This window comes from Pseudomonas sp. MDT1-16 (assembly GCF_054898115.1).
Window position 1 is genome coordinate 5,342,142 of record NZ_CM142717.1, and the last position, 57,671, is coordinate 5,399,812.

At 58.0% G+C, this 57,671-nt stretch carries 49 protein-coding genes, 4 tRNA genes, 3 rRNA genes and 1 pseudogene (1 of these 57 only partly in view); 29 read left to right on the forward strand and 28 right to left on the reverse strand.

What is annotated here, in order from left to right:
* The 6 genes in view from ACYZT3_RS24645 to ACYZT3_RS24670 are tightly spaced (at most 53 nt apart) and all read left to right on the forward strand, a layout consistent with a single transcriptional unit that may run on beyond the window.
* Window positions 1–625: the 3' portion of an SDR family NAD(P)-dependent oxidoreductase gene (locus ACYZT3_RS24645; RefSeq protein WP_282378845.1), read on the forward strand. It extends 158 nt beyond the left edge of the window; only the last 625 of its 783 coding nucleotides appear in the window; the start codon falls outside the window, past its left edge; its stop codon occupies window positions 623–625.
* The gene (locus ACYZT3_RS24650) at window positions 622–1,869 is read left to right on the forward strand and encodes an NAD(P)/FAD-dependent oxidoreductase (protein ID WP_462030939.1); all 1,248 of its coding nucleotides are present in this window, start codon (window positions 622–624) and stop codon (window positions 1,867–1,869) included. The genes ACYZT3_RS24645 and ACYZT3_RS24650 overlap by 4 nt, the downstream gene beginning before the upstream one ends.
* Complete coding sequence (locus tag ACYZT3_RS24655) at window positions 1,866–2,681, forward strand: DUF1365 domain-containing protein (RefSeq protein ID WP_462030940.1); 816 nt, start codon at window positions 1,866–1,868, stop codon at window positions 2,679–2,681. Before ACYZT3_RS24650 ends, ACYZT3_RS24655 begins: the two co-directional genes overlap by 4 nt.
* Window positions 2,668–3,939: an SAM-dependent methyltransferase gene (locus ACYZT3_RS24660; protein WP_282378839.1), complete on the forward strand. Its 1,272-nt coding sequence runs from the start codon at window positions 2,668–2,670 to the stop codon at window positions 3,937–3,939. The genes ACYZT3_RS24655 and ACYZT3_RS24660 overlap by 14 nt, the downstream gene beginning before the upstream one ends.
* Window positions 3,932–4,435 (forward strand): DUF2878 domain-containing protein, encoded by a 504-nt coding sequence (locus tag ACYZT3_RS24665; RefSeq protein ID WP_282378838.1) that lies wholly within the window; start codon window positions 3,932–3,934, stop codon window positions 4,433–4,435. Before ACYZT3_RS24660 ends, ACYZT3_RS24665 begins: the two co-directional genes overlap by 8 nt.
* A gap of 53 nt (window positions 4,436–4,488) precedes the next feature.
* Window positions 4,489–4,794: a YkgJ family cysteine cluster protein gene (locus ACYZT3_RS24670; protein ID WP_282378837.1), complete on the forward strand. Its 306-nt coding sequence runs from the start codon at window positions 4,489–4,491 to the stop codon at window positions 4,792–4,794.
* Window positions 4,795–4,828: 34 nt separating this feature from the next.
* Here the strand turns inward: ACYZT3_RS24670 and ACYZT3_RS24675 are convergent, their stop codons facing one another.
* The 6 genes from ACYZT3_RS24675 to hemA all read right to left on the reverse strand — a co-directional run bounded on the left by ACYZT3_RS24675 (window position 4,829) and on the right by hemA (window position 10,192).
* Window positions 4,829–5,347: an acyloxyacyl hydrolase gene (locus tag ACYZT3_RS24675; RefSeq protein ID WP_462030941.1), complete on the reverse strand. Its 519-nt coding sequence runs from the start codon at window positions 5,345–5,347 to the stop codon at window positions 4,829–4,831.
* 112 nt (window positions 5,348–5,459) lie between these two features.
* The gene (gene murI / locus ACYZT3_RS24680) at window positions 5,460–6,251 is read right to left on the reverse strand and encodes a glutamate racemase (protein WP_462030942.1); all 792 of its coding nucleotides are present in this window, start codon (window positions 6,249–6,251) and stop codon (window positions 5,460–5,462) included.
* Window positions 6,244–6,999, reverse strand: coding sequence for a molybdopterin-synthase adenylyltransferase MoeB (locus ACYZT3_RS24685; RefSeq protein WP_462030943.1), 756 nt, complete (start codon window positions 6,997–6,999; stop codon window positions 6,244–6,246). The genes murI and ACYZT3_RS24685 overlap by 8 nt, the downstream gene beginning before the upstream one ends.
* Window positions 6,993–7,823 carry a peptide chain release factor N(5)-glutamine methyltransferase gene (gene prmC / locus ACYZT3_RS24690; RefSeq protein ID WP_282378828.1) on the reverse strand — a complete coding sequence of 277 codons (831 nt, stop codon included), beginning with the start codon at window positions 7,821–7,823 and terminating at the stop codon, window positions 6,993–6,995. Before prmC ends, ACYZT3_RS24685 begins: the two co-directional genes overlap by 7 nt.
* Window positions 7,824–8,906, reverse strand: a complete 1,083-nt coding sequence (gene prfA / locus ACYZT3_RS24695; RefSeq protein ID WP_282378826.1) for a peptide chain release factor 1 — start codon at window positions 8,904–8,906, stop codon at window positions 7,824–7,826.
* Entirely contained in the window at window positions 8,903–10,192 is a 1,290-nt protein-coding gene (hemA, locus tag ACYZT3_RS24700; protein WP_282378822.1) for a glutamyl-tRNA reductase, read from the reverse strand. The genes prfA and hemA overlap by 4 nt, the downstream gene beginning before the upstream one ends.
* Before the next feature lie 181 nt (window positions 10,193–10,373).
* Here hemA and ACYZT3_RS24705 point away from each other — a divergent pair, with 181 nt between their 5' ends.
* From ACYZT3_RS24705 to ychF, 8 genes are all read left to right on the forward strand, one after another.
* Window positions 10,374–12,098, forward strand: a complete 1,725-nt coding sequence (locus tag ACYZT3_RS24705) for a tetratricopeptide repeat protein (RefSeq protein ID WP_462030944.1) — start codon at window positions 10,374–10,376, stop codon at window positions 12,096–12,098.
* Between the two features lie 4 nt (window positions 12,099–12,102).
* Window positions 12,103–12,720, forward strand: a complete 618-nt coding sequence (gene lolB, locus ACYZT3_RS24710) for a lipoprotein insertase outer membrane protein LolB (RefSeq protein WP_282378817.1) — start codon at window positions 12,103–12,105, stop codon at window positions 12,718–12,720.
* Window positions 12,721–12,722: 2 nt separating this feature from the next.
* Complete coding sequence (ispE, locus tag ACYZT3_RS24715; protein WP_282379062.1) at window positions 12,723–13,574, forward strand: 4-(cytidine 5'-diphospho)-2-C-methyl-D-erythritol kinase; 852 nt, start codon at window positions 12,723–12,725, stop codon at window positions 13,572–13,574.
* Between the two features lie 36 nt (window positions 13,575–13,610).
* Window positions 13,611–13,685 (forward strand) — tRNA-Gln (locus ACYZT3_RS24720).
* Between the two features lie 46 nt (window positions 13,686–13,731).
* Window positions 13,732–14,673: a ribose-phosphate pyrophosphokinase gene (locus ACYZT3_RS24725; protein ID WP_003208392.1), complete on the forward strand. Its 942-nt coding sequence runs from the start codon at window positions 13,732–13,734 to the stop codon at window positions 14,671–14,673.
* A 141-nt stretch (window positions 14,674–14,814) separates the two neighbouring features.
* On the forward strand, window positions 14,815–15,417 hold the full coding sequence (locus ACYZT3_RS24730; protein ID WP_282379058.1) for a 50S ribosomal protein L25/general stress protein Ctc: 603 nt from the start codon (window positions 14,815–14,817) through the stop codon (window positions 15,415–15,417).
* 169 nt (window positions 15,418–15,586) lie between these two features.
* Complete coding sequence (pth, locus tag ACYZT3_RS24735; protein ID WP_462030945.1) at window positions 15,587–16,171, forward strand: aminoacyl-tRNA hydrolase; 585 nt, start codon at window positions 15,587–15,589, stop codon at window positions 16,169–16,171.
* A 22-nt stretch (window positions 16,172–16,193) separates the two neighbouring features.
* Entirely contained in the window at window positions 16,194–17,294 is a 1,101-nt protein-coding gene (gene ychF, locus ACYZT3_RS24740) for a redox-regulated ATPase YchF (RefSeq protein WP_282378813.1), read from the forward strand.
* Between the two features lie 190 nt (window positions 17,295–17,484).
* Here the strand turns inward: ychF and ACYZT3_RS24745 are convergent, their stop codons facing one another.
* From ACYZT3_RS24745 to ACYZT3_RS24760, 4 genes are all read right to left on the reverse strand, one after another.
* The gene (locus ACYZT3_RS24745) at window positions 17,485–18,390 is read right to left on the reverse strand and encodes a DMT family transporter (RefSeq protein ID WP_282378810.1); all 906 of its coding nucleotides are present in this window, start codon (window positions 18,388–18,390) and stop codon (window positions 17,485–17,487) included.
* Window positions 18,380–19,702 carry a diaminobutyrate--2-oxoglutarate transaminase gene (gene ectB / locus ACYZT3_RS24750; RefSeq protein ID WP_282378808.1) on the reverse strand — a complete coding sequence of 441 codons (1,323 nt, stop codon included), beginning with the start codon at window positions 19,700–19,702 and terminating at the stop codon, window positions 18,380–18,382. Before ectB ends, ACYZT3_RS24745 begins: the two co-directional genes overlap by 11 nt.
* Before the next feature lie 69 nt (window positions 19,703–19,771).
* Window positions 19,772–21,115 (reverse strand): SidA/IucD/PvdA family monooxygenase, encoded by a 1,344-nt coding sequence (locus ACYZT3_RS24755; RefSeq protein WP_282378806.1) that lies wholly within the window; start codon window positions 21,113–21,115, stop codon window positions 19,772–19,774.
* A gap of 129 nt (window positions 21,116–21,244) precedes the next feature.
* Window positions 21,245–21,868: a glutathione S-transferase family protein gene (locus ACYZT3_RS24760; protein ID WP_282378803.1), complete on the reverse strand. Its 624-nt coding sequence runs from the start codon at window positions 21,866–21,868 to the stop codon at window positions 21,245–21,247.
* Between the two features lie 83 nt (window positions 21,869–21,951).
* Here ACYZT3_RS24760 and ACYZT3_RS24765 point away from each other — a divergent pair, with 83 nt between their 5' ends.
* Complete coding sequence (locus ACYZT3_RS24765; RefSeq protein WP_462030946.1) at window positions 21,952–22,797, forward strand: helix-turn-helix domain-containing protein; 846 nt, start codon at window positions 21,952–21,954, stop codon at window positions 22,795–22,797.
* An 87-nt stretch (window positions 22,798–22,884) separates the two neighbouring features.
* Here ACYZT3_RS24765 and ACYZT3_RS24770 read toward each other — a convergent pair whose 3' ends face one another.
* Window positions 22,885–24,102: an MFS transporter gene (locus ACYZT3_RS24770; RefSeq protein ID WP_462030947.1), complete on the reverse strand. Its 1,218-nt coding sequence runs from the start codon at window positions 24,100–24,102 to the stop codon at window positions 22,885–22,887.
* Between the two features lie 332 nt (window positions 24,103–24,434).
* On the opposite strand from ACYZT3_RS24770, the gene ACYZT3_RS24775 reads away from it, so the two are divergent.
* Window positions 24,435–26,492 (forward strand): methyl-accepting chemotaxis protein, encoded by a 2,058-nt coding sequence (locus ACYZT3_RS24775; RefSeq protein WP_462030948.1) that lies wholly within the window; start codon window positions 24,435–24,437, stop codon window positions 26,490–26,492.
* A 116-nt stretch (window positions 26,493–26,608) separates the two neighbouring features.
* Window positions 26,609–26,685, forward strand: a tRNA-Met gene (locus tag ACYZT3_RS24780).
* Between the two features lie 97 nt (window positions 26,686–26,782).
* Here the strand turns inward: ACYZT3_RS24780 and ACYZT3_RS24785 are convergent.
* On the reverse strand, window positions 26,783–27,892 hold the full coding sequence (locus tag ACYZT3_RS24785) for a DUF2817 domain-containing protein (RefSeq protein WP_282378794.1): 1,110 nt from the start codon (window positions 27,890–27,892) through the stop codon (window positions 26,783–26,785).
* A 164-nt stretch (window positions 27,893–28,056) separates the two neighbouring features.
* On the opposite strand from ACYZT3_RS24785, the gene ggt reads away from it, so the two are divergent.
* The 3 genes from ggt (at window position 28,057) to ACYZT3_RS24800 (ending at window position 30,843) form a co-directional block, all read left to right on the forward strand.
* A complete protein-coding gene (ggt, locus tag ACYZT3_RS24790; RefSeq protein WP_282378792.1) occupies window positions 28,057–29,889 on the forward strand; it encodes a gamma-glutamyltransferase in 1,833 nt (610 codons plus the stop codon).
* Between the two features lie 276 nt (window positions 29,890–30,165).
* Window positions 30,166–30,468: a type II toxin-antitoxin system HigB family toxin gene (locus tag ACYZT3_RS24795; RefSeq protein ID WP_282378790.1), complete on the forward strand. Its 303-nt coding sequence runs from the start codon at window positions 30,166–30,168 to the stop codon at window positions 30,466–30,468.
* 3 nt (window positions 30,469–30,471) lie between these two features.
* Window positions 30,472–30,843, forward strand: coding sequence for a helix-turn-helix domain-containing protein (locus tag ACYZT3_RS24800; protein ID WP_282378788.1), 372 nt, complete (start codon window positions 30,472–30,474; stop codon window positions 30,841–30,843).
* Between the two features lie 143 nt (window positions 30,844–30,986).
* On the opposite strand, the gene ddlA is transcribed toward ACYZT3_RS24800, so the two are convergent.
* Window positions 30,987–32,081, reverse strand: a complete 1,095-nt coding sequence (ddlA, locus tag ACYZT3_RS24805) for a D-alanine--D-alanine ligase (RefSeq protein WP_282378787.1) — start codon at window positions 32,079–32,081, stop codon at window positions 30,987–30,989.
* Between the two features lie 10 nt (window positions 32,082–32,091).
* The gene (locus ACYZT3_RS24810) at window positions 32,092–32,733 is read right to left on the reverse strand and encodes a LysE family translocator (protein ID WP_462030949.1); all 642 of its coding nucleotides are present in this window, start codon (window positions 32,731–32,733) and stop codon (window positions 32,092–32,094) included.
* 150 nt (window positions 32,734–32,883) lie between these two features.
* Between ACYZT3_RS24810 and ACYZT3_RS24815 the strand changes: the two genes are divergently transcribed.
* Window positions 32,884–33,693, forward strand: a complete 810-nt coding sequence (locus ACYZT3_RS24815; protein ID WP_462030950.1) for an AraC family transcriptional regulator — start codon at window positions 32,884–32,886, stop codon at window positions 33,691–33,693.
* Between the two features lie 77 nt (window positions 33,694–33,770).
* Complete coding sequence (locus tag ACYZT3_RS24820) at window positions 33,771–34,139, forward strand: cupin domain-containing protein (RefSeq protein ID WP_462030951.1); 369 nt, start codon at window positions 33,771–33,773, stop codon at window positions 34,137–34,139.
* A gap of 123 nt (window positions 34,140–34,262) precedes the next feature.
* Here ACYZT3_RS24820 and ACYZT3_RS24825 read toward each other — a convergent pair whose 3' ends face one another.
* The 3 genes and pseudogenes from ACYZT3_RS24825 to ACYZT3_RS24835 form a co-directional block, all read right to left on the reverse strand.
* Window positions 34,263–34,871, reverse strand: a complete 609-nt coding sequence (locus tag ACYZT3_RS24825; protein WP_462032422.1) for a methyl-accepting chemotaxis protein — start codon at window positions 34,869–34,871, stop codon at window positions 34,263–34,265.
* A pseudogene (locus ACYZT3_RS24830) lies at window positions 34,851–35,579 on the reverse strand (PAS domain-containing protein); the annotation flags it as partial. The gene ACYZT3_RS24825 and the pseudogene ACYZT3_RS24830, both read right to left, overlap by 21 nt.
* 129 nt (window positions 35,580–35,708) lie before the next feature.
* Window positions 35,709–37,022, reverse strand: coding sequence for an MFS transporter (locus tag ACYZT3_RS24835; protein WP_282378782.1), 1,314 nt, complete (start codon window positions 37,020–37,022; stop codon window positions 35,709–35,711).
* A 200-nt stretch (window positions 37,023–37,222) separates the two neighbouring features.
* Between ACYZT3_RS24835 and ACYZT3_RS24840 the strand changes: the two genes are divergently transcribed.
* From ACYZT3_RS24840 to ACYZT3_RS24850, 3 genes are all read left to right on the forward strand, one after another.
* Window positions 37,223–38,641 carry a short-chain fatty acid transporter gene (locus tag ACYZT3_RS24840; RefSeq protein WP_462030952.1) on the forward strand — a complete coding sequence of 473 codons (1,419 nt, stop codon included), beginning with the start codon at window positions 37,223–37,225 and terminating at the stop codon, window positions 38,639–38,641.
* A 112-nt stretch (window positions 38,642–38,753) separates the two neighbouring features.
* The gene (locus tag ACYZT3_RS24845; RefSeq protein ID WP_282378778.1) at window positions 38,754–39,926 is read left to right on the forward strand and encodes a hypothetical protein; all 1,173 of its coding nucleotides are present in this window, start codon (window positions 38,754–38,756) and stop codon (window positions 39,924–39,926) included.
* 145 nt (window positions 39,927–40,071) lie between these two features.
* Window positions 40,072–40,596, forward strand: coding sequence for an SET domain-containing protein-lysine N-methyltransferase (locus ACYZT3_RS24850; RefSeq protein ID WP_462030953.1), 525 nt, complete (start codon window positions 40,072–40,074; stop codon window positions 40,594–40,596).
* Window positions 40,597–40,602: 6 nt separating this feature from the next.
* Here the strand turns inward: ACYZT3_RS24850 and can are convergent, their stop codons facing one another.
* Window positions 40,603–41,247, reverse strand: coding sequence for a carbonate dehydratase (gene can / locus ACYZT3_RS24855; protein ID WP_282378773.1), 645 nt, complete (start codon window positions 41,245–41,247; stop codon window positions 40,603–40,605).
* 153 nt (window positions 41,248–41,400) lie between these two features.
* On the opposite strand from can, the gene ACYZT3_RS24860 reads away from it, so the two are divergent.
* Window positions 41,401–41,805, forward strand: a complete 405-nt coding sequence (locus ACYZT3_RS24860; protein WP_282378771.1) for a serine kinase/phosphatase — start codon at window positions 41,401–41,403, stop codon at window positions 41,803–41,805.
* A 44-nt stretch (window positions 41,806–41,849) separates the two neighbouring features.
* Here the strand turns inward: ACYZT3_RS24860 and rimI are convergent, their stop codons facing one another.
* Both rimI and ACYZT3_RS24870 read right to left on the reverse strand, forming a co-directional pair.
* On the reverse strand, window positions 41,850–42,302 hold the full coding sequence (gene rimI, locus ACYZT3_RS24865) for a ribosomal protein S18-alanine N-acetyltransferase (protein WP_449643107.1): 453 nt from the start codon (window positions 42,300–42,302) through the stop codon (window positions 41,850–41,852).
* Window positions 42,295–43,035, reverse strand: coding sequence for an energy transducer TonB (locus ACYZT3_RS24870; protein WP_462032423.1), 741 nt, complete (start codon window positions 43,033–43,035; stop codon window positions 42,295–42,297). The genes rimI and ACYZT3_RS24870 overlap by 8 nt, the downstream gene beginning before the upstream one ends.
* Window positions 43,036–43,241: 206 nt before the next feature.
* On the opposite strand from ACYZT3_RS24870, the gene mksB reads away from it, so the two are divergent.
* The 3 genes from mksB to mksF are packed head-to-tail and all read left to right on the forward strand — an operon-like array spanning window position 43,242 to window position 48,059.
* Window positions 43,242–44,531 carry an Mks condensin complex protein MksB gene (mksB, locus tag ACYZT3_RS24875; RefSeq protein ID WP_282378765.1) on the forward strand — a complete coding sequence of 430 codons (1,290 nt, stop codon included), beginning with the start codon at window positions 43,242–43,244 and terminating at the stop codon, window positions 44,529–44,531.
* The gene (gene mksE / locus ACYZT3_RS24880; protein ID WP_309677891.1) at window positions 44,521–45,222 is read left to right on the forward strand and encodes an Mks condensin complex protein MksE; all 702 of its coding nucleotides are present in this window, start codon (window positions 44,521–44,523) and stop codon (window positions 45,220–45,222) included. Before mksB ends, mksE begins: the two co-directional genes overlap by 11 nt.
* Window positions 45,219–48,059 (forward strand): Mks condensin complex protein MksF, encoded by a 2,841-nt coding sequence (gene mksF / locus ACYZT3_RS24885; protein WP_462030954.1) that lies wholly within the window; start codon window positions 45,219–45,221, stop codon window positions 48,057–48,059. The genes mksE and mksF overlap by 4 nt, the downstream gene beginning before the upstream one ends.
* Window positions 48,060–48,134: 75 nt before the next feature.
* Here the strand turns inward: mksF and ACYZT3_RS24890 are convergent, their stop codons facing one another.
* The 8 genes from ACYZT3_RS24890 to ACYZT3_RS24925 form a co-directional block, all read right to left on the reverse strand.
* Window positions 48,135–50,438 (reverse strand): PqiB family protein, encoded by a 2,304-nt coding sequence (locus ACYZT3_RS24890; protein WP_282378759.1) that lies wholly within the window; start codon window positions 50,436–50,438, stop codon window positions 48,135–48,137.
* Window positions 50,431–51,054, reverse strand: coding sequence for a paraquat-inducible protein A (locus tag ACYZT3_RS24895; RefSeq protein WP_008145542.1), 624 nt, complete (start codon window positions 51,052–51,054; stop codon window positions 50,431–50,433). The genes ACYZT3_RS24890 and ACYZT3_RS24895 overlap by 8 nt, the downstream gene beginning before the upstream one ends.
* Window positions 51,041–51,700: a paraquat-inducible protein A gene (locus ACYZT3_RS24900; RefSeq protein ID WP_282378755.1), complete on the reverse strand. Its 660-nt coding sequence runs from the start codon at window positions 51,698–51,700 to the stop codon at window positions 51,041–51,043. The genes ACYZT3_RS24895 and ACYZT3_RS24900 overlap by 14 nt, the downstream gene beginning before the upstream one ends.
* Window positions 51,701–51,848: 148 nt before the next feature.
* Window positions 51,849–51,964, reverse strand: a 5S ribosomal RNA gene (rrf, locus tag ACYZT3_RS24905).
* Between the two features lie 173 nt (window positions 51,965–52,137).
* Window positions 52,138–55,029: ribosomal RNA gene (locus ACYZT3_RS24910) — 23S ribosomal RNA — on the reverse strand.
* Between the two features lie 249 nt (window positions 55,030–55,278).
* Window positions 55,279–55,354: transfer RNA gene (locus tag ACYZT3_RS24915), tRNA-Ala, on the reverse strand.
* A 30-nt stretch (window positions 55,355–55,384) separates the two neighbouring features.
* Window positions 55,385–55,461 (reverse strand) — tRNA-Ile (locus tag ACYZT3_RS24920).
* A 163-nt stretch (window positions 55,462–55,624) separates the two neighbouring features.
* Window positions 55,625–57,163 (reverse strand): 16S ribosomal RNA (locus ACYZT3_RS24925).
* Together the 16S, 23S and 5S rRNA genes with 2 tRNA genes alongside form the textbook arrangement of a ribosomal RNA operon.
* Window positions 57,164–57,671: the final 508 nt, after the last annotated feature.

Consider the following 57,671-nt stretch of genomic DNA (forward strand, 5'->3'; position numbering starts at 1 on the left):
AGTGCTGGTGGTGCCCGGTGACTTGACCAACAGCCAGACAGTCCGCGAAATCGGCGCGAAAATTGCCGAAGACTGGGGATCCCTGGACACGGTGATTCTCAATGCAGGCACCTGCGAATACGTCGACGTTCAGCAATTCGATTCGTCGATTGTCGAGCATGTGGTGCGCACCAATTTGCTCGCCAGCGCGTACTGCATCGAGGCGGCCTTACCGCTGCTGCGCAAGGGTACCGCGCCGCACTTGGTGGGCGTCGCCAGTTCGGTGACGTACTTGCCGCTACCCCGCGCCGAAGCGTATGGCGCGTCAAAGGCCGGGCTGCGCTACTTGTTCGAATCGTTGCGCATTGATCTGGCGCCGGAAGGCATTGAAGTCACCGTGGTCAGCCCGGGGTTTGTCGAGACACCGTTGACGGCGAAGAACGATTTCCCGATGCCGCTCAGCTGGCCTGTGGATAAAGCTGCACAGCACATCTTCGCCAAACTCAAAAACCGCCCACTGGAGATCGCGTTCCCCGGACTGTTCATGGCTGCGCTCTGGCCGCTGTCAAAAATGCCCAACGGCGTGAAACTGGCCATCGGCAAGCGCATGGTGCGCAGCAGTCCGCCGATCAAGGATGTCCCTTGAACATCGCCATCATCGGCAGCGGGATCTCGGGGCTGACCAGCGCCTACCTGCTCAATCGCAGGCACGAGATCACTCTGTTCGAGGCCAGCGACTGGGTCGGCGGTCACACCCACACGGTGGACGTGACTGTCGATGGCCAGCGCTATGCAGTGGACACCGGTTTTATTGTGTTCAACGACTGGACCTACCCGAATTTCATTCGCCTACTGGGCCAGCTCGGCGTGGGCTTCAAACCCACCGAGATGAGTTTCTCGGTCACCGACCCGGACTCGGGCCTTGAGTACAACGGCAACAACCTCAACAGCCTGTTCGCCCAACGTCGCAACCTGATGTCGCCAGGGTTCTGGGGCATGTTGCGCGACATCCTGCGGTTCAACAAAGAAGCCCAGCGCGACCTCGAAGAACAACGGATCGCCGCCGACACCACCCTCGATCAATACCTGAAGGCGGGCGGCTACGGCGAGCGCTTTATCCTGCATTACATCGTGCCGATGGGCGCGGCGATCTGGTCGATGTCCATGGCCGACATGCTCGGTTTCCCGTTGCAGTTCTTCATCCGGTTTTTCAAGAATCACGGCTTGCTGTCCGTCAGCAATCGTCCGCAATGGAGTGTGATCGAGGGTGGTTCAAGCGCTTATGTCGCACCTCTGACCGCGTCTTTTAAAGACAAGATTCGCCTCAATTGCCCGGTGACCCGCGTTGAACGCGATGAAGACGGCGTCGTTATCCACAGCGCCGCCGGCAGCGAGCGTTTCGACAAAGTGGTGTTCGCCTGCCACAGCGATCAGGCCCTCAAACTGCTGGCCAAACCGAGCAGCGCCGAACAGTCGATCCTTGGCGCCCTGCCCTACGCCGACAACGAAGTGGTGTTGCACACCGACACGCGCTTGCTGCCGGTTCGACAGCTTGCCTGGGCCAGTTGGAATTATCGCCTCGGTGGTCCCGGTCACACGCTGGCCGCCGTCACTTACGACATGAACATTCTGCAAGGCATCCAGAGCGACACCACGTTTTGCGTCAGCCTCAATCAGAGTGCAGGCATCAGCCCGAACAAAGTGCTCGCCAAATTCACCTACGCCCATCCGCAATACAGCTTGGCTGCCGTCGCCGCGCAGGCACGCTGGGATGAGTTGGACGGCGCGCAGCACACTTGGTTTTGCGGCGCTTATTGGGCCAGTGGTTTCCATGAAGACGGTGTGGTCAGTGCGCTGCGGGTTGCTCGCTCGCTGGGAGAAGTGTTGTGAACAGCGCCCTTTACAGCGGCTGGATCGCCCATCGGCGGTTTGCCCCGCGGCGCCATGAATTCCGTTACCGGATCGGTCTGCTGTACCTGGACCTCGACGAACAGGACGCGGTGCTTGGCTTGTCGCCGCTGTCGGGCACCAGCCGTTTCGCGCCGTTCTCGTTTCGCGAAACCGATTACTTGAAAGCCTTCACTGGCAGTGGCATGCGCTTGATCGACGCGGTACGCCAGCAAGTCGCCGAGGTAATCGGCCATGTGCCACACGGCTCGATCTGCCTCCTGACCCAAGCCCGCAGTTGGGGCCTGTCGTTCAACCCGGTGAGTTTTTTCTACTGCCATGAGGCCGACGGCCAACTGGCGGCGATTCTCTGCGAAGTCACCAATACGCCGTGGCGCGAGCGTTACCACTACGTGTTACCGGCCAAGGCACCGACGAACGTGCAGGACTTCCACCAGCATTTCGCCGTGGCCAAGGCATTTCATGTGTCGCCGTTTCTGCCGCGCGATATTGAATACCGCATGAGCTTCAGCCCCGCCGCGCAAAAACTCGGCGTGCACATGGCGGATTGGCAAGGCGAACTGAAACTGTTCGACGCCACACTCAACCTGCACCGCGAAGCCCTCACCCGCGGCAGCCTGCACCGTTACTTGCGGCGCTTTCCGTGGATGACCGCGAAAACCTGTCTGGCGATTTATTGGCAGGCCGTGCGCTTGCTACTGAAACGCGCACCGATATTTGCTCATCCGGCTGCCGATGGCAGATTTCAGACCACCACTGTTCCCCCCAAGGATCGCCGCCATGAAATCCTCTAGTGTCTCGGCCAAAACCAACCTGTTAAGTACCAACGGCCTGACCGGATCGTTGCTGCGCCGTGGTGTGTTGCGGCAGATGGCGCAGCTCAAACACGGGCAACTGGTGGTCTTCGAAGACGGCGAACGGCACGTCTTCGGTACCGCCGGCAACCATCTCGTAGGCGAAATCCATATCCTCGACGCCGCGGCCTGGGGACTGGTGGCGAGTAACGGCTCGATTGGCGCGGGCGAAGCGTTTATCCACGGCTACTGGAGTTCGCCGGATTTGACGGCAGTGGTGCGTGTCTTCGTCAGCAACCTTGTCGTACTGGATGCGCTGGAAGGTGGACTGGCAAAACTGAGCCGCCCGTTCGTGCAGAGCCTGCACTGGCTCAATCGCAACACACGCAAGGGCTCGCAGAAAAACATCGCGGCACATTACGACCTCGGCAATGACTTGTTTGAGCAGTTTCTCGACCCGACCATGATGTATTCCGCCGCGCAGTTCCTCACCCCTGAAGACACCCTGGAACAGGCGCAACTGAACAAGCTCGAACGTATCTGCCAGAAACTCGCGCTGCAACCCAGCGATCACCTGCTGGAAATCGGCACCGGCTGGGGCAGCATGGCGCTTTACGCCGCCCAGAAATACGGCTGCAAAGTCACCACCACCACGCTGTCGAAAGAGCAGTACGCCTTTACCGCGCAACGGATCGAAGCCCTGGGTTTGCAAGATCAGGTCACACTGCTCCTGTCCGATTATCGCGACCTGACCGGGCAGTACGACAAACTGGTGTCGATCGAGATGATCGAAGCGGTTGGTCATCGCTTCCTGCCGATCTACTTCAAGCAATGCGCGCAGCTGCTCAAGAGCAACGGCTTGATGCTGTTGCAAGCGATCACCATCCGCGAGCAGCGCTACGAACAAGCCAAGAGCAATGTCGATTTCATTCAGCGTTACATTTTCCCCGGCGGCGCCCTGCCCTGCGTGCAGAAAATGCTGGAGATTGTCAGCCGTGACACCGACATGAACCTACTGCACATGGAGGATTTCGGCCTGCACTACGCCCGAACCTTGCGCCTGTGGCATGAGAATTTTCGCCGCGCCCACGGTCGCTTGAGCGAAATGGGCTACGACGACTATTTCCTGCGGCTGTGGGAATTTTATCTGTGCTACTGCGAAGGTGGTTTCCTGGAACGCACCATCGGCACGGCGCAGTTGCTGCTGGCCAAACCCGCCGCGATGCCGGCGCCGCTGCTCGGCCGATTCGATGCTTGAACGATGGGCAAATGCCGCGCTGTTTCAGGTCGGCTGGTTTGCCTGCGTGATCGGAGGCAGTGGTCTGTGGTTGCTGGTGGCGTTGGCGGTGCTGGTGATTCATCTGTTGTGGATAAGTCGCTGGGCTGATGAAGGCCGACTGATCCTCAGCGTGGTGCTGCTGGGAACGACGGTCGACAGTTCGTTGCGCTGGCTGGGGGTGTTCGACTTCAACGATGTCGCGCCGCTGATTCCGATGTGGCTGATGCTGTTGTGGGCGTTGCTGGCAACCACTTTGCGACATTGCCTGCAATGGACCGCCAATCCCTGGTGGCTCGGCAGCCTACTGGGCGCCGTCGGTGGGCCGTTGTCGTATTACGCGGGAGGACAATTGGCCGGGGTGCAATTTCCCTACGGACAATGGCCGACACTGATCGGCATCGGATTACTGTGGGCGCTGCTGTTTCCCACACTGCATTTCATGGCTCAGCGGCTGGCGTCCGATACTCACAGCTGAGCGTCCGTCAGGCCTTTCACACAGCCCCGGCCCACTGCCTTACACTGCGTGCCATGAAAACCATTCCCCACACGCAAATCGCTGAACCGGTGGTCACTTGCTCGACCTGCGCAGCTTGCTGCTGCCAGCTTGAAGTCATGCTGATCACCGACACAGGCGTGCCCGAACGTTTTATCGATACTGATGACTGGGGTGGGGAAGTCATGTTGCGTCTGGATGACGGTTGGTGTGCTGCGCTGGATCGCAACACCATGATGTGCACCATCTACGAGAAACGCCCGCTGATCTGCAGGGAGTTCGAGATGGGCGCACCGGAATGCATCGACGAACGCCAGGGGATTACCACGGCGTATCGCTGAACTCAAACCCACCCCCATTGATTGTGCAGTGTGCTTAGAGCGGCATCGTGTAATGCAGTGCGTAGCTTTCTACACCATTGTTCGGGCTGCTGAGCCCGGCATTGGAATAGTGCGTCGCACGAATCCCGACTTCATGCCCGCCCGCAAAGCGCAGCCCAAAGCCGAACCGGTCTTCAAACTGAAAGGCATTGCCGAGATTGTTGTTTTCGACTTCGGTATTGGCGAACACTGCCACGCCAACCCCCAACTCCAGGTAGGGTTTGACGGTCTGCCCGGCAAACTCGTAAACCAGCACTGGCGAGAACGACAGGCTGTGGTTGCTGGAGGTCTTGTTGCCTTCCCAATAGGTGTAGGCACCGCTCCAGTAACCGGTCAAACGACCGACATCACTCTGCAACCAGCTCTTGTCCCAATCGAATTGCAGGCCCAGTCGGTAGGTCATGGTCGACTCGCTGGTCTGGCCAACCGCGAACTCAACGCCTGCCGCCTGTGCGGTAAAACTGTGCCCCATCAGTGCGGCCGCAATCGCAGCCAAGCAGAATAGTCGCTTCATTAGAAACATCCTTTTCCGAACGATTTCGTATGGTTTTTTTGTTGCTTAACGCTATAGAAGTCGACGCTTAATCAGAAGTTCACCCCAATGACTCATTTGCCCAGGCTTTAACTTACCCTTCAAAGCTTTGCACAACGCCAGCGGTATTCCACAGTATCGGCAAGATATTTCTGAAATGTTCCGGATCGGAACTCGTCCAGAACTGTGCGGCACGTGCAGGCCCCTCGGCGAGCAATTCACGCTCGGCCAACAGACGCTGAAGTTGCCGCGCTACAGCGGCGCCGGTGTCGATCAGGCTGATGTCTTCAGGGATCATCTGCTTAAGCAACGGCTTTAGGAAGGGGTAATGCGTGCAGCCGAGAATTATTGTGTCGCACCCGGCGCCGAGCAGCGGCTCGACATACCTGGCAAGCAACTGGCGCAGTGCAGGACTGTGCAGATCGCCGTTTTCAATCAGCTCCACCAGGCCGGGGCACGGCTGAGTGAGGACGCGCACATCGGCGGCGAAACGGTCGAGCAAAGCGGCGAACTTGGCACTTTGCAAGGTGCCGGTGGTGGCGAGTACGCCGACCACTCCGCTGCGGGTGGCGGCAGCGGCCGGTTTGACCGCCGGCTCCATGCCGACGATGGGCCACTCGGGATAATCGCGCCGCAAGTCTGCAACGCCAGCGACAGTCGCCGTGTTACAGGCCAGCACCAAAGCCTTGGCGCCTTGCTGCTGAAAAAAACCGGCCATCACACTGCAACGATGACGGATGAATTCCGGGGTTTTCTCGCCATAGGGAATATTCCCGCAATCGGCGACGTACAACAGTGACTCGTCGGGCAGCAAACGCTGGATCTCGGCCAGCACCGAAAGCCCACCAACGCCGGAGTCGAACACGCCAATCGGCGCTTCACGCATGCTTCGAACCACAGACGCTGCAGCCTGGATCACGCTTGACCCGTAATTCGCGAAAGCGCGAGCCCAAGGCATCGATCAACAACAGACGCCCCACCAGCGGCTCGCCGAAACCGACCAGCAATTTCATGGCTTCCAGCGCCTGGAGGCTGCCGACCAGCCCAACCAAAGGCCCCACGACGCCGGCTTCGCTGCACGTCAATTCGGCTTCGCTGCCGTGACCATACAAACAGTGATAGCACGGACTCTCCGGACGACGCAGGTCGAACACCGACAACTGCCCTTCCAGCCGAATCGCAGCGCCACTGACCAGAGGTTTGCGGGCGGCGACACACGCAGCGTTGACCGCTTCGCGGGTGGAGAAATTATCGGAACAGTCCAGCACCAGATCCACCGCGGCCACGGCGGCGGCCAGGGAATCTTCGTCCAGCGCGGTGCGATGAGCGATCAACTGAATCTCGGGATTGATCGCGTTCAGTCGGCGAATGGCCGAATCGACCTTGCTCAGGCCGACGCTGTCGGTGTCGTGAACAATCTGGCGTTGCAAATTGGTCAGGTCGACGGTGTCGAAGTCCGCCAAATGCAACTCGCCGACGCCAGCAGCTGCCAGGTACAGCGCAACCGGTGAGCCGAGACCGCCGAGACCGACGATTAACACGCGGCTTTCTTTCAGTCGCAACTGGCCGTCGATGTCGACGTGCTGCAATAGAATCTGCCGACTGTAGCGCAACAATTCCTGATCATTCAGCACGGCAGGCGCCCCAGGCTGATACGTTCGTGCCCGCCCAGATCGGTGCGGCTGTGGACGTCTTCAAAGCCGCGGATCAGTAGCAAATCGCGTACTGCATGGGCTTGATCGTAACCGTGTTCGAGCATCAGCCAACCGCCCGTTTCAAGGTAATCCGGCGCCTGGGCGACGATCAGACGCAGATCGTCGAGCCCGTCGACGCCGGCCACCAAGGCACTGGCCGGTTCGAAGCGCACATCGCCTTCCACCAGATGCGGGTCGGCGGATGCGATGTAAGGCGGGTTGCTGATGATCAGTTGAAAACGCTGACCTTCCAGGGCACTGAACCAATGACTGCTCAGCACGGTGGCGTTGTTCAGGTGCAAGCGCTGGCGATTGCGCTCGGCCAGGGCCACGGCTTCGAGCACGCGATCCACGGCAGTAACCTTCCAGGCCGGACGCTCGCTCGCCAGGGCCAGGGCAATGGCGCCGCTACCGGTGCCGAGATCGAGGACCTTGGCAGGTGTGGCTGGCAGGCGTTCAAGCGCCGCTTCCACCAACAGCTCGGTGTCCGGGCGCGGGATTAGCGTGTGTGGCGCAACTTCCAGATCGAGCTTCCAGAAACCTTGCTGGCCGAGGATGTAGGCCACCGGCTCACCGCCACGACGGCGTTGCAGGTACTCGGCAAACTTCAGCGCCGCTTCGCTCGGAACGATGCGCTCGGGCCAGGTGTGCAGAAAACTGCGGGACTTGCCCAACGCTGCGGCGAGCAACAATTCGGCATCCAGGCGCGCGGAGGGCGAATCCGGCAGGTCGGCGGCGCGTAACAAACTGGCAATGATCGTCATTTACTCACCTATCGCTGCCAATTGGTCAGCCTGGTATTCGGCCAGCAACGGCTCGATCACCGCGTCGACACCACCCGCGAGGATTTCGTCGAGGGAATACAGCGTCAGGTTGACCCGGTGATCGGTGACCCGGCCCTGGGCAAAGTTGTAGGTGCGGATCCGCTCGGAGCGATCGCCCGACCCCACCAGCAATTTACGCTCGCTGGCGATGGCATTGGCGGCGGCGCTGGTCTGCTGGTCATTGAGCTTGGCCGACAGCCAGGACATCGCCCGGGCGCGGTTCTTGTGCTGGGAACGTTCTTCCTGGCACTCGACGACAATACCGGACGGCAGGTGAGTAATGCGGATCGCCGAGTCCGTTTTGTTAACGTGCTGACCACCGGCACCGGAGGATTTGTAGGTATCGATGCGCAAATCCGAGGGGTTGATCTCGATCGCTTCCTGTTCGTCCGGCTCGGGCAACACCGCCACAGTGCAGGCCGAGGTGTGGATGCGACCCTGGGACTCAGTGGCCGGAACCCGTTGCACGCGATGCGCACCGGATTCGAATTTCAACTTGCCGTAGACGCTGTCGCCTTCGACTCGGGCGATGACTTCTTTATAGCCGCCGTGCTCGCCGATGTTCTCCGAGAGGATCTCCACCCGCCAACCGCGACGCTCGGCGTAACGCGAATACATGCGGAACAGGTCGCCGGAGAAAATCGCCGCCTCGTCACCGCCGGTGCCGGCGCGAATTTCGAGGAACACGTTACGCCCGTCATTCGGATCCTTGGGCAGCAGCATGCGTTGCAGGCTGGCTTCGATGTCGATCAGTTGCTCTTTGGCTTCGCGGACTTCTTCCACGGCCATTTCGCGCATGTCCGGGTCGCTGTCCTTGAGCAGCGCCTGGGCGCCGTCAAGGTCGCTTTGCACTTTGAGCAACTGTTTATAGGCATCGACAATCGGCTCGACTTCCGCGTATTCCTTGGAATAGGTGCGGAATTTGTTCTGATCGGAAATGACTTCGCCGTCGCCAAGCAAGGCGGTCAATTCCTCGAAACGGTCCTGGAGGATGTCCAGCTTATTGAGCAGTGACGCTTTCATTGCGGTTTCTTATCCGAAAAGCTATCCGATGAGCCCTCATTCAGGGCAAAGAGTTCCTGGGCCATGGCCAGCGCATCGAGGCGGCCTTCGGCAGAGAGCTTTTTCAACTGCACGCTCGGTGCGTGCAAGAGTTTGTTAGTCAGGCCCCGCGCCAGTTGCACCAGCACGTCTTCGGCGCTGCTGCCGTTGGCCAGCATGCGCTGGGCCTTCTGCAATTCTTCGTCGCGCATGCGCTCGCTTTGTTGGCGATAGGCCTTGAGCACATCCACCGCCGCCAGTTCACGCAGGCGGACCATGAAATCTTCGGCACCGACCGAGACCATCTCTTCTGCCGCTTGGGCTGCGCCCTGGCGGCTCTTGAGGTTCTCGGCGACCACTTCGTGGAGATCGTCGACGCTATACAGGTAAACGTCGTCCAGTTCGCCGACTTCCGGCTCGATATCCCGAGGGACGGCGATGTCTACCATGAAGATCGGCTTGTGCTTGCGCAGTTTCAAGGCGCTTTCCACCGCGCCCTTGCCAAGGATCGGCAACTGGCTGGCGGTGGAACTGATAACGATGTCGCTGCGCACAAGCTCGGCCGGGATTTCCGAGAGCAACACCGCATGGGCGCCGAACTGCTCGGCCAGAATGCTCGCGCGCTCCAGGGTGCGGTTGGCGACCACGATGCGCTTCACACCCAATTCGTGCAGATGGCGGGCGACCAGGGTGATGGTCTCACCGGCGCCGATCAGCAAGGCCTGACTGCGTTGCAGATCACTGAAAATCTGTTTCGCCAGGCTGACCGCGGCAAACGCCACGGAGACCGGGTTCTCGCCGATGGCGGTGTCGGTGCGCACCTGTTTGGCCGCGTTGAACGTCGCCTGGAACAACCGCCCGAGCAACGGACCGATGGTGCCGGCTTCGCGGGCCACGGCGTAAGCCGATTTCATCTGACCGAGAATCTGCGGTTCGCCCAACACCAGCGAATCGAGCCCGGAGGCCACCCGCATCATGTGACGAACTGCCGCATCATCTTCGTGCACATAAGCGCTCGCGCGCAGCTCCTCGAGGCTCAAATGGTGATAATCGGCCAGCCAGCGCAGGATGACGTCCGCCGAAAGGTGATCCTGTTCTATATAGAGTTCACTGCGATTGCAGGTGGAGAGGATCGCAGCTTCGCGGCTGTCGGTGAGTCGGCAGAGCTGCTGCAAGGCCTCCACCAGCTGCTCAGGGGTAAAGGCCACGCGCTCGCGGACGTCTACTGAAGCAGTCTTGTGGTTAATACCGAGTGCAAGGAAGGCCATTCATGGTCGCTGATGGTGACGTGAAGCCGACAATTGTCCTACTTCGACAGAGCCAGAACAACTACTGCTGACTATTGTCCCAATGACCTGCCTCTATAAAGGCATCACTGAGACTCGGTTATGTTTGGCCGAAGGCTTGTGTCATGATGATCCGACCGCAGGTTAGTCGTCCTTTTCCTATATGAATAGATCTTCCGCGTTGCTCCTCGCTTTTGTCTTCCTCAGCGGCTGCCAGGCCTTGGCACCCGTTTCGTCGGACGGTACGCCGCCGGTCGAAGACAGCACTCCGGCCCCTGAAAAGCCCAAGGTTTACAGCTCATTTAGTGAAGAAACCGTCTTCAGCCTGCTGAGCGCCGAACTGGCTGGCCAGCGCAATCGTTTTGACATTGCCCTGGACAACTACGTCACCCAGGCCATTAATACCCAGGATCCGGGCATCTCCGAACGGGCATTCCGCATCGCCGAGTACCTGGGCGCCGATCAGGCCGCCCTGGATACCGCGCTGATCTGGGCGAAAAACGCCCCGGACGACCTCGAGGCGCAACGAGCTGCTGCCGTGCAACTGGCTCGCGCCGGGCGTTATGACGACTCCATGGTCTATATGGAGAAAGTCCTGCAAGGCAAGGGCGACACGCATTTCGACTTCCTCGCCCTGTCTGCGGCCGATACCGACCAGGACACGCGCAACGGCTTGATGAAAAGTTTTGATCGCTTATTGCAGCGCCATCCAAACAACAGCCAACTGATTTTCGGCAAAGCCTTGCTACTGCAACAGGACGGTGACGCCAAGGGTGCGCTGGGCCTGCTGGAAGACAATCCACCGGATGACGGCGAAATCGCACCGATCCTGCTGCGCGCGCGCCTGCTGCAAACGCTCGATCGTGGCGATGAAGCCTTGCCGCTGCTGCAAAAAAGCATCAAGAAGTACCCGGACGACAAACGCTTGCGCCTGACTTACGCGCGCATGCTGGTTGAACAGGATCGCATGGACGATGCCAAAGTCGAGTTCTCGAGCCTGGTACAGCAATACCCGGAAGACGACGATCTGCGTTACTCCCTGGCGCTGGTCTGCCTGGAAGCCAAGGCCTGGGATGAGGCCAAGGGCTATCTGGAAGACCTGATCGCCCGTGAAAGCCACGTCGATTCGGCGCACCTGAACCTCGGTCGTATCGCTGAAGAACGCAACGACCCCCAAGGCGCGCTGATCGAGTACGCCCAGGTCGGCCCGGGCAATGATTACCTGCCGGCGCAATTGCGTCAGGCCGATATTCTGATGAACAACGGCAAGACCGCCGAGGCCCAAAGCCGTCTGGTGACGGAGCGCGACGAGCAGCCCGATTACGCGATTCAGTTGTATTTGATCGAAGCCGAAACCTTGTCCGCCAATAAACAGCCCGACAAGGCCTGGAATGTATTGCAGCAAGCCTTGCAGAAGTACCCGGATGATCTGAATCTGCTGTACACCCGCGCCATGCAAGCGGAAAAACGCAATGACCTGGCGCAGATGGAAAAAGACCTGCGGCTGATCATCAAGCGCGACCCGGACAACGCGATGGCGTTGAACGCCCTCGGTTACACCCTGTCCGATCGTACGACGCGCTACGCCGAAGCCAAGACCTTGATCGAACAGGCGCACCAGATCAATCCGGAAGACCCGGCGGTTCTCGACAGCCTCGGCTGGGTGAATTTCCGCCTGGGCAACCTCGATGAGGCCGAACGTTACTTGCGCCAGGCCCTGGAGCGCTTTCCCGATCAGGAAGTCGCCGCTCATCTGGGTGAGGTCCTGTGGGCCAACGGCAAGCAACGCGAAGCCAAGCAAATCTGGGGCAAGTTCCTCAAGGATCAACCCGACAGCCCTATCCTGCGCAGCACCATCAAGCGCCTGACCGGATCAGAGACTCTTTAAGATTATGTTTTTGCGCCACCTCATTGTTTTCAGCTTTATCGCCCTGCTCGCCGGTTGCGCAGGCTTCGGTGCCCGCGAATCGGTCCAGGGCCAAGGCAACCCGGCCCAATGGCGCGAGTACAAACAGCAACTGACCCGTCTCGACGGCTGGCAGATCAACGGCAAGATCGGCATTCGCGCCCCGAAAGACTCGGGCAGCGGCACGTTGTTCTGGCTGCAGCGTCAGGATTACTACGACATTCGCCTCTCCGGCCCCCTGGGTCGCGGCGCAGCACGCTTGACCGGTCGCCCCGGCAAAGTCTCACTGGAAGTCGCCAACCAGGGCCGCTATGAAGCGCCGACGCCTGAAGTGCTGGTCGAGGAACAATTGGGCTGGAAGTTGCCGGTCTCCAATCTGGCCTGGTGGGTTCGCGGGCTCCCGGCGCCGGACAGCAAAAGCCGTCTGACGCTCGATGCCGACAGCCGGCTGGCCAATCTGGAGCAGGATGGCTGGCAAGTCGAATACCTCAGCTATGCCGAGCAAAACGGCTTTTGGCTGCCCGAGCGGATCAAACTGCACGGCACCGACCTTGACGTCACGCTGGTGATCAAGGAATGGCAACCTCGCAAACTGGGGCAGTGAACATGACGGCTACTCGCTTGACGCTGCCCTCCCCGGCCAAACTCAATCTGATGCTGCACATCCTCGGTCGCCGCGAAGACGGGTACCACGAGCTGCAGACTATTTTTCAGTTTCTCGATTACGGCGATGAAATCACGTTCGCCGTTCGTGATGACGGTGTGATTCGGTTGCACACTGAATTCGATGGCGTTCCTCATGACAGTAATTTAATCGTCAAGGCCGCAAAAAAACTTCAGGAACAATCCGGTTGTTCGCTCGGGATTGATATCTGGATCGAAAAAATCCTGCCCATGGGCGGTGGCATCGGTGGTGGCAGCTCAAATGCCGCGACCACTTTGCTGGGCCTCAATCATCTCTGGCAACTGGGTTGGGATGAGGATCGGCTGGCCGTGCTGGGCCTGACGCTTGGCGCGGACGTCCCGGTTTTCGTGCGTGGGCACGCGGCTTTCGCCGAGGGCGTGGGGGAGAAACTGACCCCTGTTTACCCCGCCGAGCCGTGGTATCTCGTGCTTGTGCCGCAAGTCTCTGTAAGTACAGCAGAAATTTTTTCAGATCCGTTGTTGACACGTAACTCTTCTCCCATTAAAGTGCGCCCCGTTCCCAAGGGAAACAGTCGAAATGACTGCTTACCGGTGGTAGCAAGGCGTTATCCAGATGTACGTAACGCATTGAATTTGTTAGGTAAATTTACCGAAGCAAAACTCACCGGAACTGGAAGTTGTGTGTTTGGGGGCTTCCCAAGCAAAGCTGAAGCTGATAAAGTCTCGGCCCTTCTTACAGAGACCCTTACAGGGTTTGTAGCAAAGGGAAGCAACGTTTCGATGTTGCATCGCAAGCTGCAAAGTCTGCTCTAAAGGAACCGATTACTGGGTAATCGTTGCAACAGATACAGGGGCGTCGCCAAGCGGTAAGGCAGCAGGTTTTGATCCTGCCATGCGTTGGTTCGAATCCAGCCGCCCCTGCCATTTTCCAATACTCATCCAGGTTACCCTCAGCCTTCAGGTACTGCGCGTGTCCAAGATGATGGTCTTTACGGGGAACGCTAACCCCGATCTGGCTCGGCGTGTTGTACGTCAGCTGCATATCCCTCTCGGTGACATCTCTGTCGGCAAGTTCTCCGACGGCGAAATTACTGCCGAGATCAATGAAAACGTCCGCGGTAAAGATGTCTTCATTATTCAGCCGACTTGCGCTCCGACCAACGACAACCTGATGGAACTGGTAGTGATGGCTGATGCCTTCCGCCGCTCCTCGGCTACTCGTATCACTGCTGTAATTCCTTACTTTGGTTATGCCCGTCAGGATCGCCGTCCGCGTTCCGCACGTGTGGCTATCAGCGCGAAAGTCGTAGCTGACATGCTTACCGTAGTCGGCATCGACCGTGTTCTCACGGTTGATCTGCATGCTGACCAAATCCAGGGCTTCTTCGATATTCCGGTAGATAACATCTACGGCTCCCCGGTATTGGTGGATGACATTGAAGATCAGCGCTTCGAAAACCTGATGATCGTGTCCCCGGACATTGGCGGCGTCGTGCGTGCACGTGCTGTTGCCAAATCCCTGGGCGTGGATCTCGGGATCATCGACAAACGCCGTGAGAAAGCCAATCACTCTGAAGTGATGCATATCATCGGTGATGTCGAAGGGCGTACCTGTATTCTGGTCGATGACATGGTCGATACCGCCGGCACTCTGTGCCACGCGGCCAAGGCCCTGAAAGAGCATGGCGCTGCCAAGGTTTTCGCCTACTGCACACACCCGGTGCTGTCCGGTCGGGCGATCGAAAACATTGAAAATTCCATGCTGGACGAACTGGTGGTGACTAACACCATCCCGTTGTCCGCCGCTGCTCAAGCCTGTTCGCGTATCCGTCAACTGGATATCGCGCCGGTAGTTGCTGAAGCGGTTCGCCGCATCAGCAATGAAGAATCGATCAGCGCGATGTTCCGTTAAGGGCACTGCCCTTCTCGAACATTTCGTTGACGAAAAGCGCCCCGCCCCGGCATTCCTGTCGGGGCGGGGCTTTTTTGCCCATATCGCCTTTAGCGCTGGTCGCAAACGCTGGGGCGAATGTGGTTATTTTGGAGATACAACATGAACGATTTTACTCTGAATGCTGAAGTGCGTTCCGACCTGGGGAAAGGTGCGAGCCGCCGCCTGCGTCGTCTCGCAAGCCTGGTACCTGCTGTAGTTTACGGTGGCGAAAAAGCCCCTGAATCCATCAGCATGCTGGCTAAAGAAGTTGCCAAACTGCTCGAAAACGAAGCGGCTTACAGCCACATCATCGAGCTGAACGTTGGCGGCACCAAGCAAAATGTAATCATCAAAGCTCTGCAGCGTCACCCGGCCAAAGGCCACGTGATGCACGCTGACTTCGTACGCGTTGTAGCTGGCCAGAAACTGACCGCTACCGTGCCTGTACACTTTGTTGGTGAAGAAGCTCCGATCAAGAAAGGCGGCGAAATTTCGCACGTTGTTGCTGAAATCGAAGTGACCTGCCTGCCAAAAGACCTGCCTGAATTCATCGAAGTCGACCTGGCTAACGCCGAAATCGGCTCGATCATTCACCTGTCCGACCTCAAAGCCCCTAAAGGCGTTGAGTTTGTTGCTCTGGCACACGGTGATGACAAGGCTGTTGCCAACGTTCACGCTCCACGTGTTGCTCCAGAAGCTACTGAAGAAGGCGCAGCAGAGTAATTTCACTCTGTTCGCCGGAGTGAGCGGAAACATCGCGGACTAGAGCGTAGCGAGAAAGCGGGCGAGAACGCGGAGTTTACATAATGGTAAATGAGCACTTGTCGTCCACTTTCGCCGCACTCCCTGAAGGCGGCGATGTTATCCACCACTCCAAGGAAGGGCCCCTATCGTGACTGCCATCAAACTGATCGTTGGCCTGGGAAATCCAGGCGCTGAATACGAACAGACCCGGCATAACGCAGGGGCCCTTTTTGTTGAGCGCATCGCGAACGTGCAAGGCGTAAACCTTGTGGCGGATCGCAAATATTTCGGCCTGACCGGGCGCTATTCGCATCAGGGTCAGGATGTTCGTTTATTGATTCCCACCACGTACATGAACCGCAGCGGCCAGGCCGTAGCGGCACTCGCTGGTTTCTTCCGCATCACGCCTGAAGAAATCCTCGTGGCGCACGACGAACTCGACCTGCCACCCGGCGTTGCCAAGCTCAAACAGGGCGGCGGCCATGGCGGTCACAACGGGTTGCGCGACATTATTGCGCAACTGGGCAATCAGAATACCTTTCACCGCTTGCGGCTTGGCATTGGCCACCCGGGCGTTGCCAGTATGGTTTCAAATTTCGTCCTGGGTCGTGCGCCACGCGCCGAACAGGAAAAACTCGATGCCAGCATCGACTTTGCCCTCGGCGTGCTGCCGGATATCCTCGCCGGCGAATGGAACCGCGCGATGAAAAACCTGCACAGCCAGAAGGCCTGACTCTTATCCAAGGGGAAACACCATGGGATTCAATTGCGGCATCGTCGGCCTGCCTAACGTCGGCAAGTCCACCCTGTTCAACGCCCTGACCAAATCCGGGATCGCGGCCGAGAACTTCCCCTTCTGCACCATCGAACCGAACACCGGTATCGTGCCGATGCCGGACAGCCGTCTGGAAGCCCTGGCGGCCATCGTCAATCCCAAACGCGTCCTGCCGACCACCATGGAATTCGTCGACATCGCAGGCTTGGTGGCTGGCGCCTCGAAAGGTGAAGGCCTGGGCAACAAGTTCCTCGCCAACATCCGTGAAACCGATGCCATCGCGCACGTGGTCCGCTGCTTCGAAGACGAGAACGTGATTCACGTCTCCAACAGCGTCGACCCGAAACGCGACATCGAAATCATCGACCTGGAACTGATCTTCGCCGACCTCGACAGCTGCGAGAAGCAACTGCAGAAAGTCGCTCGCAACGCCAAGGGCGGTGACAAGGAGGCAGTAGTCCAGAAAGGCCTGCTGGAGCAATTGATCGCTCACTTCACCCTCGGCAAGCCTGCGCGCACCCTGATGAAAACCATGAATGCCGACGAGAAAGCGGTGATTCGTGGCTTCCACCTGTTGACCACCAAGCCGGTCATGTACATCGCCAACGTCGCTGAAGACGGTTTCGAGAACAACCCGCTGCTGGACATCGTCAAGGCCATTGCCGAAGAAGAAGGCGCCATGGTGGTTCCGGTCTGCAACAAGATCGAAGCCGAAATCGCCGAACTGGATGACGGCGAAGAGAAAGACATGTTCCTCGAAGCCTTAGGACTAGAAGAACCTGGCCTGAACCGCGTGATCCGCGCTGGCTACGAGATGTTGCACCTGCAGACCTACTTCACCGCCGGTGTCGAAGAAGTCCGCGCCTGGACAGTCCGCGTCGGTGCCACCGCACCACAAGCCGCGGGTGTGATCCACACCGACTTCGAAAAAGGCTTCATCCGCGCTGAAGTCATCGCCTACGACGACTTCATCCAGTACAAGGGCGAGGCCGGCACCAAAGAAGCCGGCAAATGGCGTCTGGAAGGCAAGGACTACATCGTTAAAGATGGCGATGTGATGCACTTCCGTTTCAACGTGTAACGGTGACCGTGGATTTACACGGATCTCGATAGACACAAAATCCCCGTAATCACTCGCTGATACGGGGATTTTTGCGTCTTGGGATCACCATCCTCCTCGACTACATGCAGACCTTGCGGGCCTGCGCGTAACGTATTGGCCAGGGTCACGGCAGCCCGTCGTTCACGATACCGCCGTGATACACCTTCTGTCAGGTCGCTTCGGGTAAAGGGTGCGCTTTCTCCGGCGGCTTGATTGAGCCGATGTAAACCGCAAAGATAGTCACCAGCGCGCCGCAAATCTGCAGCGTGGAGCTGGCCTTGCCGAGAAAGGTGACATCAATGAAATACGTGATCACCGGCTCCAGTAACAGGATCAGTCCGGCCAACCCCAGGCTGATGGCTCCGATCGAACGGTTGACCAGCAACCAGCCGACAAACTGCACCAGTACCCCGTATATGATCAGCATCAGCAAGGTTTGCCCATCCACGATGGCCAAGCTTTCCCCAGTTGCCAGCGCGTATGTCAGCAGAACCAGTGCCGCCCAAAGACTCAAATTGAGCATCTGTGCGATCTTGTCACCCCCGCCGTCAGGCAACTGGGTGTTGATCTTCAGGAAGTACACGCAGATGGCATACGCCAGCCCCGACAGCACGCCATACACCACGCCCTTGATCCCTACCGCACTGGTCATCTCGGGTAGCAACAACAGATAGAGCCCAACAAACGCCAAAGTAATGGATACCAGGAAGTAGATCGAAGGTTTTTCCTTCAACAGGTACAACCCCAGTAGGGTCATGAAGAACACCTGACAGTTGGTCAGGATCGACCCGATGCCTGGGCCGACGATATAGATGCTCTGGTGCCAGAGCACCAGGTCAATGGCCAAAAACACCCCAGCCAACGCGGTGTAAAGCTGCGCCTTTGCGCTTTTGAGCAGCACCGGTGTTTTGCGCACCTTGAGCAGCAGGAAGAACAGGATCGAGGCGAACACCATCCGATAGAACCCTGCGCCACCCGCGCCGATATGGGCGAAAGCGACGGCTAGAGCAGACAGACTGAGCATCAGTCCACCGATGGTCAATTCAATGATTGCCCGATTGTTATTAGTCGACATGAGAAACCTCATTGATAAAGACCAGAGTATCCGTGTCACTGTCCGGTTCGCTTAACGTGGCTTGTTCCAGCACCTGGTGCATAGCTTCGAAAATACTTTCCAGACCCGCCTCCAGGGTTTGGGTGTCGATAGTCAGAGCCGGCATCAGCTTGAGCACCTGATCTCCAGGACCGCAGCGCTCAATGATCAAACGACGTGCAAAGCAGGCACGCATGACCGCGGCAGCCAGTGAGGCATCGTGGAACTCGATGCCATAAAACAGTCCGCGGCCACGCACTTGCTTAATGTGCACAGCGAAGCGTTCGGTCACTACGCCGAGCCAGGTTTTGAGCAACGCTTCATTAGCCTGGATGTGTTTGACCAAACGATCGTCGCACCAGAATTCCTGCAGCGTCTTGGTCGCCGCAACAAAGGCCAGCGTGTTACCGCGGAATGTGCCGTTGTCTTCGCCTGGCGCCCACTGGTCCAACTCCGGGCGATGCAGCAACAGTGCGAACGGCAAGCCGTAACCACTGAGGGACTTCGACAGGCAGACCATATCTGGCGTGATGCCGGATGGTTCAAAACTGAAGAAGGTCCCCGTGCGACCACAACCGGCCTGGATATCATCAATAATCAACAGGATGTCGTGCTCCGCAGTCAGCTTGCGCAACCGCACCAACCAGTCAGCGGACGCTACGTTGATCCCGCCTTCGCCCTGGATGGTTTCCAGGATGACCGCAGCCGGTATATCCATGCCCGAACTGTTGTCGTTCAACAGCCGCTCGAAGTACTCGACGGAGTCCAGCCCCTTCAGGTAACCGTCGTAGGGCATGCGAATCACATGAGGGTCGACGCTGGGCTGGCGATTGTCGCGGTTGCCGGTCAAGCCCAGGGAGGTATTGGACATGCCGTGAAAGCCATTGGTGAAGGCCACGATATGCTGCCGTCCGGTAACCTTGCGAGCCAGTTTGATCGCCGATTCCACCACGCTGGTGCCGGTGGGCGACGTGAACTGCATCTTGTAAGACAGCGCTCGCGGTTCGAGGATGATCTTACGGAAGTTGAAGATGAATTCCTGCTTGGCCCGGCTGTGCATATCCAGTGCAGCCTGAATCCCGTCACGCTGCAAGTAGTCAATCACCGCGGCCTTGACCGGCTTGGGGTTGTGGCCGTAGTTGACTGAGCCGGCGCAACTTAGAAAGTCGATGTACGCCTGCCCCTTGAGGTCATACAGATAGCTGCCTTGAGCCTGGTCGAAGACCACCGGAAAACTGCGGCAATAACTGCGCGCCTGGGACTCGACCTCAGCGAATATACCCAACTCATCCATTCCTGAAATTTCCATTTACTGCCTACTCATGTAAGGGGGTCGAGGTTCAGCGTTCGATTCAATCGCGACTCAGGCTATTTTTTCTGCGCCCTCTTCCAGCCCCAGTTGCTCGCTCAACGAACTGAAAATATCTCGGGCACGCAAAGACAACAGACTGAAGGAGCCGGCATCGCCGTAGCCGTGGGACGACTCGCACAAGCCATTGAGGTAAAGGGCTGGCAAGCTGCAACCCTTGCGCGCAGACAGGCGATAATCGCGACCGATGCGAATCACGCCCTGGGCATCACAGTCCAGGCTTTCGGCAAGGTCTTGCAGAATGATTGGGAAACGCTCGTCCTGTGCGCCCGTGCCCAGGTTGCGGAACCCCGTGGCTAGCACGACAGCGTCGAGGTCAGGCAGTTGTTCGGCGGTTTGGCCTTGAGTGTCGAGTACCGTCAACGAATAGCCCTGCGCCGTGGGTGTGCAATGCTGGATTTCGCTGAAGTTCTTGATCGTAATCCTGTTTTTACCCTGCAACTTGTCTTCATACATCCCCACATACAACTCTGCGATCACGTCGGCGTCGGCAGCGGAATAGTTGGTGTAATGCAGGTGGCGGTTGATGTTCTTTTTCGCCTCGGCGGAGCTGTTGTAGTACTCGTCGACAAAGGACGGAAAGTACACGTGCTCGCTGAACTGGCTGGTGTCCTTGAGGCGGAAACCATAGCCGCGCTGCACGTTGATGATTTCCAGTTGCGGGTAGCTATGGCGCAGGTGCAGCATGATCTCGATCGCACTCTGACTGCCGCCGACCACCGCGACCCTTTTCAGCTCGCGCTGTTGGGCCAGTTGTGCCAAACGCCCGAGGTACTGGGTCAGATGGAAAACCTGATCCGGGGCGCAGTCTGCGAACACTTGCGGGATCACCGGCGTACGACCCGGTGCGAGCACCAGCGAACGGGCAAAAAACTGATTTCCGGCCTGAGTAGTCACGCAATACAGGTTGCTTAAAGGGTCCACCTGAATGGTCGTCACCGCCTGGCTGTAAGCCACATCCTTGGCAAAGAAACCCGCAACCCAGCGCACGTACTCCGCGAATTCGCTGCGTAGGGGAAACTCCAGACCTAGGTTTAGGTGCTCAAAAAGCCGATCATTTTCGAACAGGAAATTGGTGAAGGTGTAGCGGCTACGAGGGTTGCGCGGGGTCACCAGGTCGCGGCTCGGATGATTCTGAATATCGCTGCCCGACAGCATCATCTCCGGTTGCCATTTCGTACTGGAATGGCGCTCAAGAAATAGTCGCGTCCCGGCAAACTCCAACTCTTCCAAAGCAATGGCCAATGCGATATTAGCCGGCCCGAAACCTATTCCGATTACATCATAGACTTGTCCGTCACGTCCCGAATCCCTGGCATTAACTTTATGAACGCTCATAACTTCTCCCCACCTTGCAACAAATATCAGACTCGACAAAGCAGAAAAGCACCAAAGGTCTTTTCTGCCACGAGTCAAAAAAACAACTAATTTTTAATTGGCTTTAGTAGTTATCAGCAACACAGCTCTTTAAACTTCTTGCGCGGCCAACTTCAACCATTGTTGTACCGGTGCATAACCCAGAATGTTTTCGACATAGCCCTGCAGTTGTGCAGGGATGGCAATACCATAACGACGGAAGCGGAACACCACTGGAACAAACATCGCATCAACAATGCCGAAGTCACCGCAGAGGAACTGTGTTGAACCACTCACCTCACGGAGCTGATTCCAGATAGCGAATACCCGCATGATTTCCTCTCGGGTCTCGGCGGTTAGGCTTTCTGGGATGTCACCGGTGTTCAGGCCAAACGACATCTGCGTGCGCAGGTGGGTGAAACCGGAGTGCATCTCTGCCGCAGCGGCTCGTGCCAGGGCCTTGACCCGTGAATCTTGAGGCCAAAGGTTGGCGGCCGGATATGTGCCGGCAATGTATTCGCTGATGGCCAGGCTGTCGTTGATGACGACATCATCAAGCAGCAGCGCCGGCACCTTGCCGGAAGGCGAGTGCTCCAGAATGCGCTGGCGGGTGTCGCTTTGTTCCAGTTTGATCTGAAGGGTTTCAAATGCGACATCCGCTGTCACAAGCACCAGCCACGCACGAAAGGACCATGAAGACTTATTAAAATCCCCAACTACCAGTTTTGTAGACATCGCATCCCCTAGCTTGTGTTATGAAATAGGTGCTAAATTTAGCGGCCTTTTTTTCATACGTATTGCACAAAACTGGACAATTCATGGACGAGAATCGCCGCAACAAAGCCCCTCAAAAAGACAAGGACTTTGTTCAATTCTGGCGTATACCCGAAGGCGACTGTGAGTTGCTATCTGCGCGTTACAGCACTCAATCTTTCGGCCGACATTCACATGACCGATACGCTATCGGCGTTATAAGTAGCGGTGTCGAAAAACTTTTTTATCGCGGCAGTTACTACATGGGGGTCGCTGGCAGTGTGGTCACCATTACCCCCGGGGAGATCCACGACGGCTTGCCAGGCCATGATGAGGGCTGGATGTATCGAATGCTCTATATCGACCCCGAATGGGTCAATCGGATGGTGTTCCAAGGGCGTTTTTCAGACGATCATATTCATCTTTTTCAAACAGCTCTGAGCCAGGCCCCCGACTTCGCCCGGACCTTTCTGCATCAACATCAAATCATTGAAAAATCCCCCTCCAGCCTTGAACGGGAAACTATCCTGCTGGATCTGGTGACGCAGGTCTTCGAGCGCAGCGGAGCGCCCATCGAACCAGTCAGTGCGGCTGAGCAGCACGCAGTGCAAAAGATCAAGAGGAAGCTCGAAGACGAGTTCGACAAACATCTGTCTCTGGATGAACTGGCGCAATGGGTGAACCTTGACCCTCTTTACCTGATCCGGGTGTTCAAAAAAAGCGTTGGCGTCTCCCCCCACAGCTTTCAAATCCAGAAAAGAATCGCCCAGGTCCAAAAACTGCTGCGCACCGGGTCCAGTCTCGCAGAAGCGTCATTCACTTGCGGCTTCTTCGATCAAAGCCACATGACCCGAGCCTTCAAAAAAGTAGTCGGCATCACACCCGGCAGTTTCCGCAACAGCAGTGCCTGAGCCTGTAACCCAGTGATTTGCGCATAGGGCATCACGGCTGTTGACGCCCGTTTCAACATTACTCGTTTCTATACCGGTCGGTCCGGGTCAGACTTTTTTGGTCCGTGGCAAGAAGATCGCCAACACCCCGAACAACGGCAAGAACGAACACAGGAAGTACACGTATTCGATACCGTGGATATCCGCCAGATGCCCGAGCAACGCTGCGCCAATCCCGCCGAAGCCGAACATCAGGCCAAAGAACACCCCGGCAATCATCCCGACGTTACCCGGCACCAGTTCCTGGGCGTAGACCACAATGGCAGAGAACGCCGAGGCCAGAATGAAACCGATCACCACGCTCAACACACTGGTCCAGAACAGGTCCACGTGGGGCAGCAACAGGGTGAACGGTGCGACGCCGAGAATCGAGAACCAGATCACCGCCTTGCGCCCGATCTTGTCGCCAATCGGTCCACCGAAGAAAGTCCCCGCCGCCACCGCTCCGAGAAACAGGAACAGGTGCAGCTGCGAACTGGCCACCGACAGGTCGAATTTCTCGATCAGGTAGAACGTGAAGTAACTGGTAAAACTGGCCATGTAGAAATACTTGGAGAACACCAGCAATCCGAGCACCACCAACGCACTGATCACCCGACGTTTCGATAAGCCGTGAGTCGCCGCCTGACCTTGCTTAAGCTTGAACAGGCTCAAGTGGTGGGCGTACCAACGGCTAATCCGATAGAGCACGAACAGCGCAAACACGGCGAACAAACTGAACCAGGCCACCTGGCCCTGACCGTAAGGAATGACAATCGCTGCGGCGAGCAACGGCCCAAAAGCCGAACCCGCATTACCTCCCACTTGAAAGGTCGATTGCGCCAACCCGAAGCGCCCACCCGAAGCCAGCCGCGCCACGCGAGAAGCTTCCGGGTGAAAGGTCGAGGAGCCGATACCGATCAACCCGGCCGCCAGCAGTATCATCGGAAAGCTGCCCACCACTGACATCATCAGAATGCCGATCAACGTGCAGACTGTCCCGGCCGGTAGTAGCCAGGGTTTAGGGTGCCGATCGGTGTGATAACCCACCCACGGCTGCAACAGCGAAGCCGTCAGCTGGAACGTCAAAGTGATCAAGCCAACCTGGGTGAAGGTCAGGCCATAGTTGGCCTTGAGCATCGGATAGATCGACGGCAGCACCGACTGGATCAGGTCGTTGATCAAATGCGCCAGCGCCACCGCGCCAATAATGCGCATGACCAAAGGGCTGCTTTGTGAAGTCGCGGATGCCGGCACTGTGCCAGTCCGGGCATTGCTGATAGCCATAAGAGTTTCCGTACAACAGATGGGTGCACACAGGCAGGTGCGTCAATGTGCCATTTTTCAGTGCATCAGCGCCATCCCCTTAGCCTGCTAACGACCTCGGCTTTCATCGCTGAAAAGGTGATAGCGCAACGCCATGGTCTGAATCTTGCCTCTGTAATCCGCTTCACCGCGGCCCCTTACAAAGGGGACCGAGAATGGGAAGTTTCGCCACAGAGTCGGCCTACAGAGCTGACGAGGGTGAACTTTCGAGGCCTTTTATAAGGGCACACGTCGCGGCCGCAACGGTCTCGACGCACGCCGATGGTGCGTGGTGTCCAGAGGAGTTTTGGGGCATGCAAGCTTTTTTATCACCGGGGATCGGGTTGCTGGGGCGTTTTGGCTTCGCACGCAAATTTCAGCTGTTGTTCCTGCTGTTTATCCTGCCGCTGACGGGCAGTCTGTGGATGATCGGTCAGGACTATCGCGACAAACTGAACCTGATCTCCGGCGAACGTGCCGGGGTTCGGCAACTGCTTGCCCTGGATGCTCTCGATAACCTGCTCGCCGCCCAGCGTGACCGCGCGGCTCGCTGGCGCGCCACAGAAACCAATCGCCAGCCGACGCCAGCGACTATCGCGGCGATGGCCGCGTTCGATGCGGTTCAGCCAGCCCTCGCCCAAGCCACCTCGGACCTCGGCAACGCGCTGCAAACCGAAGGCGCCGAGGGCGAAACCCTGGCCCGTTATCAAACCCTGCAAACCACCCTCAACGGCCTGGACTCGAAAAGCCTGAGCAGCGTCGGTTGGTGGCCGGACGGTTACGATCGGTTCACCAATGCCTTAAGTGCCCTGCAAGCCTTGCGCGAGCAGATCGCCATGGATACTCGCCTGACCCTCGCGCCGTGGCTGGAAACTTATCTGCTGACCCAGATTTCCACGCAGCACGCACCCGACCTGATTGAACGAGTCGGCCGCCTCGCCAGCGTCGGTCAGGCATCAGTGGTGTCTGGACAGTTCACTCTGCAAAGCCGTCTGCAATTGCGCGACTTGCGCAGCCGCATCGGCGATGCCAGGGAGCAGCTTGTCAAAACCGCGAGCCTGCTGGAGGCGCGGCTGCCCAGCGCGTTGCAAGCCTGGTCCGGGCAATACCATGACAGCCTCAAGCACCTGGACGCCGCGTTGAAAGCCCTCGATGACGGCGTGTTCGGCGGCAGCATCAAGCTCAAGCCGGAAGAGTTCGAACGCAATCTCGACGCCCTGCTCTCCGATTTCGCTTCGTTGCGTCAGCAGTCGCTGGTGTCGCTGGATCAGCGTCTGGATTACTACCACGGTTCGGCCATTCGCCAGTTCATCCTCGTCGCGACAATTTTTGGCTGTCTGCTCTTGGCCGCGCTGTACCTGTTCATCTGCTTGCAGGCCTCGATCCGTCGCAGCGCCAGCGGCATCACCCTGCTGGCCGAAGCCTTGCGTGACGGCAATCTGAGCCTTCAAGTACCGGTGCAGGGCCGCGACGAACTGGCCGCCATCAGCACCGCCCTCAATGTTGCGGTAGTGCAGCTGCGCAATAGTCTGCTGGGGGTCGATCATGAAACCTTGCAGCTGAGCAACGCGGTGCGCACCCTCAACCATCACTCCAGCGGTGCCTTGGGGGAAGTCGAAGCTCAGCAGTTGCAGATCAGCCAGATCGCCGCGGCCGCCACACAATTGGCCGCCACCTCGCAAGGGGTTGCCCAGAGTTGCGAGCAGGCCTCCGGCAGCGCTCAGCACACCCAGCGCATCGCCGCCGACAGCAGCCGTGACAGCCAGCGCACGACGGCAAGCATTCAGCAACTCAATCAGCGCTTGAACGACACCGCCGCAGCACTGGGTCGGGTCAGTGAGCAGGGGCAGCAGATTCAATTGGTGGTGGACACCATTCGCGGGGTTGCCGAGCAGACGAATCTGTTGGCACTTAACGCCGCCATCGAGGCCGCTCGCGCGGGTGAGCAAGGTCGCGGTTTTGCGGTGGTGGCCGACGAAGTGCGCAGCCTGTCACAACGCACCCAGTCCTCCACCGCGCAGATTGCCGGCACAGTCGACAGCTTGCGCAACACAGTGAACGAAGCGGTAAGCTTGATGGAAGCCGCCTGCGGTCAGGCTCAATCCGACGCTGAAGCCGTCACTGGCCTGGGCGAACGGTTGGGGGAAATTGCCGATGCCGTGCAAAGCGTTACCGACACGCTGGCGCAGATCGCCACAGCGGTCGACGAGCAAGCGACCACCGCCGACGAAGTCAGCGGCAACATCCAGCAAGTCGATCAGGCGGCGGTACGCTTGCTCGAAGGCGCGCGGGCGGTGAACCTGGCGGCGGACACCTTGAGTCAAGGCAGCAAGGCCTTGAGTGCCAATACCGGGAGATTTCAGCTCAGTTGACGCCCTCCCCTGGCGCGTTTTTTCGGCTCAGGTGGATAAGCGGTTGAAAGCGTAGAGAAATATTTTAGATTTACGCTTGACACATCATCGTTACGAGCCAATAATGCGCGCCACTTGGCTACATAGCTCAGTTGGTTAGAGCATAGCATTCATAATGCTGGGGTCCGGGGTTCAAGTCCCTGTGTAGCCACCAAGTACTAAAAACGGCTTACCGAAAGGTAGGCCGTTTTTTTATGCCTCGAAAAAAGTGCCCCGCATAAACAGCGCGCCGAGCCACCCAATAAGTCGCATCAGGAACAAATCGCCGGCAACGCTGACAACGCCCGCTCCCATATCTGCCAGGTACGCAGCCAGACCATCGCCTGCCAGTCGCTGTCAGCGGGATAGAACTGCTCAAGCAGATTCAGTTTTATCGCGCGCCCCACGCCATCATTTGGATTGCCGTGCAGGTGCAGCCAGTGATCGTCGCGCAAGTGACGATGAACCTCGGCGCCGGGATACGTCCCGCACTCAATCACAAACGGCATCAACCGTACGTGCGGCAGCGCATTGATCAACGCCTGCGAGGTGTAGCCGGTGGCGGTGGCCGCAACACCGGTTTCGCTCAGCGTGTCGGCGCCGGTCAGCAGCGTGTAGAGCCACGGGCCGTAAATGGCCTGCGCATCCGCAAGCGCCGGATAGGCAGCCTCGGTAATGGTCAGCAACATCGGATGACCATACTCTCCGGCGCCGGTGTGCAAGTCGAAACACATGGCCACTTCGGCATGGGAGACATGCTTTTGAAGGATCTGATGCAACGTACGGTTCGACCAGCTCGGTGCCCGTCCGCCGTAAAACAAACCATCGGGATGACAGTGCTGGCCGCCCTCGACAATCGACATCACCGCTGGCCAGCCGTGTTCGCCGATCTGCGCATTGAGCAACGCATCGGCGCGATCACGCTCAGGGCCTTGCAACTCCGTGCAGGCATAGATTTCATGCAGCGCTGCATAGGCTTGGTTATCCGGCAATGCGTGGTCGAAGTTCAGGTGATTGCGATTCAGGTCGATGTTGTCTTCGTTGACTCGACGCAGCCACGCAGTGCCCCAGGGATTGATCAGGTGGATCATCACCACCGCGACATCGGCCGGCAACGAACGCTTGCCCAACGCCTGCAACCACTTGATCTGACATCCCGAACCATAGAAGCCTTCAACGCCGTGAGTGCCGCTCAGCGCAATTAGCAAACGCTTCGCGCCCGGATCACCAAGCACCGCCACATCGGTGCTCAGTGACTCACCGAACGGCCCGTTGAGTGGATGCGGGTACTCGGTCAGCGCCGCACCGGCCGCGGTCGCAGCGGCCAGGAATTGATCACGCTGAGTGCGGTAACTTGGCTGTGTGGGGAACTCGGTCTGCATGTCTGCCTCTTGTTGATCTTCTGGCCAGTCTGTTGCCTCGACCCTACAGAAAATCCTCCACTTCATGAAGGACGAAAGTGTCTTTGCTGTAGGCCTTGGTTTGCGTCGCTCCCTGTCGGCCGATAAAGTCCCCTGATCTTTCCCACGGACGGAGTGCCCCCCACGTGTTCTCAGCCTTCCACTTGAGCCACTATCGCCTGTCAGCCCTTTCGCTGATCGCTGCTGCTTTAACCCTCGCAGCCTGTAGCGCCCCGACCACTTCGACGTTGCCTGTTGCGCCGGAAATCGCTTCGGGTTATCGCGCCGATCTGCAGACCCAATACGCCTCAAAACACATGGCGGCCGCGGCCAATCCGCTGGCGGCCGAGGCCGGACGGGAGATGTTGCGTCAGGGCGGTTCGGCAATCGATGCCGCGATTGCGATGCAGGCCGTGCTGACGCTGGTCGAGCCGCAATCCTCGGGCATTGGCGGTGGCGCGTTGATCGTGCTGTGGGATGGCAAGGCCGTGCGCACTTATGACGGTCGCGAAACCGCTCCGGCCGGTGCCACCGAGAAGCTTTTCCTGCAAGCCGACGGCAAACCGATGCCCTTCACCCAGGCGCAGATTGGCGGCCGTTCGGTGGGGACACCGGGCGTGTTGCGGGCACTTGAGTTGGCCCATCAGAAACACGGTCACCTGCCGTGGGCGCAGCTGTTCGAACCGGCCATCAAACTCGCGGAGCAAGGTTTCGCCATCTCGCCACGCCTTCACCAGTTGATCGCCTCGGACTCGTCCATTCGACGCTCGCCGGACATGGCGGGCTACTTCTTGAATGCCGATGGCAGCCCGAAAGCCGTCGGCACGGCCCTGAAAAACCCGGCACTGGCCGCTGTGTTCAAACGCATCGCCAAGGAAGGACCGGATGCGTTGTACAAAGGCCCCATCGCACAAGAGATCGTCGCCAAGGTTCAGGGCCACGCCAACCCCGGCAGCCTGTCGCTGAACGACCTCAACGGCTACAGCGCCAAGGAGCGCGCGCCGCTGTGCACCGACTACAAACGCTGGCAGGTCTGCGGCATGCCGCCACCGTCTTCGGGCGGGATCGCCGTGGCGCAGATCCTCGGCACCTTGCAGGCTCTGGAATCCCGTGACCCGCGTTTTGCCCTAGCGCCACTAAAGCCGGTCAAGACAAACAAACCTGCGGGTATTGAACCGACGCCTGAAGCCGTGCACCTGATCTCCGAGGCCGAGCGCCTGGCCTACGCCGACCGCGCGCTGTACGTGGCCGACGCCGACTTCGTACCCGTCCCCGTCAAAGGTCTGGTGGACCCGACTTACCTGGCCAGCCGCGCCGCGCTGATCGGGGATCGCAGCATGGGCACCGCCAAACCCGGCACCCCGCCTGGCATTCAGGTCGCCTACGCGCCGGATCGCTCGCCACTGCGCATCTCCACCTCGCAAGTGGTGGCGGTGGATGACGAAGGCGGCGCCGTGTCGATGACCACCACCGTGGAAGCCGCGTTCGGCTCGCACCTGATGGTCCAGGGCTTCCTGCTCAACAACCAGATGACCGACTTCTCGTTCATCCCCGAGGAGAATGGCCAGAAGGTTGCCAACCGCGTCGAACCCGGAAAGCGCCCACGCTCATCCATGGCACCGACCCTGATTTTCGACCGCCAGAGCGGCGAATTCCTCGCCAGCGTCGGCTCGCCCGGCGGCTCGCAGATCATCGAATACGTCGCCAAATCCGCCATCGGCCTGCTCGACTGGAACCTCGACCCACAAGCCGCCATCAGCCTGCCCAACTTCGGCAGCCGCAACGGCCCGACAGAACTGGAACAGGGGCAGTTCAGCCCGGCGCTGATTCAGGCACTGAAGGACAAAGGGCACAGCGTCAACGAGATCGACATGACCAGCGGGATCCAGGCGATTGTTCGGGTGAAGGATGCTCAGGGGAGAACGTCGTTGGCGGGAGGGGCCGACCCGCGGCGTGAGGGAGCAGCGTTGGGGGATTGAATCGTACGCAGGAATGAGCAAGGGCTTACCGGGAGGTAGGCCTTTTTTTATAGGTAACGAATACTGATCGGCCATCTTGCGCCGCCTTTTCCTACCCACAGATGACTGCTTCTTGGATAGAGTTTGAAGATCAGTTTTTCCCAGTTCCGCGTCTGCCCCAGCTCATCAAATCAGCTGTCGGCAGTGCTTGATTACAGAAGTCGAACTTGCACCTCCGCACATCGGATGCGCCACCACAGACTTGCATCAGTCCCACGACGGGACTAGGATCACTCCATGAGAATCATCGCTATCAGTCAGCTGAAAAGGTTTTGGGAGAAATACCCAGACTCGGAACAATCCTTTCTGGCCTGGATTGATGAGGCAAAAAATGCTGAGTGGAAAGCGCCAACGGACATAAAGGCGCACTTTGCTACCGCCAGTATTCTCAAAAGCCGCAGAGTCGTGTTCAACATCAAGGGCAATGACTTTCGGTTGGTAGTCGCTGTGGCCTATCGCTTCGGCGCCGTGTACATAAAATTTGTCGGCACTCACAAGCAGTACGACACGGTCGACGCTGATACCGTCGAGATGGAGTAACCCATGGACATTCGCCCCATTCACACCGACGAGGACTACCGTGCAGCCCTCAAAAACATGTCAGCGTTGTTCGACAACGAACCAGAGCCTGGCACCCCCGAGGGTGATTACTTCGACATTATGATCACGCTGATCGAAGCCTATGAATCGAAGCGATTTCCCGTGGACCTGCCCAATCCAATCGATGCGATTAAGTTTCGTATGGAGCAGTCCGGCCTGTCTGCTGCAGACCTCGCACCCGCCATTGGTCGCACAAACCGAGTGTATGAAGTGCTCAATGGCAAACGTGCATTGACGCTTCCGATGATCTGGAAACTTCACGATCTATTCGGGATACCCGCGCAGAGCCTGATCAAGCCGGTAAAGCAGGCTTGATCAGGTGCCAGTTGACTCTTGAAAATGCATCAACATGACCCACGGTGCCTTCACCAGCGCGATCGCGTCCCTGCCGACAGCCAGACGTTACGTGCACTGACCTTCATGACGTGTCTCCTCGAATAATTATTGTTGTATTCAGCCTAGCGAGAGATCTTCAGCGCCTGCCGCGCCTTATGCTTCTCCAGCGCCAGTTCGATCAATCGGGTGACCAGCTCGCTGTAAGTCATACCGGTGGCCTGCCATAGCTTGGGGTACATGCTGATGCGGGTGAAGCCGGGCAACGAGTTGATCTCATTGATCAGCACTTCGCCGCTCTCGGTCAGGAACACGTCCACACGCGCCAGCCCCGAACAGCCCAACACCTGAAACGCCTCGACGGCCAGGGCACGAATGCGTTCGTTGGCCTCGATGCTAATGTTGGCGGGCACCACGACTTCCGCTGCTTGAGCGTGGATGTATTTGCTGTCATAGGAATAGAACCCGCTGCGCACCACAATCTCGCCACAACCGCTGGCGATGGCGTCTTCATTGCCGAGCACCGCGCATTCAATCTCGCGGCCACTGACGGCGGACTCGACCAAGACTTTCTCATCGAAACCCAGTGCCAGCTCTACAGCTGCCGCGTACTCGGCTTCGTCATTCACCTTGCTCACGCCCACGGAAGATCCCTGGTTCGCCGGTTTGACGAACAACGGCAAACCGAGTTTGCCTTGCACCTCGGCAAACCCGGTGCGCGTCGCGGTGGCGCGGGTCAGGGTGACGAAGGGCGTGACCGCCAACCCGGCGTCACGCAACAGGCGTTTGCTGATGTCCTTGTCCATGCAGACGGCCGAACCGAGCACGTCGGAACCGACAAACGGCAGATCGGCCATGCGCAGCAGCCCTTGCAGGCAACCGTCTTCGCCCAAGGTGCCGTGGACGATCGGGAAAATCACATCGACGTGACCCAGCAGTTCCTGACTGGAAGTTTCCACCAATTGCTGACTGACCTTGCCCGGCACGACGGCCAGCTCGCGGTTGGACCGGTTGAGGGCGATCAGCGCCGGGTTTTCCTGATTGAGCAGGAAGTTTGAAGGGTCGTTAAGGTGCCAGTGGCCTTGCTTGTCGATGCCGATCAACACCGGCTCGAAGCGCGAACGATCCAGCGCATCGACGATGTTTTTCGCCGATTGCAACGACACTTCGTGTTCAGCCGAACGGCCGCCAAAAATAATGCCTACCCGCAGTTTGCTCATTCAGAACTCCTCAACGATTGGCTAACAGATGCGCCCCGAACAGTAAGTAGCAACTGCCGGCAAAGCGATCCAGCCATTTACGCGAACGATCATAAGCACCCGCGACCCGACAGCTGGCAAACAGCAGTGCCACGCTGCAATACCAACTGAATGACAAGGTCGCCATGGTCAACACGGCCAGCGCCAGCAACATCGGTGGCGGTGAAGCCGGCATGGCAGTGGCGAAAATTGTTGCGACGAACAGCGCGGCCTTCGGATTGGTCATGTTGCCTACAAAGCCCCGGCCATAAGCTGATAGCAGCGTGCGACCTGCCCCATTCAACGAGCTGCTATCGCCCGGCACACTCGGCGTTTTTTGCTTGAACTGCTTCAAACCCAGATAGATCAGGTAACAACCGCCGGCAATCTTGAAACTCAGATAGAGCGTCGGCGCAGCGCTGAACAGCGACTTGATACCCAAACCACCCGCCACCCCCCAAAGCACGGTCCCCGTGGCCACGCCCAGTGCGGCGACAACGCCATGGCGTCTGGAGCAACTGGCGGCCAGTTGTGCGGTGTTGAAGAAGTTCGGCCCCGGCGTCACCACCGCGACCGTCCATAACAGCGCCAACGACAACAACGGAGCGGCGTAGCTCAAGTGGGATAATTCCATGATGTGGGGCGCCTTCGTGGCTTATGAAATATGCAACACCTTGCAACATTAGTCCGGGGTTTTCTACCCGCCGGGCGATTCCATCGGCAGCAGACAGGCGGCTGGTCACTGGGGTAACGTATTGCGCAACGAGCTCAAGGCAACACCACCATGGCCAAGCACACGCCTTCCATCGACTGGTTCCACCGCGCGCCCGACGTCGGCGGGCTCCAGCGTTTCGAGGCGTTTTTTGCAGGCCACGGCTACGACCTTCACCGCCACGACACCTATGCGATCGGCCACACACTGGCCGGTGTGCAGAGTTTTCAGTACCGCGGTGGCTGGCGCCACAGTCTGCCGGGCGGGACCATGGTGCTGCACCCGGACGAAGTTCACGATGGCGAAGCCGGCACCGAGACCGGTTTCCAGTACCGAATGATGTACATCGAACCGGCGCTGATCCAGCAGATGCTCGGCGGGCAGCCGTTGCCGTTCATCAAGACCGGTCTGTCGACTGATCCACGTTTGTTTACCGCCACCGCCGTGCTGCTGCGAAGCCTCGATTGTCCCCTAGATCCTCTGGAAGAACAGGATGCGCTGTTCGATCTGGCCCAAGCCTTGAACTGCGTTTCCGGCGTGCCTGCCACCCGCCAGAGCTTCGACTACGTGGCCGCCGAACGCGCGCGGGAATTCATTCACTGCGCCCTGGATCGCAGCGTGACGCTGGAAGAACTGGCGCATCACAGCGGTCGCGATCGCTGGAGTCTGTCGCGGGATTTTCGCCTGTTGTTCGGCACCAGCCCTTATCGATACCTGACCATGCGCCGCCTCGACCTGGTCCGCTCGCTGCTGATCCAGGGCCAGTCACTGGTCAGCGCCGCGCTGATCGCCGGCTTCACCGATCAAAGCCACATGACCCGGCAGTTCAGCAAAACCTACGGCCTGTCGCCGGCCCGCTGGATGAAAATGCACCGCCGCTGAGCCACGCACAATCGTTCAAGAAGCATGCTCGAAGCGCGGGCTATCGTGGCTTTACGATCAACCACGAGAGCCGCTTCATGAAAGCTTACGAAAGCCTGAATTTCGCAGAAAAAATCGCCAAAATCGGCCCCTACTGGACGCCTCGGGTCATCGCCGAAATGAACGACTACCAGTTCAAGGTGGTGAAACTTCTGGGAGATTTCATCTGGCACGATCACCTTGATACCGACGAAACCTTCATCGTGCTCGAAGGGCAATTACGTATCGACTTTCGCGATGGCCACGTGTTGGTGAACGCCGGCGAAATGTATGTGGTGTCAAAAGGTGTCGAGCACAAACCGTTCGCCGAGCAGGAAGTAAAACTCCTGCTGATCGAACCCAAGGGTGTGCTGAACACTGGCAACGAAGGTGGCGAGCTCACTGCGCAGAATGACGTTTGGGTGTGAAAGGCCGGCTGCTTACGGCTGCAGAGCCTTGGCCAAGGGAACCGGACGGCGGTGAGAAACGCTCATGATGGCTGCTCCTGGGGAAAACGCCGATTGTAGCGATTTCCACCGGGATGGCAGGTATCAAGTTGCCAGCTGATTGGCAAACTGCCCGACCGCGTTCACCACTTTCTGTGCACCGTCCTGAATCTCGACAATCACCGTGCCCGCCTCCGCCGCCAACGCCAGCCCCTGCTCCGCCTGGAGTTTGCCCTCGGTCATTAGCGCCACGGCGTTGCGCGCCATGTCCTGGTTCTGACGCACCACGCCGACGATTTCATCGGTTGCCTGGCTGGTACGCGAAGCCAATTGCCGGACCTCATCCGCCACCACCGCGAAACCACGCCCCTGTTCCCCGGCCCGAGCCGCTTCGATGGCCGCGTTGAGCGCCAGCAGGTTGGTCTGTTCGGCAATCCCGCTGATGGTTTTGACAATGGTGCCAATCACCAGCGACTGCTCGTTCAGCGCTTCGATGCCTTCGCCGGCGGTCTGCATATGCCTGGCAAGGTCACGCATCACGTTCACCGCCTGAGTGACCACGGCGTTACCGCGCTGCGCGCTGCTGTCGGTTTGCTGCGAGGTGCTGTAGGCAATGTTCGCCGCTTCGGCGACGGCTCGCTCCTGATTGACCTGATCGGTAATCACCGTGGCGAACTTCACCACTTTGTAGAGTTTATTGTTGGCATCGACCACCGGGTTGTAGGAAGCCTCCAGCCAGACCGCGCGACCGTGGCTGTCGACGCGCTTGAAACGGTCGGCGACGAACTCGCCTGCATTCAAGCGGCGCCAGAAGTCCTGGTACGCGGCGCTGTTGTAATCCTCCGGTTGGCAGAAGGTGCGGTGATGTTTGCCCTTGATCTGCGCCAGGCTATAACCCATGCCGCTGAGGAACCGGTCGTTGGCTGCCAGCACGTTGCCATTGAGGTCGAACTCGATCACCGCCGTGGAGCGCACGAGCGCGCCGATCAGGTTCTCATGATCACGGGACGCCTCGATGGTGCGGGTCAGGTCACTGGAGTAAATCGAGAAGTGCTTGATCCGACCGTCCGCGGACCGAACCGGCTGCATGATCGAGCGCAGCCAGGCTTCCTGGCCATTGCCGCGCAACACTCGCACCGTGCCGGCAAAGTGCTCGCCACGGGTCAACGCGACCTTGAAGCGGTGGTGGAATTCGTCCGACTTCACATGGGCCGGGACGATGTCTTCGATGTGTCGGCCGATCAAGTCGTTGCTTTTGTAGAGCAACTCACCGAGGAAATTCTGGTTGACCGATTGAATCCGCCCATCGGTATCGAGGGTCAGGACCAACATCTCGCTTTCCAGACTTTCCTTCACTTGCTGGAGGCTGGAGAGTTCTTCGCGAAGAGCCGACAGCTCCTGCTTCAAGCGTTTGTTGAACATGGGGATACACCGATGGACAGGGATAGAAAGCGGTATGCAGCCTAACCATCGGCCTTGGGGATATTTTCTGAAGCGTGTTTCAGAGTTGCCATACAAAAATAGTTGCTACACGAACGGTCCTACCTTCAATTACATCGCGCCAGCAGGCGAACAGCTTCCAACTTTTGGCATCCGCGTCCCGAAATACGCGGCGCTGCTCACACCCACAGCCCCCATCACCGCGCAGAAGATCACGCAGATCCATGGGCTCCACGGCATCAGACCGATCAGCAACAACGGTGTGATACTCGCCCAGGCGGCGTAGGCGATGTTGTAAGTGAAGGAAATGCCCGAGACACGAATCCGCGCCGGGAACAGGCTGACCATCACCGATGGCACCGCGCCGACCACCCCACAACTGAGACCGGCCACCGCGTACGCCAGACCGATCCAGTTGCCACCGATAATCAGGCAGGTATAGAGCACGCCGATGCCCAGTGGCAGCAGCAGGCTGTAGAGCATCACCGTGCGCCAGGCGCCAATGCGGTCGACCAGCAGCCCGGCGAGTACGCAGCCGATGTTCAGAAAAACAATGCCCAAGGCACTCAAAGCGAAGGTGTGGCTGGCGGTCATACCGAAGGTTTTCTGCATCATGGTCGGGGTGATCACCACGAACACCACCACCGCCGAGGTCAATACGCAGGTGAGAATCATCGCCGGCACCATGGCCAGACGATGCTCACGCAAGACCGTGCGCAGCGGCAGCTCGACGGCTGCATCGCGTTGGGCCTGCATGGCCATAAACACCGGGGTTTCGCTGAGCCAGCGGCGTAGCCAGACGCCGATTACGCCAAACACGCCGCCCAGCAGGAACGGGTAACGCCAAGCGTAATCAAGTATTTCTGCCGGGGTGAATGCCTGTGCCAGGAACGTCGCCGTCAGGGCGCCGATCAGGTAACCAAAGGTCAACCCGGCCTGCAGGAAACCGAGGGCATAACCGCGATGCCCGGCCGGTGCATGCTCGGCGACGAACACCCAGGCGCTCGGCACTTCACCGCCCACCGCCGCGCCCTGGAGGATTCGCAGGGTCAACAGCAGCAGCGGTGCGAAATAACCGATCTGGGCGTAGGTCGGCATGATGCCGATCAACAGGCACGGCAGCGCCATCATCAGGATGCTCAGGCTGAAGACCTTTTTGCGGCCCAGTCGGTCGGCGAAATGCGCCATCAGAATCCCGCCCAACGGCCGCGCCAAATAACCGGTGGCGAAGATCCCGTAGCTTTGCAGCAGACGGAGCCACTCCGGCATTTCTGGCGGGAAGAACAGCTGGCTGAGGGTCAGTGCAAAAAATACGAAAATGATGAAGTCGTAGATTTCCAGCGCGCCGCCAAGCGCCGCAAGGCCGAGGGTCTTGTAATCCGAGCGGGTGAACGGCGCCGGGCGCGAGTGGATGTTGGCAGTCATGAAAAGAACTCTGGCATAGGCAAAAAACCAAGGCGTCCATGGTCTACGCAAACGCGCCAACGGACAACCCGTTACACCAAAGTCCCAAACTCGTAAAACTTCGTCACAAAAAAGGTCGATTGATTTACTGTTGGCAGCTGTCCAGACGGGCGTGTGCGGCCCTGAGGATCACAACAAACATAAAAATTCGAGGTACACCCGTGGCCGCTGATATCGAAGATACCCGCTCTGCCCGCTTTGCCCTGCGCTGCTCAAGCTTTGCCGAACGCTGGTTCCCCGATTCCTGGGTGTTTGCCGCACTGGCGGTGATTATCGTCGCCGTGGCCACCCTGTTTATGGGCGCCAAGCCCATCGACGCCGCCATGGCCTTCGGTGACGGTTTCTGGAGCCTGATCCCGTTCACCATGCAGATGGCTTTCGTGGTGATCGGCGGTTATGTAGTCGCCAGCTCGCCACCGGCGGTGAAACTGATCGACCGGTTGGCGCGGATTCCGAAAGACGGCCGCTCGGCCGTGGCCTGGATTGCGTTGATCTCGATGGTCGCTTCGCTGCTGAACTGGGGGCTGTCGCTGGTGTTTGGCGGTTTGCTGGTGCGCGCCCTCGCCCGTCGTACCGATCTGAAAATGGATTACCGTGCCGCCGGTGCTGCCGCCTATCTGGGCCTCGGAGCAGTGTGGGCCTTGGGCCTGTCCTCGTCCGCCGCGCAATTGCAGGCCAACCCGGCCAGCCTGCCGCCGTCGATTCTGTCGATCACCGGCGTGATTCCTTTCACACAAACGATCTTTCTCTGGCAGTCGGGCGTGATGTTGCTGGCACTGATCGTGATCTCGCTGGTCATTGCCTACGCCACTGCACCCGGCCCGAACTCGGCCCGGGATGCCAAGGCCTGCGGAATCGATCCGAGCTTTAATATGCCGCCATTGCAACCGCGCACCCGCCCCGGCGAATGGCTGGAGCACAGCCCGCTGCTGACGATTTTGCTGGTGCTGCTGGCGGCCGGGTGGCTGTTCCATGAGTTCTCGACTAAACCTGCGATCAGCGCGATTTCCGGGCTGAACACCTACAACTTCCTGTTCATCATGCTCGGCGCCCTGCTGCACTGGCGCCCGCGCAGCTTCCTTGACGCAGTGTCCCGCGCGGTACCGACCACCACGGGTGTCCTGATCCAGTTCCCGTTGTACGGTTCAATCGCCGCGCTGATGACCACCGTCAAAGGCACTGACGCTCAGACGCTGGCTCACCACATCTCGACCTTTTTCGTACAAATCGCGTCCCACGACACCTACGCGCTGCTGATGGGCGTGTATTCAGCGATCCTCGGCTTCTTCATCCCGTCCGGCGGGGGCAAGTGGATCATCGAAGCGCCGTACGTCATGCAAGTGGCCACCGACCTGAACTACCATCTGGGCTGGGCCGTGCAGATCTACAACGCCGCCGAAGCCCTGCCGAACCTGATCAACCCGTTCTACATGCTGCCGTTGCTGGGAGTGCTCGGGTTGAAGGCGCGGGACTTGATCGGGTTTTCGTTCGTGCAACTGCTGGTGCACACCCCGCTGGTGCTGTTTCTGCTGTGGGCGTTGGGGACGACGCTGACGTATACGGCGCCGGTGATGCCATAACGCAAAGAAGGGCCGATATTTCTATCGACCCCTACTTCTTGTTCGGTGCAGTCTGTTTCAGTATGTATGCGCCCCCGAAGCTAAGGGCCCACACGCTGATAAGGATCTGAGCATGTTCAAGTTCGCAGGACTCACCTTCGCGGCCCTCACCTTGAGTGCCGCCGCCCATGCCGATGTCGACCTGAAGCTGGGCAGCACCGAACGCGTCACCCGCCTGTTCGCCTACCCCAACAATTGCAACGTGATCTGCTTTCGCAACTGGACGCTGGAGCAGACCGTCGAGCATTACCTGACCCAAAGCGTGCAGCGCGATGGCTACAACGCGGCGAAGGTACTGATCAAAACCGATAACGATCAGCTCTACGCCGAAATCAGCGGCGTACCCGATGGCTATGAAAAACCGTTGGCCGCGTTGCTCGATGCCGGCGACCTGGCCTACACCGGCGCCAGTAAGCTGAATGCCGATGGCAAGTGGGCTTATAGCTGGTATCTGTTCCTGCCACTGGGCATGGCCCTGGAAAACCGCAAAAGCATTGAACTGTTGCACTTCCCGCCAGACTATTCGTTGACCCAGGCTCAGGATTACCTGCGATCTGCCACCACCGATCGCTGGGCCACACTGCTGACTGACAACGGAATCCCTGCCGACCAGACTCCGGGCTACCAGACCATCATCGACATCGCACCGATTGCCGCGCCGTCCAACGCAGGCAAGGATCTGGAAGGTGTCTACGACTACTTCAAGGACTACCAGACCACCATGGTCAAGCAACTCAGCCAGAACGCCAGCGGTGCGGCATTGCCGATGGTCGCCTTCGGCGCGCCAGTGCGTAACTGGATCAAGCAGCAATACGGGCCGACCGTGACCGTGCTGGGCCTGGTCAGCATCAGTCCGAGCGACGGGGTGAAAGTGCCAGTGCTGGGTTCCAACCACCCAAGCTATATCTGGTACGCCGCCGACCCGGACACCTATACCGGCAACGATGCCCAGGCCAAGGCCGACGCGGCTGGCCTTAAAGTCATGGGCCAGGATTTGAGTGCCGCGTGCTGGCAGGCCGCCATGGGCCGCCAACCGGACAGTAATCCCGACGTTGAACTGAAAAGTTGCACCCAAACCTGGCAAGTGGCCCAGCCAGAAAAAACCTGCGAGCTGTTCTATACCTCGATCCGCAACCTGACGCCGCAACAAGCCGTGGCCAAGTGCGCGACGGCACCGATCAAATCTCAGCTCAAACAGCTGAAAGCCCCGGTGCCCGCGACTGCGATCCCTGCCCCGCATCTGTAAAACGATGAACGGCGGGTCTACTGTCAGTTATGCCAGTAGACCCGCTGTTTCATTTGCGAGAGGCTTGAGACGCACCCAAGTGTTGCAGAGCTGACAGGATCGTCAGTTGAAAGAGTTCGCAGCACCCAGCCGGACAAGGATCGTTATGAAAACCCACGCCCTGCACGGGACTCTTGCGCAACCACCCGATGGGATTTATCCATTTGCGGAGTTACCCGTTCGCCTTGGATTCCCCTCCAGGGTCGACTTCGAGATTATCGACAACGCCAACGGATCGGCGGCAGCTGTCGCAGCACTTCGAGACTTTCCACGCATCAGCCGAATTTGTCGGGCGTCGGGGCACCTGCTGCCTTATCGATGCCGGCATACCCGACAACTGGCCCGTGGCATCCATGTCTACGACCCGCGCTTCTGCGGGCTGCTGCGTCACTCCTGCGACCCTAACGTATTTCTCGACATGAGCGAGCTGTGGTTATGGGCGCTAAAGGACATCAAAAAAGGCGAACAGCTAACGATGGACTATGCCGCCACTGAAGACAAACTCCTGCATCAGTTCGCCTGCCGGTGTGGCTCGCTCGACTGCCGAGGCTGGATCACCGGCTACGATGAACAGCCGAACGCCGACGGCCAGTTGTTTTTGCAGCACTGGCGTCGGCGAACGCTCTGTTGAAGGGCGTTACAACGCCTCGACCGGACGCAAACGGTATTGCGGCGGCAGTTGCTCGAAGCCACTGATGGTCGCGTTCAGGCTTTTCCAGCGACCGTCCTTGATGCCATAGATGCAGCCGTGAATCGACAGGTTCTGTCCGCGGTGCCAAGCGTTTTGTACGATGCTGGTGTGCCCGACGTTAGCCACTTGCTGGATCACGTTGAGTTCGCAGAGACGATCGACCTGCTCTTCTTCGGTGGGCAACGTGGCGAGTTCTTCGCGTTTTTCATAATAGAGGTCGCGAATCGAGCGCAACCAGCCGTCGATCAGACCCAGCTGACGGTCCTGCATCGAGGCGCGCACGCCGCCGCAGCCATAGTGGCCGGTAACCAGGATGTGTTTGACCTTGAGCACGTCGACCGCGTACTGAATCACCGACAGGCAGTTGAGGTCGGTGTGCAGCACCACGTTGGCCACGTTGCGGTGGACGAACAGGTCGCCGGGCAGCATGCCGACGATCTCGTTGGCTGGCACGCGGGCGTCGGAACAGCCAATCCACAGGTATTCAGGTGTCTGTTGGCGGGCCAGCTTGGAGAAGAAGTCCGGATCTTCCTGCTTGATCGCTTCGGCCCAGCGTTCGTTGTTATCAATCAGATCTTGTAATTCGTTCATGCTTTGAAGCCTCGATAATGATGCGCTGGTTTGACAGACAACCGTCCATCGGGGTCACGTGCGCGATGCATATTTGCCGGTGTTGCGAGTCGTTGGAATTCTCAGCAGCCCAGTAGGTCCACCCTAGTAAGGCCCACAGTATGAGGAATTGCCATGACTGAATCACGACGTCCGTACGATGCGGTGCAACCCGAGCCCATCGATGACAACGAAGACCGCATGGGATCGATGCATGAGCTGGATTTCGACGAGGAAACACCCAGCGGTAAAATCGGCGACGAGCTGCCGGAAACGGAGCGCGAGCGGCTGATGCCTCGGGATCGAGTGCGTGAAGCCGGCATGACGGGGGCCTCGACCAGTGACCATGAATCCACCGACGACGACATGAGCCCGGAAAATCTGATCCGTGAAGACGGCGCACGCGATGCTCATGAGGCCGGCGAAGGCGAACAGGCCGATTGGGATTTGAGCATTGTCGATGAAGACGACATTGGCGGTGGTAATGGGCTGGATGAGGCGGAAATGGCGGAGCGCGATCCGATAGACGGTAATCGTTGATCTGTGGCGAGGGAGCTTGCCTCCCTTGCCACAATAGCAATACATCAGTCGACCAGAGTGCAAGCCATGACGACGGCGTCTTCGCGCCCACCGACGGCAGGATAGTAATCCCGGCGCCGACCGATCTCGTTAAACCCATAACGCTCATACAACTTAAACGCACCACGGTTGCTGTCTCGCACTTCCAGAAAACACTCCCGCGCCTTGGCGTCATACGCCCGGGACATTAAATGCTCCAGCAACGTCAAGCCCAGGCCACGGCCCTGGTTTTCCGGTTTGACGGTGATGTTCAGCAGATGCGCTTCATCCAGAATGATCTGCACCACGCCATGACCGACCTGCTGCAGGCCTTCGAACATCAGCCAGATCTGGTACTTGCCCAGGCCATCGAGAAAAATTCCGCGGGTCCACGGGTGGCTATAGGCCGCGTATTCGATTTTCAGTACAGCGTCCATGTCCGCCTCGATCATTGGGCGGAACGATACAGCGTCACTCATTCGATTCTTTCCAGCGCGCCATCAGCCGACGCATGGCTTGCCAGACATCAGCCTTACGCTGTGGCTCTTCCATTAATAATTCCAGACCCGGCAGGGCCCAGACCGAGCCCAGGCCATCGACCTGGAGTTCACGGTTGAAGGATTCGGCGTTCGCTTCACCGGCGAAACGCACCGCCGGCAGGCCGATCAGCCACACGCAGACGCATGGAGCGTCTTCCAGCCGGGCCGAGAGAAAACCTTGCACGAAGTCGCGAGCCGCTTCCGGGCCTTGATCCATGGTGCCCCGAACCAGCAACGGCCAGCGCACCGGCTCACCGACGATTTGCGGGCTGTCCGGCAGACCGGCGGCACGCAGCATGTCCTTGAGCAACAAATAGGCGGGGTCGCGGGTCTGGAACGATTCGCCTGTGGGCAACTCGACCAACAGCAGGCAGCGCCCGGCCCGCAGCAATTGCAGGGCGAAACGCGGCGGCGGCACGACCGACGCCTTGACCGCGACCGGAGCCGCCTCTTCTTCGACCTTGGCGTTCGTGCGCGTGCTGGCCAACGATGGCCGTGGCACGTCGATTTTCACCCGTTCGGCCGGTTTGACCACGGGTTCCACGGGGGCCTCAGCCACAGGAGCCGGCGCCACCGGGGCAACGACCAACGGCTCGGGCATCTCCAGCAGTTCGGGGCGCGAGGGCGCTGCAAAGGGCAATTCGGTGCGCGGCAGCCAGTTGACCACCTGCATGGCGGTCAAATAAGCGCGGCGACGGGACTCGATAAGCAAAGGTCGGCCACTTGTGGATAACTAAAGTGCGGTGATTCTACCGCCCTTCGCTCAAGATCGCCCACGCTTGATCGATAGAAAGCCAACTGTCCGTCCCGAGAGTGAATCGACACGCCTGCGATGCAGTACAATCGCGGCTTTTAATCGCCAACAAGCCGGCCATTCCGATGATCGAACCCAAGCGCGTCTTGCGCGCCCTCGCTGAACACTGGGCACTTCTGGAGCCACTGTGCGAGCACTTCGACCAAGGCACCTTGAGCCTCAACGAACTGCGTACGCAACTGGGCGCCCAGCAACTGGACAGTACGCCGCAGGACATCACCAGCCTGTTGGACGTGTGGATCCGCCTCGATATTCTGGTTCCCGTGGCGAAAAGCCCGAACCGTTTCGAGCTCAACGCGCAGATCCACGACTTCCTCGCTTACCTGCGCCGTGAGCACCGTCTGGGCCTGTGCCTGGAAATCGAAGCCTATTTGCGCCACCTCGAGCGTCTGGCCGGTTACATTCAGGACGCCTTCGACATCCGTGATGGCCACGACCTGGCGCGCCAGTTGCGCCTACTCGACATGCGCGTACGGGACGTTCTGAAGAAACTCGCCAACGACGAGCAGGCCCTGGTGGCCGTCGCCGAGCGGGCGAAGACCAGCGATCGGCAGATCCCGCTGCGTCAGCGTTACGCTGAAGTGCTTGCGACTTGGGACGAATACGTCGAGCCGATGATTCAGTTGGTGAACGCCGACGGCGCCTTCGAACAAGGCGTGCGCAAGGTCGAAAACGTCCTGCTGAAGATGCTCACCGAGCAGCAGCGCCTCGGTCATCTGGTCGATGACGACATGCTGCTGCGCACCCACGCACGCATCCTCGAAATGCAGACCAGCGCCCAGCTGACCCTGCGTCATGCCCGCGAACTGCTGCTGCCGTTGCGTGAAGAAGCTCGTCGGCACAATGCCGTGACCCGTGGCGCTGCACTGGCCTTGTCGGCCATCCGCCGTAAAGGTATTGATGCCGTGCCGCAAGCCGCCATGCCAATGTTTACCCGACCGCAAAGCACGTTTCTCGGCAGCGCCAGCCAGGTCGAAGCCTACGTTTATGCGTTGGCCCGTTTCGAGCCAAAACCGGCGCGCTTCCCCAAGGCCCACAAGACGCAGAAAGGTGAAGCACCGCGCGCGCCACGCACGGTTCGGGAAATGCTCGAACGCTGCGAAGACGCCCTGCCGATGCCGGACCTGATGACCTGGTTGCTGGAGCAGGAACCGGACGGCGCTACCGACGAATTGCTCTACTGGTTCTCGCGCCTGTCGCGGGAAAAACGCTTCAACCGCGAGCGTCTGGAACGCCGCGATTACCACACTCACGAGCACCAGGTCAGCCTGCGCTCCTTCGCCCTGCTCTCGGCCCGCGACAGCGCCGAGGATTCTGCGAGCACACCCTATGCAAGTACTCCCCATGCAACTTGATCTATCCGAACTGTCCCAGCTGGCGCCGATCTTTCGCGAGCTGTTCAAGGGCTACCACGTCAGCCGCCGCGACCCAGAGCTGTACGCGCAACTGTCGAACTTCCAGGACCAGTACCGCACGCTGTTCAAGGCGTTGGGCTTTGAACTGGTCTGCGACACCCGTGGCTTCTACTACTTCGTGCCGGACCTCGCTGCGGCCGCGGTGAACAAGACTGCCCAGCGTCTGGCGCTGTTCACCTTCATCCTCGTCGAGCATCTGGCTGATCAGGGCCGCGATCCAGTTGCCGTGCTTGATGGTGGCAGCCTCGGCCGCGATGAATTGCCGTCGCTGCTGGAGAAGTACCGCGACCTGTTTATCCAGGCCGAAGTGCAGACCGTCGAAGAACTCGAAGAAAAAATCATGCGACGCATGACTCAGCTCGGTTTCGCCGGCGAAGAAAACGGCATCTACCGTTTCCTGCCGCCGATGCACCGTTTCCTCGATGTCTGCCTCTCGGTTCAGCAGGATCGCGATCTGGCGGCCAGCCTGCACAGCGTGCTGCCGCTGCCGGTTCCAGTGCTGATCGATGACGACAGCGACGAAAAACTCCTGGAAACCGATGACCCGCTGGACCTTAGTGACTTCGCGGAAGAAAGCGAAGAAGACGCCATGGCCCGTGCCATCGCCGAAGAACAGGAGACCGACGCATGAGCAAGGAACGCTACGGCATTCGCCGCTTCGCCCTTTTAAACACCGCCGGCTATAGCCTCGGCCTGTTTCCGCTGGAAGAACCGTTGTCGGTTTACGGCGCGAACAACCTCGGTAAATCCGCCTCGATCAACGCCCTGCAGTTCCCGATTTTGGCGCGCATGTCGGACATGAGTTTCGGCAAGTACAGCCTGGAACAATCCCGGCGGTTCTACTTCGCCTCGGACACCAGCTACATTCTGGTCGAAGTGTCCCTGCCCCACGGTCCGCACGTGATCGGGGTGGTCGGTCGCGGCCCGGGCGGTGGTTTCGGGCACCAGTTTTTTGCCTACGCCGGCAAGCTGGATTTGGCCCACTACCAGAAAAATGACACCTGCCTGCGTCAGAAAGAGTTGTTCACCAACCTTGAGCGCGAAGGCCTGAAAGCCTACGAGCTCAAACCTGATGAGCTGCGTCGTTTATTGGTCGGCGGTCACACGTCGATCCCACTCGACTTGACGCTGATCCCGTTGCGCTCCACCAGCGAACAGAGCCTGAAGACGTTCCGCGCACTGTTCATCAACCTGCTGCACATGCGTGAAATCACGGCGGCCAAGCTCAAGCAGCTGTTTCTCGATGCGTTCGAACACAGCCTGCGTTCCGGCAGCGTCGACTACATTGCCGCGTGCGAAGAAGCCTTCCGCGATGTCCGTCGCATGGAGCAGGACTACAACTCGCTGGTCACCGCTGGCCCATTGGTCGAAGCGCTTGCGGCAGGCGTGACCCAGCGCAACATCCTGCGCGGCAAACTGCACCGGATCTCGCCGCTGCTCGATTCCCTGCTCGGGACCTGGTCGGACTACGCCAGTGCGCGCAAGGAAGAGCTGACGATTCAGGCCGAGCACTACCGCAACGAGCAAGACGCGCTGCAAAACGATCAGCGCGGCGGCACTCAGGAGCTGATGCGTCTGGAACGGGAAATCACCGGCATCCAGCGTTGGCTCGGCGAGTTGTCGGTGCTCAAGCATCGCTTCGCGTTGGTTACTGACGTCAAAGTCCTTGAGCAGCAACTGCTCGCGGCCAAGGACGCACACGATGAATTGGCCGGTGCGCTGGCGCAGTCGCGGCAGTTCAGCCCCGAAGATTTGGAAGAGCGCCTGCGGGATCTGGAAAAACGCCTGAAGTCGGTGAAGCAGCAACTCGATCACGCCGACAACAACAGCTACGCCCGTCTGCGCGAGGAATTCTCGCAACAGGATGTCGAGCGCCTGATGCGCCTGTTCAACAGTGCGCTGTTCAGTCTGCCGCTGGGCGAGCATGGCATCACGCTGGACGAGGACGGTCAGTGGGTCAAATCCATGGAGCTGATCCTCGACGGCTTCAAAGGCGAGCGCTTCGAAGTGCCGGGCCTGTCCATCGACATCTCGCACATCGAGCCTCCAGCGCTGCAAGCCCTGGCAGACCGCGCGGCATTGCGCGATCAGAAAGAGCGTCTGGACAAAGAACTCAAGCAACTGAAAACCCAGCAAGCCGTGGCCGCCGACCGCGCCGCGAGCAAGACCCAGACCGAAGCGCTGTACCAGCAAGTGCTGGATGCGCAGAAAGCGTTGGAAGATTTCCGCCGCGCGCAAACACTGAGCGCCGAGGAAAGCGACAAGCTGGAGCAGCTGGCGCAGATGGAAGCGGCTCAGGACGAGTTGAAGCGTTCCAGCGATGCCTTCACCGAACGCGTCCAGCAACTGTCGGCCAAGCTGCAACTGGTCGGCCGGCAGATCGGCGACATGGAAGCCAAGCAACGCACCCTCGACGACGCCCTGCGCCGCCGTCAGTTGTTGCCGGCAGACCTGCCGTTCGGTACGCCGTTCATGGACCTGATCGACGATTCCATGGACAACCTGCTGCCGCTGCTCAATGACTATCAGGACAGCTGGCAGGGTTTGATGCGCAGCGATGGCCAGATCGAAGCGCTGTACGCTCAGGTCCGCCTCAAGGGCGTGGCCAAGTTCGACAGCGAAGACGATATGGAGCGTCGCCTGCAACTGCTGATCAACGCGTATGCGCACCGCACCGACGAAGCCCTGACCCTTGGCAAGGCTCGCCGTGCGGCGGTGACCGACATCGCCCGGACCCTGCGCAACATCCGCAGCGACTACGACAGCCTCGAGCATCAACTGGCGCTGTTCAACCGCGAGATCAACAAGCGTCAGGTCTCCAACCTGCAGAGTTTCCGCATCGTACTGGCGCCGAACAGGGAAGCGCTCAAGCACATCGACCAGATCATCCACAGCGCCGGCCAGTACGAAGAAGGCGAAACCCTTTCGGTTTTCGATCTGAGCCAAAGCGCGGATCAGGACAACAAAAACGAAGAAGCCAAGGAATACCTGGCGCGGCTGGTGGCGGCAAACCACAACCAGCTCGGCCTCAAGGACTTGTTCGAGCTGGCGTTCGAGATCACCAAGGTCAACGGATCGCCGGTGATCCACACCGACATCGATGGCGCCGCCTCCAACGGCACGACCATGACCATCAAGGCGCTGACCAACATGTACTTGTTGCTGCACTTGATGGACCGCGATCAGGCCGGTCGCGTGCGCCTGCCTTACTACCTCGACGAGGCGGCGGACATCGACGAAAAGAACCAGGCAGCGCTGTTGGAAACCAGCTTGCAACTGGGCTTCGTGCCGATCCTGGCGAGTGTGAAGCCGCAGGTCTGCGCCAGTGTCGCCATCGACCTGGAAGGTGGCAGCGGGCCGAACGGGATCTACATCGACGAGGCGGACTGGAAGTACATCCGTCGACACGATGAGGTGAAGGCTGCCGTTACCGTTGAAGCGGATGAACCGGAGCTGGATGCGGTCTGATTTGTGTTAATCGACAGCAATAAAAAAGGCCGCGATCCAATGGATCGCGGCCTTTTTCATGCCTTTTTTTTGGGCTTACTTGCCGATTGAAATCTTCGGTGCCCAGGTCAGCCATTCGTCTTCGAACTTATCGAACAGCGGAAACGTTTGCTCAGCTAGCGCCGGACCGCCCATGCGCTCACCGTCCGGCGTGGCGAAAGCGATGCCGCCCTGAATCAGCGTCTCCAGCGATTCGGTACGCATCGTCGCCCCTTTGAACAAGCCGTAATCAAAGCCAAAACCACTGGAGTTCCAGAAACGCGTGCCGCTGCGCACCAACGGCGCGTACTTCGGCTCGATCAGGATGTGCACCAACACGCGATCGGCGGTCTGGCCGAGTTCATAGCCCGTCACTTTGCCCACGGTGATCTCGCGATAGGTGACCGGCACACCGGTTTTCAGCGAACCACGGCGTGCAGCACTCAACACCAGACTCAAACCGGCTTCTTGTTTAGCGGTTTCCGGCGGATTGGCCAGGGCGACGAAGTTCTTCTGCGGGCCGAGGTTTTTCGCGGCCGGCTGCACTTCGATGTATTGGCCTGTGACCAGCGTTTCAAGGTTGGACGTCTTGATCAAACCCAGTTCAGGTTTGACTACCCAGAACTGACTGCCAACCCGAGCGATACGCTCCGGCACTTCTGTGATTCGTGCGGTAAGCATCACCGATTGCAGGTCATCACTGAGGTCGACGTCCTCAATCTTGCCAACATCCAGGCCTTTGAATCTCACAGGTGTGCCGTTGCGTAAGCCATCGGCGCGATCAACCTTGATCGTGACCACGGTGCCTTTATGGTTGGCCTCGTCATGGTTGGCGAACAGACGAAAACGTGGAATCCGCTTCTGCAACGGCGCCTTGGCTTCCGGGGTTTCGAAAGCAATGCCGCCGGCCATCAGGCTTTGCAGCGACTCACTTTTGACCTGGATCCCCCCCGTCAGTCCCCCCGTCAGCGTGATGCCGCTGGCATTCCAGAACCGTGTCGAGGCATTGACCAGACCTTCGTATTCCTTCTCGATGTGTACACCGATCACCAACTGTTTTTTGGTGCGCGAGAACTGATAGCTCTGGACCGAACCAACCTTGACCTGTTTGTAGAGAATCGGACTGCCGACTTCCAGGGAACCCAGGCTTTCCGTGAACAACACCAGGTGCAAACCCGGAGAACGCAGATCCAGCGGCGGAGCCTTGGGGCGCGCCACGAATTCACGTTGCGGCGCTGCGTCTTTGTCGCCAGGGCGAACGGCGATGTAGTTACCTTTGACCAGGGCTTCCAGGCCGGTGATCCCCGCCAGCGAGATCGACGGTTTGACCACCCAGAACTGAGTGCCTTCAACCAGGTAATCTTCGGCCAATGGATCGAGGGTCAATTCGGCGGTGGCGCCAGACAGATCCGGATCGATCTTCAGCGCTTTCAGATTGCCGACCTGGATGCCTTTGTACATCACCGGTGTGCGACCGGCCTGCAAGCCTTCGAAATCGCTGAGTTTGACCTTAACCCGAATCCCGGCAGCGGCCGCATCGAAATCTTCGTAGAGACGGAACGGCAGGCTTGGGTCGGTGGGCGGACTGTCCTTGCGGTTCTCCGGCGTGGCGAACGCGATACCGCCGGCGACGATGCTGGCCAGGGACTCGCTACGCACTTTCACGCCCGACAGGCTGGCGTCGATGCTGATGCCGCTGGCGTTCCAGAAACGCGTGTGTTTGCGCACCAGTTTGGCATAGGTGGGTTCGATGAACACTTTGAGTTCAACCGTGCTCTGGTCTTCGGAGAGCAAGTAGCTTTTGACCTGGCCAACCTTGATCTGCTTGTAGAACACCGGACTGCCGCGGTTCAACGAGCCGAGGCGATCAGCCTTGATGGTCAGGTGCAAACCCGGCTGAGCGTCCGACAGCGGCGGCTCTTCAACCAGGGCTTTGAACTTTCGAGTCGGCTCACCTTCGCCCGGGCTTATCGCGACGTAGTTACCCGAGACCAGCGTCTCCAGGCCAGTGATACCGGCCAGTGTCACGCTCGGTTTGACCAGCCAGAAACGCGTGCTGGTCCGCAGGTATTGCTCCACGTCCTTGTTCATCTCTACGGTGGCGATCACGCCTTTAGAGCTGCCTTCGTCATCAAGCTTGAGGGTCTTCACCTTACCCACCGACATGCCTTTGTAGACGACTTCGGTCTTGTTGGCCTGAATGCCTTCACCACTTTCGAAACGCACCTGAATCTCGATGCCGGTCTCGTTGTAGGCACGCCAGCCGAGCCAGCCGCCGATAATCAGGGCGATCAGGGGCAACACCCAAATAGCTGACCAGTTCGAGGCTGGTCGGGTTTTTGCTGTAGGCAAATCAGTCATGGTCGTCGTCCGACTCCGTGTTATCCCAAATCAGTCGGGGATCGAAAGTTACTGCGGCAAGCATCGTCAGAATCACCACACTGGCGAAAGCGATGGCGCCAAGATTGGCTTCGACGCTGGCAAGCCGTCCGAAATTCACAACCGCCACCAGGATGGCGATCACAAAGATATCGAGCATCGACCAGCGGCCAATGAACTCAATAAAGCGATACATCCAAATACGTTGGCGAGCCGACAGTGGCTGGCGGCGCTGCACGGAAAACAGAAGCAGTGCGATACCCACCAACTTAAACGTTGGTACCAAAATACTGGCGATAAAAACCACGGCGGCGATGGGGATCATGCCGTGCTGAACCAGTTGGATCACACCGGACATGATGGTGCTGGGATCGCCCTGCCCCAGTGAGCTGACGGTCATGATCGGCAGCACGTTGGCCGGGATGTAGAGAACCGCGGCGGTCACCAGCAACGCCCAGGTACGCATCACACTGTTCGGACGACGGGCGTGAACCAGCGCACCGCAACGGGTGCAGACCTGCTCGTCGGTGTCGGCTTCCTGCTTGTTCAACTCATGGCATTCGGCGCAAATAAGAATGCCTGCATCAATCGCCCGCATGGGCATCCTCTCCTGATAAAGCCTGCCAGATCTGATGAGGCGACATCACAACCTCCAACCAGACCTGAACCAACAACAAACCGATAAAGCACGCCAGGCCAAGACCGACGGTAATTGCTGCCATATCTGCCAGTTTGACGATCGCTACCAGTACGCCCATGAGGTAGACCTCGAGCATCCCCCAATCGCGTAAATGGTGATAAATGCGGTAGAGCAACAGGCCGTAACTGCGCCCGATATCAAAACGAATACTCAGCAGTACAGCCAGTTGGCAAAGCAGCTTGAGCAACGGGATTCCCATACTGCAGAGAAACACCACGACTGCTACACCCTGCATTCCGGTATCGAACAGGCCAACAACGCCACTCCAGACAGTGTCATCCGATGACTGCCCGAGTAGATGGAGCTGCATGATGGGTAAAAAGTTCGCAGGGATATATAAAAACAGAGCGGCGAGAACCAAGGCGAGACTGCGCTGTACGACGTTATGCCGATGGGCGTAGAGCTCGTAACCGCAGCGCGGACAGAGCGCTTTCTCGCCATGGGCGAGCTCTGGCTTGCGCATCAGCAAGTCGCACTCATGACACGCTAGCAAGTCGTCCAGCGGTAATTCTGACAGCCCAGGGGCGTCAACCGGATCTGGCATAAAGGCTCTGGCTCCGAAAAAGTTGGACCTATTCTAGTGTCATGGATCGAAAATAACTGTGCAAATTTGTGCTGTAACTGAAGGCCACTTTCCTGCGGACAAAACAAAACCCCTACCTGCATACGCAGATAGGGGTTTCGGAATTTAATCTTGACGATGACCTACTCTCACATGGGGAAACCCCACACTACCATCGGCGATGCATCGTTTCACTGCTGAGTTCGGGATGGGATCAGGTGGTTCCAATGCTCTATGGTCGTCAAGAAATTCGGGAGCCAGGTCGTGGGCCTTTGCAGGTTCACGCTCCAGCGAATGGGTAAGTGATAGTTTGGTGTTTTGTGAGTATCTCGAACTTTCGGTTCGTTTCGTCTTCACACACCGCAATCTGATGCTTTTTCGCTTTTCAGCTCAAAGCCTGCAAATTGCTTGGGTGTTATATGGTCAAGCCTCACGGGCAATTAGTATTGGTTAGCTCAACGCCTCACAGCGCTTACACACCCAACCTATCAACGTCGTAGTCTTCGACGGCCCTTCAGGGGACTCAAGGTCCCAGTGAGATCTCATCTTGAGGCTAGTTTCCCGCTTAGATGCTTTCAGCGGTTATCTATTCCGAACATAGCTACCCGGCAATGCCACTGGCGTGACAACCGGAACACCAGAGGTTCGTCCACTCCGGTCCTCTCGTACTAGGAGCAGCCCCTCTCAAATCTCAAACGTCCACGGCAGATAGGGACCGAACTGTCTCACGACGTTCTAAACCCAGCTCGCGTACCACTTTAAATGGCGAACAGCCATACCCTTGGGACCGGCTTCAGCCCCAGGATGTGATGAGCCGACATCGAGGTGCCAAACACCGCCGTCGATATGAACTCTTGGGCGGTATCAGCCTGTTATCCCCGGAGTACCTTTTATCCGTTGAGCGATGGCCCTTCCATACAGAACCACCGGATCACTAAGACCTACTTTCGTACCTGCTCGACGTGTCTGTCTCGCAGTCAAGCGCGCTTTTGCCTTTATACTCTACGACCGATTTCCGACCGGTCTGAGCGCACCTTCGTACTCCTCCGTTACTCTTTAGGAGGAGACCGCCCCAGTCAAACTACCCACCATACACTGTCCTCGATCCGGATAACGGACCTGAGTTAGAACCTCAAAGTTGCCAGGGTGGTATTTCAAGGTTGGCTCCACGCGAACTGGCGTCCACGCTTCAAAGCCTCCCACCTATCCTACACAAGCAAATTCAAAGTCCAGTGCAAAGCTATAGTAAAGGTTCACGGGGTCTTTCCGTCTAGCCGCGGATACACTGCATCTTCACAGCGATTTCAATTTCACTGAGTCTCGGGTGGAGACAGCGCCGCCATCGTTACGCCATTCGTGCAGGTCGGAACTTACCCGACAAGGAATTTCGCTACCTTAGGACCGTTATAGTTACGGCCGCCGTTTACCGGGGCTTCGATCAAGAGCTTCGCGTTAGCTAACCCCATCAATTAACCTTCCGGCACCGGGCAGGCGTCACACCCTATACGTCCACTTTCGTGTTTGCAGAGTGCTGTGTTTTTAATAAACAGTCGCAGCGGCCTGGTATCTTCGACCGGCATGGGCTTACGCAGTAAATGCTTCACCCTCACCGGCGCACCTTCTCCCGAAGTTACGGTGCCATTTTGCCTAGTTCCTTCACCCGAGTTCTCTCAAGCGCCTTGGTATTCTCTACCCAACCACCTGTGTCGGTTTGGGGTACGGTTCCTGGTTACCTGAAGCTTAGAAGCTTTTCTTGGAAGCATGGCATCAACCACTTCGTCACCCAAAGGGTAACTCGTCATCAGCTCTCGGCCTTAGAATCCCGGATTTACCTAAGATTCCAGCCTACCACCTTAAACTTGGACAACCAACGCCAAGCTGGCCTAGCCTTCTCCGTCCCTCCATCGCAATAACCAGAAGTACAGGAATATTAACCTGTTTTCCATCGACTACGCTTTTCAGCCTCGCCTTAGGGACCGACTAACCCTGCGTCGATTAACGTTGCGCAGGAAACCTTGGTCTTTCGGCGTGGGTGTTTTTCACACCCATTGTCGTTACTCATGTCAGCATTCGCACTTCTGATACCTCCAGCAAGCTTCTCAACTCACCTTCACAGGCTTACAGAACGCTCCTCTACCGCATCACCTAAGTGATACCCGTAGCTTCGGTGTATGGTTTGAGCCCCGTTACATCTTCCGCGCAGGCCGACTCGACTAGTGAGCTATTACGCTTTCTTTAAAGGGTGGCTGCTTCTAAGCCAACCTCCTAGCTGTCTAAGCCTTCCCACATCGTTTCCCACTTAACCATAACTTTGGGACCTTAGCTGACGGTCTGGGTTGTTTCCCTTTTCACGACGGACGTTAGCACCCGCCGTGTGTCTCCCATGCTCGGCACTTGTAGGTATTCGGAGTTTGCATCGGTTTGGTAAGTCGGGATGACCCCCTAGCCGAAACAGTGCTCTACCCCCTACAGTGATACATGAGGCGCTACCTAAATAGCTTTCGAGGAGAACCAGCTATCTCCGAGCTTGATTAGCCTTTCACTCCGATCCACAGGTCATCCGCTAACTTTTCAACGGTAGTCGGTTCGGTCCTCCAGTTAGTGTTACCCAACCTTCAACCTGCCCATGGATAGATCGCCCGGTTTCGGGTCTATTCCCAGCGACTAGACGCCCTATTAAGACTCGCTTTCGCTACGCCTCCCCTATTCGGTTAAGCTCGCCACTGAAAATAAGTCGCTGACCCATTATACAAAAGGTACGCAGTCACCCAACAAAGTGGGCTCCCACTGCTTGTACGCATACGGTTTCAGGATCTATTTCACTCCCCTCTCCGGGGTTCTTTTCGCCTTTCCCTCACGGTACTAGTTCACTATCGGTCAGTCAGTAGTATTTAGCCTTGGAGGATGGTCCCCCCATATTCAGACAAAGTTTCTCGTGCTCCGTCCTACTCGATTTCATGACTAAGAGATTTTCGCGTACAGGGCTATCACCCACTATGGCCGTACTTTCCAGAACGTTCCGCTAATCTCAAAGCCACTTAAGGGCTAGTCCCCGTTCGCTCGCCACTACTAAGGGAATCTCGGTTGATTTCTTTTCCTCAGGGTACTTAGATGTTTCAGTTCCCCTGGTTCGCCTCTTAAGCCTATGTATTCAGCTTAAGATAACCATCTTATGATGGCTGGGTTCCCCCATTCAGACATCTCCGGATCAAAGTCTGTTTGCCGACTCCCCGAAGCTTTTCGCAGGCTACCACGTCTTTCATCGCCTCTGACTGCCAAGGCATCCACCGTATGCGCTTCTTCACTTGACCATATAACCCCAAGCAATCTGGTTATACTGTGAAGACGACATTCGCCGAAAATTCGATAATACTCAATTAAGAGCAACTCACAAATTTTACCTTAGCCTGATTCGTTACCAGTGAAAGTAACGTCCAGTCTATCTTTCTATCACATACCCAAATTTTTAAAGAACGATCTAATCAAAGACTAGAAATCAACATTCACCATCGTCACGATGGAATGCTCATTTCTAAGCTCTCAACAACAGAAGCAGTTAGTGGTGGAGCCAAACGGGATCGAACCGTTGACCTCCTGCGTGCAAGGCAGGCGCTCTCCCAGCTGAGCTATGGCCCCGTATTTCTACAGGCGTTTCCCACACAAAATTGGTGGGTCTGGGCAGATTCGAACTGCCGACCTCACCCTTATCAGGGGTGCGCTCTAACCAACTGAGCTACAGACCCAATTTCGAGCTATAAGGCCGACCTCACCCTGCTCTCTACCACAGAGCATGGGGTGCGCTCTAACCAACCAAGCTACAACCCCTCAGGGCTGCTTCTAAAATCGTCTTCTTCAATGAATCAAGCAATTCGTGTGGGAACTTATGGAGCAGCTGATGTCGTCGATTAAGGAGGTGATCCAGCCGCAGGTTCCCCTACGGCTACCTTGTTACGACTTCACCCCAGTCATGAATCACACCGTGGTAACCGTCCTCCCGAAGGTTAGACTAGCTACTTCTGGTGCAACCCACTCCCATGGTGTGACGGGCGGTGTGTACAAGGCCCGGGAACGTATTCACCGCGACATTCTGATTCGCGATTACTAGCGATTCCGACTTCACGCAGTCGAGTTGCAGACTGCGATCCGGACTACGATCGGTTTTCTGGGATTAGCTCCACCTCGCGGCTTGGCAACCCTCTGTACCGACCATTGTAGCACGTGTGTAGCCCAGGCCGTAAGGGCCATGATGACTTGACGTCATCCCCACCTTCCTCCGGTTTGTCACCGGCAGTCTCCTTAGAGTGCCCACCATGACGTGCTGGTAACTAAGGACAAGGGTTGCGCTCGTTACGGGACTTAACCCAACATCTCACGACACGAGCTGACGACAGCCATGCAGCACCTGTCTCAATGTTCCCGAAGGCACTCCGCTATCTCTAGCAGATTCATTGGATGTCAAGGCCTGGTAAGGTTCTTCGCGTTGCTTCGAATTAAACCACATGCTCCACCGCTTGTGCGGGCCCCCGTCAATTCATTTGAGTTTTAACCTTGCGGCCGTACTCCCCAGGCGGTCAACTTAATGCGTTAGCTGCGCCACTAAGAGCTCAAGGCTCCCAACGGCTAGTTGACATCGTTTACGGCGTGGACTACCAGGGTATCTAATCCTGTTTGCTCCCCACGCTTTCGCACCTCAGTGTCAGTATCAGTCCAGGTGGTCGCCTTCGCCACTGGTGTTCCTTCCTATATCTACGCATTTCACCGCTACACAGGAAATTCCACCACCCTCTACCATACTCTAGCTCGACAGTTTTGAATGCAGTTCCCAGGTTGAGCCCGGGGATTTCACATCCAACTTAACGAACCACCTACGCGCGCTTTACGCCCAGTAATTCCGATTAACGCTTGCACCCTCTGTATTACCGCGGCTGCTGGCACAGAGTTAGCCGGTGCTTATTCTGTCGGTAACGTCAAAACACTTACGTATTAGGTAAATGCCCTTCCTCCCAACTTAAAGTGCTTTACAATCCGAAGACCTTCTTCACACACGCGGCATGGCTGGATCAGGCTTTCGCCCATTGTCCAATATTCCCCACTGCTGCCTCCCGTAGGAGTCTGGACCGTGTCTCAGTTCCAGTGTGACTGATCATCCTCTCAGACCAGTTACGGATCGTCGCCTTGGTGAGCCATTACCTCACCAACTAGCTAATCCGACCTAGGCTCATCTGATAGCGCAAGGCCCGAAGGTCCCCTGCTTTCTCCCGTAGGACGTATGCGGTATTAGCGTCCGTTTCCGAGCGTTATCCCCCACTACCAGGCAGATTCCTAGGCATTACTCACCCGTCCGCCGCTCGCCACCAGGTACAAGTACCCGTGCTGCCGCTCGACTTGCATGTGTTAGGCCTGCCGCCAGCGTTCAATCTGAGCCATGATCAAACTCTTCAGTTCAAACATCTTTGGGTTTTTAAGAAACCCTAAACTTGGCTCAGCAATCGTTGGTTACATCTTTGATTTCTCGCGGAGTAACTTGTGATGCTGATAATCTTGTTGACTATCAGTCTGACTCCACAAGCACCCACACGAATTGCTTGATTCAGTTGTTAAAGAGCGGTTGGTTAAGATCTTTCGTCTCAACCGAGGCGCGCATTCTACAGCAGCCCCTGTTACTGTCAAGCGGTTATTTTAAGAAGTTTTCAAAGTTTCCTTTGTAACTTCAACCACTTGCGCTTTCGATCTCTCGTTAGCGGGAGGCGAATTCTACAGCGTTACTCGCTGCTGTCAACACCTCTTTTACACCGCTTTCGACCGAGAAGACCGAACCGTTAGAAGAGCCAAACAACCCCGCTCTTTCAACTCCTTCTGGGCTTCGATGACCTGAAGCAACTCGCTGTCGAAAACTGCGTAACTCATTGTTTACCAAGGAGTTTTCCGTTTCGACTGCGCCGGAAGTGGGGCG

Bases quoted from the DNA above. Each gene is read 5' to 3' on its own strand.
- ACYZT3_RS24660 (WP_282378839.1), top strand. From the start codon at position 2,668: ATGAAATCCTCTAGTGTCTCGGCCAAAACCAACCTGTTAAGTACCAAC.
- ACYZT3_RS24665 (WP_282378838.1), top strand. From the start codon at position 3,932: ATGCTTGAACGATGGGCAAATGCCGCGCTGTTTCAGGTCGGCTGGTTT.
- ACYZT3_RS24670 (WP_282378837.1), top strand. From the start codon at position 4,489: ATGAAAACCATTCCCCACACGCAAATCGCTGAACCGGTGGTCACTTGC.
- ACYZT3_RS24675 (WP_462030941.1), bottom strand. From the start codon at position 5,347: ATGAAGCGACTATTCTGCTTGGCTGCGATTGCGGCCGCACTGATGGGG.
- murI (WP_462030942.1), bottom strand. From the start codon at position 6,251: ATGCGTGAAGCGCCGATTGGCGTGTTCGACTCCGGCGTTGGTGGGCTT.
- prmC (WP_282378828.1), bottom strand. From the start codon at position 7,823: ATGACGATCATTGCCAGTTTGTTACGCGCCGCCGACCTGCCGGATTCG.
- prfA (WP_282378826.1), bottom strand. From the start codon at position 8,906: ATGAAAGCGTCACTGCTCAATAAGCTGGACATCCTCCAGGACCGTTTC.
- hemA (WP_282378822.1), bottom strand. From the start codon at position 10,192: ATGGCCTTCCTTGCACTCGGTATTAACCACAAGACTGCTTCAGTAGAC.
- ACYZT3_RS24705 (WP_462030944.1), top strand. From the start codon at position 10,374: ATGAATAGATCTTCCGCGTTGCTCCTCGCTTTTGTCTTCCTCAGCGGC.
- lolB (WP_282378817.1), top strand. From the start codon at position 12,103: ATGTTTTTGCGCCACCTCATTGTTTTCAGCTTTATCGCCCTGCTCGCC.
- ispE (WP_282379062.1), top strand. From the start codon at position 12,723: ATGACGGCTACTCGCTTGACGCTGCCCTCCCCGGCCAAACTCAATCTG.
- ACYZT3_RS24730 (WP_282379058.1), top strand. From the start codon at position 14,815: ATGAACGATTTTACTCTGAATGCTGAAGTGCGTTCCGACCTGGGGAAA.
- ychF (WP_282378813.1), top strand. From the start codon at position 16,194: ATGGGATTCAATTGCGGCATCGTCGGCCTGCCTAACGTCGGCAAGTCC.
- ACYZT3_RS24745 (WP_282378810.1), bottom strand. From the start codon at position 18,390: ATGTCGACTAATAACAATCGGGCAATCATTGAATTGACCATCGGTGGA.
- ectB (WP_282378808.1), bottom strand. From the start codon at position 19,702: ATGGATGAGTTGGGTATATTCGCTGAGGTCGAGTCCCAGGCGCGCAGT.
- ACYZT3_RS24755 (WP_282378806.1), bottom strand. From the start codon at position 21,115: ATGAGCGTTCATAAAGTTAATGCCAGGGATTCGGGACGTGACGGACAA.
- ACYZT3_RS24760 (WP_282378803.1), bottom strand. From the start codon at position 21,868: ATGTCTACAAAACTGGTAGTTGGGGATTTTAATAAGTCTTCATGGTCC.
- ACYZT3_RS24765 (WP_462030946.1), top strand. From the start codon at position 21,952: ATGGACGAGAATCGCCGCAACAAAGCCCCTCAAAAAGACAAGGACTTT.
- ACYZT3_RS24770 (WP_462030947.1), bottom strand. From the start codon at position 24,102: ATGGCTATCAGCAATGCCCGGACTGGCACAGTGCCGGCATCCGCGACT.
- ACYZT3_RS24775 (WP_462030948.1), top strand. From the start codon at position 24,435: ATGCAAGCTTTTTTATCACCGGGGATCGGGTTGCTGGGGCGTTTTGGC.
- ACYZT3_RS24785 (WP_282378794.1), bottom strand. From the start codon at position 27,892: ATGCAGACCGAGTTCCCCACACAGCCAAGTTACCGCACTCAGCGTGAT.
- ACYZT3_RS24795 (WP_282378790.1), top strand. From the start codon at position 30,166: ATGAGAATCATCGCTATCAGTCAGCTGAAAAGGTTTTGGGAGAAATAC.
- ACYZT3_RS24800 (WP_282378788.1), top strand. From the start codon at position 30,472: ATGGACATTCGCCCCATTCACACCGACGAGGACTACCGTGCAGCCCTC.
- ddlA (WP_282378787.1), bottom strand. From the start codon at position 32,081: ATGAGCAAACTGCGGGTAGGCATTATTTTTGGCGGCCGTTCGGCTGAA.
- ACYZT3_RS24810 (WP_462030949.1), bottom strand. From the start codon at position 32,733: ATGGAATTATCCCACTTGAGCTACGCCGCTCCGTTGTTGTCGTTGGCG.
- ACYZT3_RS24815 (WP_462030950.1), top strand. From the start codon at position 32,884: ATGGCCAAGCACACGCCTTCCATCGACTGGTTCCACCGCGCGCCCGAC.
- ACYZT3_RS24820 (WP_462030951.1), top strand. From the start codon at position 33,771: ATGAAAGCTTACGAAAGCCTGAATTTCGCAGAAAAAATCGCCAAAATC.
- ACYZT3_RS24835 (WP_282378782.1), bottom strand. From the start codon at position 37,022: ATGACTGCCAACATCCACTCGCGCCCGGCGCCGTTCACCCGCTCGGAT.
- ACYZT3_RS24845 (WP_282378778.1), top strand. From the start codon at position 38,754: ATGTTCAAGTTCGCAGGACTCACCTTCGCGGCCCTCACCTTGAGTGCC.
- ACYZT3_RS24850 (WP_462030953.1), top strand. From the start codon at position 40,072: ATGAAAACCCACGCCCTGCACGGGACTCTTGCGCAACCACCCGATGGG.
- can (WP_282378773.1), bottom strand. From the start codon at position 41,247: ATGAACGAATTACAAGATCTGATTGATAACAACGAACGCTGGGCCGAA.
- ACYZT3_RS24860 (WP_282378771.1), top strand. From the start codon at position 41,401: ATGACTGAATCACGACGTCCGTACGATGCGGTGCAACCCGAGCCCATC.
- rimI (WP_449643107.1), bottom strand. From the start codon at position 42,302: ATGAGTGACGCTGTATCGTTCCGCCCAATGATCGAGGCGGACATGGAC.
- ACYZT3_RS24870 (WP_462032423.1), bottom strand. From the start codon at position 43,035: ATGCAGGTGGTCAACTGGCTGCCGCGCACCGAATTGCCCTTTGCAGCG.
- mksB (WP_282378765.1), top strand. From the start codon at position 43,242: ATGATCGAACCCAAGCGCGTCTTGCGCGCCCTCGCTGAACACTGGGCA.
- mksE (WP_309677891.1), top strand. From the start codon at position 44,521: ATGCAACTTGATCTATCCGAACTGTCCCAGCTGGCGCCGATCTTTCGC.
- mksF (WP_462030954.1), top strand. From the start codon at position 45,219: ATGAGCAAGGAACGCTACGGCATTCGCCGCTTCGCCCTTTTAAACACC.
- ACYZT3_RS24890 (WP_282378759.1), bottom strand. From the start codon at position 50,438: ATGACTGATTTGCCTACAGCAAAAACCCGACCAGCCTCGAACTGGTCA.
- ACYZT3_RS24895 (WP_008145542.1), bottom strand. From the start codon at position 51,054: ATGCGGGCGATTGATGCAGGCATTCTTATTTGCGCCGAATGCCATGAG.
- ACYZT3_RS24900 (WP_282378755.1), bottom strand. From the start codon at position 51,700: ATGCCAGATCCGGTTGACGCCCCTGGGCTGTCAGAATTACCGCTGGAC.